A 56445-nucleotide genomic window follows, 5' to 3' on the forward strand; every position below is an offset into this window, starting at 1 on the left:
CTGAGCCGGCTGGGCTGTCTGGACCTACCCGAACTGGATGACCAACGCTACCTGCAAGGGGCCTTGCAACTGGCGCTGGGGCACCATGCCGACGCGTTTCTGCCCGAGGTCATCGGCTACAACCTGGGCTACGAACAACCGCCGCTGCATTTGCTGATCACCACCTACGAACTGGCAGAACTGGGCATCGACGGCCATTACTTCCAGCTGCACGTGACCATCGACAATGCCGCCAGCGGGCATGCCCACCTGTCCATCCAGGCGCTACGCCAGCTGTGTCCGGCAGACGACCTGTGCAGGTTCTACCAACGTGTACGCCAGGGCTATCGCCTGAATGACCTGGGGGTGGATACCCCCAGCCTGATCGACAGTTTCGACCTGCAGGCGGAGCTGCTGATGGCCCTGGAGCACAAGCGGCATTTCGGCCAGTTCATGCATTCCGATCATTGCCGCCTGCAGAAACGCACGGTCAACCAGTGGCTGGCCGAGCCAGGCGGCATGCCGGCGTTCCTCGAAGCCTTGCAGGCGCAGGGCTGGATCCGCCGGGGAGAGGCCCCCGCCAACAGCCGCTGGTGGCGCCTTGTCGAAGGCCCGTCGGCGCCAATGTACGGCGTGTTCACCGCCTACGAGAAACAGCTGTGGCACGACTGGATCGCCGCGGGCTGGCAAGCCCCTGGTTCACGGGTGATGCCTGGCAGCTGGGAGGAGCCATTGCAGCTGGATACACCACTGCAGGGTACGGCACAGGAAACTGACATCGAGACCTTGATCGACAGCATGGCCGGCAACCGTCATGCCACACCGGAAGGATTGCTGGCGACCCAGGGCTACCTGCGTGCCACCGGCCTGGCCCAGGAGGAACCGCGCTGATGCAGCTTGACCCACAACAGATCCAGGCAGACCAGGCGTTGCTGCAATTGGGCAAGCGCCTGCGTGCCGACGGCTACCGCTTCACCTGTGTCACACCGGCCACCCACGCCCGGGTCAACGCCCGCCCAGGGGCGGAGCGGGCCAGGACACTGCGCGATGTGTTCGGCTGGAGCCGCCCGTTTCCGCCCTCGCTGGTTTCCGCCGACGAGCTGGACCAGCTACGCCAGGCGCAGGTATTGGCGACGCGTGGCGAGTGGTTGGTGAGTACGGTCCGCTGGGCCACCCTCGAAGACTTGCTGCTGGTGCACTCGGCGTACCCCACCGACGCCAGCGACGCGGTGTTCTTCGGCCCGGACAGCTACCGTTTCGCCCAGGTGATCCACGACCACCTGCAACGCGCCCCGAAGCGCGTCGAGCATGCCGTGGACATTGGCTGCGGCACCGGTGTCGGTGCCTTGCTGGTGGCCCAGGCGGTACCGCACGCCCAGGTTACCGCCGTGGACATCAATCCGCTTGCGCTGCGCTACACAGCGATCAATGCGGCCCTGGCAGGCGTGAGCAATGTCTCGGTGGAGCCAAGTGACCTGCTCGACGGCATTACCGGCCTGTTCGACCTGATCATCACCAACCCGCCGTACATGCTCGATGTGCAAGAGCGCACCTACCGTCACGGTGGTGGCGCGCTGGGCGCCGAGCTGTCGTTGCGCATCGTCGAACAGGCCCGCGAGCGGCTTGCCCCCGGTGGCTCACTGTTGCTGTATACCGGTGTAGCGATCATTGAAGGCAGGGACCCCTTGCTCGAAGCCATCCGCCTGCGCCTGGCGGGGCCTGGGTGGTCGTGGGTCTACCGCGAGGTCGACCCGGACGTGTTCGGTGAGCAATTGGGCGAGCGCGGCTACGAACAGGTCGAGCGCATCGCCGCAGTCACACTCACCGTCACCCGCAGCGGCTGAGCCGATATGCCAGCGCCTTGCACCTTCGGCATCGAAGAAGAATACCTGCTAGTCGACCTTGCCAGCGGTCGGGTTCCGGCCACCCCTTCGCCGGGGGTGGTCAGGCGCTGCCGCGAGCTGCTGGGCGAGCAATTTGCCCAGGAAATGTTCCGTAGCCAGATCGAAGTGGTGTCCCCGGTATTCGATAACACGCACCAGGCACGGGAATACCTCGCCCAGAGCCGTCAGCGCCTTGGCCAGGCCCTGGCCGAGGAAGGCATGGGCCTATACGGCGCGGCCAGCCATCCGTTTGCCCCGTGGCAGAAGCAGAAAGCAGCCTCTGCGGCGCATTACCGGCAGTTGTTCGATGACTACCAGCACGTGGCGCGACACAGCCTGGTCAATGGCCTGCATGTGCATGTCGGTGTGCCGGCAGGTTGCGACCGGATGCAGCTGATCAATCGCCTGCTGCCGTGGCTGCCGCTGCTGCTGGTACTGAGCACTTCGTCGCCGTTATGGTGCGGCCAGGGTACGGGCTACCTGAGCTACCGCCGGGTGATCTGTGGCGAGTGGCCGCACATGGGCTTGCCCGAGCCTCTGCCTGACTGGTCCGCCTACGAGCGCTACCGGGCCTTGCTGCAACGTACCGGGTCGCTGGCCAAGGATGGTGACTTCTGGTGGGCCGTGCGCCCGTCGCGGCGCTACCCGACCGTTGAGCTGCGCATCTGTGATGCGTGCCCGGACCTGGAAGATGTGCTGTGCATCGCCGGGTTGTTCCGGCATATGGTCGAGCACTGCGTACGCTGGGGGCACGACCCCGAACCGCTGACCCGCGAGCTGCGCTGGGTCGCCCAGGAAAACTACTGGCGCGCCATGCGCCACGGCCGCCACGGCACCTTCATCGGCCAGCAGCAGCAACAGGGCGTTTCCGCTCGCGGCTGGCTGGCCCAGCTGCATGCTGCGTTTCCCGTCGACACGGCCGATGCCGAGCGTGCATTGCTGCGGGCACGATGGATCCTGGAGCACGGGACCAGCGCCGATCGCCAGCTGGCCTGTTTCGAGGGCGCCCGAGCCAGCGGCAGGACGACACCGCAAGCGCTACGCCTGGTCGTGGACCAGGTGCTGGAGGAGGGCGGCAAATATCCTCTTCACCCCCCCACGGCACTTGCATTCGCGCAGGGTTGAACGACAATGGCGGCGCCATTTGCCAGCCATCCGGATACTCCGCACGATGATCTTGACCCAGCAATTCCCTGATATTTCCCTGGCTGACACCTTGTTCGTCTTCGCCCTCGCGGCCGAGGCGGGGAGCGTGTTCGCCGGGATGAACAGCGTGTTCACCGGCATCGGCAAGGTCAATGCCGCCATCGCCCTGACGCGGGCTATCGCCGCCAACAGGCCCAGGCTGATCGTCAACCTCGGGTCGGCTGGCAGCCTGCGGCACGGCAAGGGCGCAGTGGTGTGCTGCACCCGCTTCGTGCAACGTGACATGGACGTGACCCCGCTGGGCTTCGCCCGTTACGAAACGCCGCTGTCGGATATCCCGGTGCTGCTGGAGCACGGCGTGGTGATCCCCGGCCTGCCCGTGGAAACCTGCGGCAGCGGCGACAGCTTCGAGATCAACCACGGCGACGCACCGTACGACGTGGTCGACATGGAGGCCTATGTGCTGGCCTTGATCGCACGCAGCGAGGGCATTCCCTTTGTCTGCCTGAAATACATCTCCGACGATGCCGGCAGCGATGCGGCCGGCGACTGGGCGGTGCAGGTACACCTAGCCGCAGAGGCATTCCAGCGGGTGCTGTTCAACCCAGCGTGACCGCTGGTCGGCGGTGTTGCCAGCTGGAGCAAACCATCGCCCAGGGGGGCTTCTCGAAACCGGTATCGGCCCTGTTACGGGCCAGCCCGGTTTCAGCAGAGGAGTGGCCCCCCATGCCCAACAAACCCCACGACCAGTTCAGCATGCAGAACCCGCTGACCCAGTACCCGCACCCACCGTTCCCGGCCCAGGGCCAGCCTGCGCCGGGCCTGGACGTCAACATGCAGCCCAAGCCCGACCACGGCGAAGCCAGCTACAAGGGCTTCGGCCGCCTGGCCGGGCGCAAGGCACTGATCACCGGCGCAGATTCGGGTATAGGCCGCGCAGTTGCCATTGCCTTCGCCCGCGAGGGGGCCGACATTGCGCTGAACTACATGCCCATCGAACAACCCGATGCCCGCGAAGTGATCAAGCTGATCGAAGCCGAAGGCCGCAAGGTGGTCGCGATTGCCGGCGATCTCAAGGACGAGCAGTTCTGCAAGGAGCTGGTCGAGCAGGCCCACGAACAGCTCGGTGGCCTGGACATCCTGGTCAACGTCGCCGGCAAGCAGGAGGCGCGCAAGGACATCAGCCAGATCACCCACGAGCAGTTCGACCATACCCTGAAAACCAACGTCTACGCGCTGTTCTGGCTGTGCCAGGCGGCGGTGCCGCTGATGCCGGCGGGCGCTACCATCATCAACACGGCCTCGATCCAGTCCTACCAGCCGTCGGCCACCTTGCTCGACTATGCCACCACCAAGGCCGCCATCGTCGCCTTTACCAAGGCCTTGGCCAAGCAGGTGATCGAACGCGGCATCCGGGTCAACGCCGTGGCCCCGGGGCCGATCTGGACCGTACTGCAGCCCAGCGGCGGCCAGCCACCGGAGAAAATCCCCGAATTCGGCGCACAAACGCCGATGAAGCGCCCGGGCCAGCCGGCCGAGTGCGCGCCGGTGTATGTCCTGCTGGCCAGCCAGGAGTCCAGCTACATCACCGGCGAGGTGTTCGGCGTCACCGGCGGCAACCCGTTGCCATAGGGCTGGCCGGCTAAACCTTCGCGGCTCGGTGCAGTCACTTGTGGTATCGGCAGGCAACCTGGGGGCAGATTCATGGCAAGGGCAATCTGGAAAGGCGCCATCAGCTTTGGCCTCGTGCACATCCCTGTGGCCCTCAATACCGCAGTGCGCACCGAGCGCGTCGACTTCGACTGGCTCGACAAGCGCAGCATGGAGCCGGTGGGCTACAAGCGGGTGAACAAGGTCACCGGCAAGGACATCGACAAGGAGAACATCGTCAAAGGGGTCGAGTACGAAAAAGGCCGCTATGTGGTGATCAGCGAAGAAGAGATCCGCAAGGCGCGCCCCGAGGCGACCCAGACCATCGATATCTTTTCGTTCGTCGACGCCGGCGATATCCCTCTGCAGCATTTCGACACGCCGTACTACCTCAGCCCGGACCGGCGAGGTGGCAAGGTGTATGCGCTGCTGCGCGAGACCCTGGCCAGCACCGGCAAGGTGGCGCTGGCCACGGTGGTGCTGCATACCCGTCAGCATCTGGCCTTGCTGCGGCCGCTGGACGAGGCGCTGGTGATGATCACCCTACGCTGGCCGGAAGAGGTGCGTGGCCTGGAAACGCTGGAGCTGGACAGCAGCGTTACCGAAGCCAAGGTGGACAAGCGCGAACTGGACATGGCCAAACGGCTGGTCGAGGACATGACCGGCGCCTGGTCGCCTGACGACTATCATGACGCCTTCCGCCAGACCATTCTCGACCTGGTGGAAGAAAAGGCCAGCAAAGGCAAGATCGAAACGGTGGAAACAGGCGAGGCCAGCGGGAGCGAGAAAGGCGCGGACATCATCGACCTTACCGAGCTGCTCAAGCGCAGCCTTGGCGGCAAGGGCGGCGCGGCAGGCAAGAAAAAGCCAGCGCCAGAAAAGAAGCCCGCCAAACGGACGCGCAAGGCGTCCTGAAGGCCTTTATCCGTGCAAGCTGCCGGGCCAGCCCTTACTGGCCCAGCAGCTTGCGCATCCGTGCGGTGATGGACTGGCGTACCTTGCCCATGTCTGCCCAAGGATCGTCGACCTCTGCCAGGCGTTCGCGCAGGTTGTTGATGTTCCATTGGTTGGCGCCCTTGAGCTGGGTGAGCTCTTCACGCCAGATCGGTACCGAAACCGGCAACCCCTCGCGCGCCCGCAGCGAATAGGCGCAGGCAGTGGTGGCGCCCTTGCCGTTGCGCAGGTAGTCGATGAAGATGCGGCCCACGCGGTTTTTCGGCCCGGACACGGCGCTCAGGCGCTCCGGGAACAGCCTGGCCAGGTAATTGACGATGGCGTGGCTGAAGTCTTTCACCTCGTCCCAACTGGCTTTGCGCGTCAGCGGCACGACCACATGGATACCTTTGCCGCCGCTGGTCTTCAGAAACACCTTCAGGCCCAGCTCGTCGAGCAGGGTCAGGGTCAGCTGGGTAGCCTCCAGCATGGCTTTCCAGGGCAGGGCGGGGTCCGGGTCGAGGTCGAGGACGAAGCGGTCGGGCTTGTCGAAATCCTTGTCGGTGCCGTTCCAGGTGTGCAGTTCGAGCATGTTCATCTGCACCGCGCCCAGCAAGGTGTCGGGGCGATTGATGATCATCGCCGCCTGGCCTGCCTCGGCTTTGTCGTAGCTGAGCACGTTGGGGATGTGCAGCTGGCCGGCATTTTTCTGGAAGAACAGCTCGCCCGCCAACCCGTCAGGGGCGCGCACCAAGGCCACCGGGCGGTCCTTGAGCTGCGGCAGGATCCACTGGCTGACCTCGGCGTAATATTCCGCCACGTCGCGCTTGGTGGCGCCGCTGCTGGCGTCGATGACGCGCTCGGGGTGGGTCAGGCGCAAGTCACCGAAGTGCTCCGTGGCCTTGGCGGGCTTGGATTTGGGCAGGGTCTTGCCGGGCATGGCACGCTCCAGGTCAATGGCGGTGGCAGGTTTGTCGTCGCGCAGGCCGTGAAATACCGAATGGCGCACGATCCCTTCGCGGGTCATCTGCGCGTAGGCGACTTCCGCCAGCAACTGTGGCTTCAGCCAGTGCACGCCGCGTGCCTCGGCCCCGCCAGGCGGCTTGGCCAGGGCGGGCTTGGCGATTTCGAGCGGTTTGAGCCGCGCATGGATGCTGTCCAGCGTGGTGGCGCTGAAGCCGGTGCCGACCTTGCCGGCGTAGCGCAACTCACCGCTGTCGTTGTCATGCAGCGCCAGCAGCAGCGCTCCGAAGCCGTTGCGGCTACCTTTCGGCTCGGTAAAGCCGACGATCACGAACTCCTGGCGTTTCTTGCACTTGAGCTTGATCCAGTCAGCACTACGCCGGCCGACGTAGGTGCTGTCCACGCGTTTGCCGATCAAGCCCTCCAGGTCCAGGCGGCAGGCACTGTCCAGCAACGACTCCACCGGCTGGTCGAAATCGGCAGAAAACACCAGGTTGTCGGCTTCATTCGCTTCGAGCAGCTGGCGCAGCGTGTCGCGGCGGTCCTGCAGCGGCACCTGGCGCAGGTCACGGCCGCCGAGAAAGGGCAGGTCGAACAGGTAATAGGTGATCTGTTCGTCGTGATCGGTATCGAATGCGTTCTGCAGCGCCTGGAAGTCTGCCACCCCTTGCTCGTTGTTCACTACCATCTCGCCATCCAGCCAGGCCGAATCGACCCCAAGCTGGCGCAGCGCAGCCACCTGGCGCGGCATCTTGGCGCTCCAGTCATGGCCGTTGCGGGTGAACAGGCGAATGTCATCGCCTTCGATGCGCGCCAGGATGCGGTAGCCGTCGAACTTCACTTCGTAGCGCCAGTCACCCGCCGGTGGCGAGTCGACCAGCGTGGCCAGCTGCGGCTGCAACAGCTCTGGCAGCGGCGCTGCCTTGCCAGTGGCCGAGCGTTTGCCGGCCGCAGGCTTGGCCTTGGCCGGCTTGCCGCTGCTGCGCTTGGGTAGCAGGGTACGGTCGCTGAGCACGCTATCTGGCTGCGCGTCGACGATGCTGTATTCGCTTTCGCTGCGCGCCTGGCTGTCGTGGGACTTGACCAGCATCCACTGCTCCTTCTTGCCGGCCATGTGCGTGCGGAACAGGTTCCATACCCCGCTGAGCTTTTCGCCCTGCAGGCGGAAACGCAGCTTGCCTTTGGCATAGGCCTCGCGGGCGTCCCCCTCCGGCTCCCAGATGCCGCGATCCCAGACAATCACATCGCCGGCACCATAATGCCCTTCGGGGATGTGGCCTTCGAAGTCGGCGTAGTCCAGCGGATGGTCTTCGACGTGCACGGCCAGGCGGCGCACCTTGGGGTCGAGCGATGGGCCTTTCGGGATGGCCCAGCTTTTCAGCGTGCCGTCCAGTTCCAGGCGGAAATCATAATGCAGGTGGCTGGCATCGTGCTTCTGGATGCAGAACTGCAGGGCGTGGGCGCGCTGGGTGCGCTTCTGCTTGCCACTGGGTTCGGGCGTGGCGTTGAAATCGCGTTTGCGTGCGTATTCCTCGAGGGGCTTGGCCATGGCAGGCTCCGGGGCAATTCGCTGTCTTATCGTTGGGAGACAGCTGAAGCAGGGGGAGTTCAAAAAAAAGCCGCTGCAGGTATACAAGAAACTCTGAATCTTCCGGCGCTTGGCGGAGTCGACCGTGAGTAAGCCAACGGAGGAAGACTATCGATGTCCAGACCTGATGATCCCAAACCCTACACGCCGACCGAAATCGACGATACCGAAGACCGCATGGGCAGTGTGCACGAGCTGGACTTCAGTGACCGCCTCGACGATCGCGAAGGGCGAGCGGGTGATGAGCGACCGCCGCAGGAAGTCGCCCAGGAGTTCCCGGCCCGCCGCGTTGCGCAAAGTGGCATGACCGGTGGCGAGACGCTGAGCGACAGCTTGCACGAAGACAACGTGACTTACGACGACCTCAGCCCGGACACCCTGCTGGACGAATCTGGGGCGCGTGACCCGCACGAGCCAGGCCATGGCGGCCCGGCCGACAAGTCCCTGCGCCATGTTGACGCCGGGGAGATTGGCGGCGGCATCGGACTCGATGAAGCCGAGCTGGCCCGCTCCGCGCCGCTGGATGGCCAGCCGTGGAGTGATGATGTAATCGACGAAGACGAGGAGGGCAAGCCATGAGCGAATTACGATGCGCCTGTAGCGAATGTACCTGTACGGTGGACGCCGCCCCCCAGGATGGCAAGGCCTACTGCTGTGAGGCCTGTGCTACCGGGCACCGCAACGGTGAACCGTGCCGCATGCCTGGCTGCAACTGCGCGCAGGCCGCGCAGCCGAAGGAGAGCAATGTGGACAACGCCCTGGACGAAACCTTTCCGGCGAGTGATCCGATTTCGCCGTGACAAGCCCAATTGCGGGGACTGCTTTGCGTTCCTTCGCGGGAAGGCCCGCGAAGGAACGCAAGGCAGCCGGCAACATGGCTTCAATGGGTCTGCCAGATACCGTTACTGCGCTCGCAGTCCGAGCGTGCCTGGCCCAGGCTCGGGGTATCGTAGTAGTAGGTCACCACCCGTGCATCCTTGGGCAGGCCCGGGCCGGTGGAGGGCTGGTCATTCCCCGCTGCCTTGGGGTTGGCCAAGGCTTCCCGGGTCAGCGGGGCAATGCAGCTGCCCACGCTACCGTCGGCGCAACGCGCCACTTTGTGCTTCTCCGCACTGAGCATGTCCTTGCTCTGGTTGCTGCACGACCAGTTGATCGCTTCAGGCGGCATGTTGCCGTAGGTGTAGCAGGTGTGCTGCTCCACCGGCCGCACCGCTTCGCTGGACGATCGGGTCATCACGTCGCAGGCCTCTGCCAGCACCCTGCCGCTGACCAGGCTCATGACTATCAATGTCACCCAGGCAATACGCATGGTCACCTCCCGGCCCCTGGGCCGTCGTCGACATTCAAGCTGTTTTTTCGCGCCGGCGCATGGCCTTGGCGCGCTTTTCCAGAATCAGGTAGGTCATCACCGCCAGCACCAGCGGGATCAGGTAATACAAGGTGCGGTACGCCAGCAGGGCCGCCACCAGGCTGCCTTGGCCGAACTGGCCATGGAGCAAGCCGAGGAAAACGGTTTCCAGCACGCCCAGCCCGGCCGGGATGTGCGCCACCACGCCCGCCACGCAGCTGATCAGCAGCACGCCAAGGACCGACGGGTAGAACGCCTGCTCAGGTAATAGCCAGTCGATCAGCAACGCCATCATCGCCCAGTTGCTGGCACCGAGCGCCACCTGGCATGACGCCAGGCGCAGCGAAGGCAGGGTCAGCTCATGGTCGCGCCATTGCCAGGTGCGCTTCTTGGCCAAACCACAGGCCAGCAGGTAGGCCAAGGTGATGGCCAGCAGCACGAAGCCGATCAGCTGCAGCCCGCCGGTGCCGACCGGCCAACTGGACGGCAGCTCCACCAGGCGCAAGGCGAACACACCGCCGGCAAGCAGCATGTAGCCCATCCAGTTGGTCAGCAGGCCGAGAGTGAGGATGCGGGTGATGGTAGGCGTATCCAGCCCGAGCCGGCTGTACAGCCGGTAACGCAAGGCCACGCCGCCGACCCAGGTGGTGAAATTGAGGTTGAAGGCATAGCACACGAAGGCCACCGGCAGCACCTGCCGGGCGGGCAGGGTATGGCCGGTGTAGCTGCGCGCCAGCAGGTCATAGCTGGCAAAGATCAGGAAGCTGCACAGCGCCATTGCCAGCCCGATCGCCAGGCTGCCAGGCTTGTAGCCGAGCAAGGACTGCCGCACTTCGTTCCAGTCCAGGTTGCGTGCCAGGGTAAACAGCAGCACCGGGATGAGCACCAGGAACAGCAGGGTGAACAGGCGCTTTGCCCAGGTATGCCAACGCTTTCGCTCCATCAGGTATTGCCCTCGTGCAGGTTGCCTTGGGTCTCGACTTCCGGCTGCAACGACTTCAGGCGCTTGCGGTGCGCGGGTAGCCAGCCGGCAATGCGCGGGAAATGGCGGATCACGTGGAAGCACAGGAATATCAACGGCGCCCGCCACCAGTAGCCACGTACCATGCGCTCGAGGGTGACGGGCTTGCATTGTTCGTTGGCCAACGAAGTCAGGTGCTGATGCAACTGCTGGTTGAAGCGGCGGTCGCGGATGAACAGGTTGGCCTCGAGATTGAAGGCCAGGCTCAACGGGTCGAGGTTGCTGGAGCCGACCGTGGACCACTCGTCGTCCACCAGGGCAACCTTGCCGTGCAGGGGCCTTTCGCAATATTCATGAATGCGCACGCCATCGCGCAGCAGGTAGTTGTACAGCAGCCGGGAAAGCGCCCGGACCCAGCGCATGTCCGGCTGACCCTGCATGATCAGGGAAACCTCGACACCACGCCGGGCGGCATTGCGCAGCTCGCGCAACAGCCGATAACCGGGGAAGAAGTAGGCATTGGCCACCACGACGCGTCGGCGCGCATTGCGCAAGGCTTCCAGGTAATACGCTTCGATGGCATTACTGCGCTGCCCGTTGTCACGCTCGACCAGTACCGCAGTGATATCACCGGTGGGAGCGGTGACCGGGCGTACCTCGCTGGGCGGTTCGAGCACCGGCGACATCAGGCGACGGCTGACGGCATGCACCTGCGCCACCACCGGGCCGGTGACTTCCACGGCATAGTCCTGCTTGGCCATGGGCCCGAAATCGCCCAGGTGGTCTGCGCTGTAGTTGATACCGCCGATAAACGCCCGTTCGCCGTCGATGACCACGATCTTGCGGTGCAGGCGCCGGAACAGGTTGGTGCGCATGCCCGCCAGGCGCGGCTGCGGATCGAACAGGTGAAAGCTGACCCCGGCATCGGTCATCGCGGCAATGAAGCTGCCCGGCAGGTCGGCGGTACCGTAGCCATCGGCCACTACCTCCACCCGCACACCGCGACGTGCCGCATCGATCAGCACCCGTTGCAGCTGTTGGCCGACCTTGTCGTCGAAGATGATGAAAGTTTCCAGCAGGACTTCTTCCCGCGCCTGGCCGATGGCCTCGAATACACGGGGGTAGAACGCTTCGCCGTTGATCAACAGCTCTACGCTGTTGCCATCCACCCAGGGTCTTTTCACAGCGTGATCTCCGCAGCCAGGGGCGCGTGGTCGGACAGGTGCGACCACGGGTAGCTGGACAGCACTTGCGCCTTGCAGGGCATGGCATTGCGCAAGTAGATGCGATCCAGCCGCAATAGCGGCATGCGCGCAGGAAAACTGCGGGCTGGGGTACCGAACCGCTCGCCAAAGGCTTCGACCAGGCGCCGGGACAGCACCGCATCAGCCTTGAGCCGCCAGTCATTGAAGTCACCGGCGATGATCACCGGCGCGTGTGCTGGCAGACGGTCGAGCAATTCCAGCAACAGTTTCACCTGGCTCTGCCGATGCGCCTCGCGCAGGCCGAGGTGCACGCACACGGCATGCACCTGTTCATGCCCGGGCACCTCCAGTTGACAATGCAGCAGGCCGCGCTGTTCGTTGCCGTGGACAGAAACGTCCAGGTTGTCGAAGCGGGTAATCGGGAACTTCGACAGCAGCGCATTGCCGTGATCGCCATGCGGGTAGACGGCGTTGCGTCCATAGGCGAACTGCGGCCACATGCTGTCGGCCAGGAATTCGTATTGCGGCGTGTCCGGCCATGCCGGGTGACGGATGGCATGCTGCTGGTGGCTGCCGTGCACTTCCTGCAGGAACACCAGGTCGGCGCCGGTGGCGCGTACGGCTTCGCGCAGCTCGGGCAGAATGAAACGCCGGTTGAAGAAGGTGAACCCCTTGTGCACGTTGAGCGTAAGCACGTTCAGCCGATGCACGGCGGTGATCTTGTCGATGATGCAACGGGGGGTGGGCAAGGTCTTGTTCACAGGTCCACCTCGGGTTCCACGCCGGGTTCAGTCATCAGGTGGTGATCCAGATGGAGCTTTTCCAGCAGGCGTCGGGCGTCATAGGGAGCGTGCACCTTCTGGTCATTGTCGAAATAGCAATAGACGTCACGCGGCCGATGACTTGGCGGCGGCCCGGGCACGATCAGCTCGGCGTCCTCGGCCTGGCGGCCTTCGCTCCAGTGCACGATGCGCTCTTTCCAGCGGCGCAACGCGCGTGACGTATAACCGCTGCTGTACAACTCGACGTCGCCATGCAGGCGCATGTAGACGAAGTCGGCAGTCACGTCTTCCACGTACGGCCATTTACCGGCACTGTCGGCCACCACCAGCGCCACCTGATGCTTGCGCAGCAGGTGCACGAAGGCTTCGCAGAGGAAACTCTCATGGCGTATTTCCACCGCATGGCGCAGGCGCCGGTTGCCCTCGATGGCGGTGCCGCCGTTGCCTTGCAGGCGCTCGGCACATCCTTCGGCACACCGACGCGCAGCGGCGCGGTCGTGCGGCAGCCGTTCGAGAAACGCCTGGAACAGCGCTTCATCGAACTTCATGCTGGGCGGGAACTGCCACAGGAACGGCCCCAGCTTGTCCCCGAGCAGCAGAGGGCCGGATGCAAAGAAGTTGGCCAGCGGCTGTTCGATATTCTTCAGGCGCCGTATATGGGTGATGTAGCGCGGTGCCTTGACCGAGAAGACGAAATCTTCCGGGGTCGCCTGAGCCCAGCTGCGATAGCGCTCTGGTGTCTGCAAGCTATAGAACGACCCATTGATCTCGATGGTATTCACTGCCCGCGAAGCAAACGCCAGCTCGTCGTCCTGGGGTAAGCCCTTGGGGTAGAAGTCCTTGCGCCAGGGGCCGTAGCGCCATCCTGAAATGCCAATGCGCACTTCGCTCACGCTGCCTCCTAATTGCTTGTTGCACCAGTTCATCAGTTGCGACCGGTGCAGCCGTGCGAGGGTTCAAGCAGGATTGATCGACGGCGCAGCCAGCGCCGGATTGAACTTTGCCGCCAGCGGCGATTCCACCCTTTAGCAGCCTGAGGGTGGTGGATGCTGCCCCCGCTGTGGTTACGGTGAGGAGCGATGCCATGAAATTCGACCGTTTCGCGCAATGGCTGGCGAACTGGACCGGCCGCCCGCTGAGTTTCGCCATTGCCCTATTGCTGATAATGGCCTGGGCCTTGACCGGGCCGTTGTTTGATTACAACGACACCTGGCAACTGGTGATCAACACCTCGACCACCATCATCACGTTCCTGATGGTGTTCCTCATCCAGAACACGCAAAACCGCGACAACGACGAACTGCACATCAAGATCGACGAACTGCTGCGCACGACCAGACGCGCGCACAAGGCGCTGCTCGACCTGGAGGACATGGACCCTGCCGAACTGCATGCGCTGCGCAAGCAGTACCAACGCATGGGCGAGCGCGAGGAGGGTCGCGTGCAGCGCAGTGACCCGCCCGCAGACTGAAGGCCTGCCCATTTCACTGGAATGAACACCGCTGACACCTGGAGGCAAGCATGCCCAGACACATCATCCACTTTACCGGCCCGATCAATTCTTCCACCTGTGGCAATCTCATCGGCACCTGTGCCAAAGCCCTGCAACAGGGCGCCGAGCTGCTGCAGCTGAACATCGCCACCATGGGTGGTGAATGCAGCTATGGCTTCACCTTGTACAACTTCCTGCGCGGGCTGCCGATCCCCCTGCACACGCATAACCTGGGGACCGTGGAGTCGATGGGTAACATTCTGTTCCTGGCCGGCGAGCACCGTACCGCCTGCGCCCACAGCAAGTTCCTGTTCCATCCGTTCCACTGGACCCTGCACGGTTCGGTGGACCATTCGCGCATGGCCGAATACGCCATGAGCCTGGATTACGATTTGCGCCTGTACGCGCAGATTGTCGCCGAGCGGACCGAGGGCAGCAGCGAGGTGCTGGACGTGCCCCGTTACCTGATGGCCTATCCGCGCATTCTGGGCCCGCGCGAGGCGCTGGAGAGCGGCATGATCCACGCCATAGACGAACTGCCGATCGAAGCCGATGCCTGCCAGTGGAGCGTGCACGCCTGACTAGGCCACGGCCTGAACAACGGCACCGGCTGCGCCGGTGCCATGCGCTAGCGAATGGAAGCGGCTGTGGCCTGGTCACAGGCCAGCAGCGAGCGGATCAGCAGCTTGATGTCATCCTTGAGCATCGGCACCTGGTCGATATGGGCGAAGCAGCAGTCGGCAATTTCGTGCTGGGCGGTGGGGTGGGGCGCGTCGGCGAACTCGGCTTCGAAGACATAATGCATGCGCTCTGGGGTTTCGTGGCGCATCAACAAGGTCATTGTTTCGGCTTGCAAGCCAGTTTCTTCAAGCAGCTCGCGCTCGGCCGCCTGCACTGGCGTTTCGCCGGGCTCGACTTTGCCGCCTGGCAGGGTCCACGGGGCTTTGGGTTTTCTGACCCAGAGCCATTTATGGGCGTGCTTGGCGTGACGGCAAATAACGGTTGCGCGTGCTTTGACCGGTTTCATGCGACCTCCTGGTGAAGCTATTCCTATACGGAATTAGTCACCAGGCGCGCAATGAACGTTGTGTTTATATGAACAGAACAAGATGGGTGGTCAGTAGGGCACGGACCCGTACAGGGCCTCGATCGCCTCGACCAGTTCGTCGTAACCGACCGGCTTGTTCAAATGCCGGTCGAAGCCCGACTGGCGTGACTTGTGCTGGTCGGCGCTGGCGCCGTAGCCCGTCAAGGCGATCGCCGGGGTGTGCTGCAAGTGGCTCAGGCTACGCAAGGCTTTGATCAGGGCGTGGCCGTCCATGACCGGCATGCCGATGTCAGACAGAATGATGTCGTAGCTGGCGGCCGCGGCTGCTTCCAGCGCCTGGCGTGGATCGCTGAACGCACTGACCTCGGCGCACTCCATTTCCAACAACTGCTGCATCACTTCCAGCACGTCTGGCGAATCGTCGACCAACAGGACCCGGATGCCGCTCAAGCGGCCATCGGTTGTCGCATCCGCTGGCGCCACGGCGGGGCGCTGACCGCTGTCCGAGCAGGGCAGGCTGACGGTGAAGGTGCAGCCCTGGCCGATGCCTGCCGAATCAGCACTCACCCTACCACCGTGGGCTTCGACCAACTGGCGAACCAGGGACAGGCCAATACCCAGGCCTTCGCGCGGATGGTCGCCCACTTGCGGTGCGGCCTGGCTGAACAGGTCGAAAATGTGCTCCAGGCTATCTGCTGTCAGGCCAACCCCCTGGTCAATGACGCGCAGCCATACCTGCGCTTGATCATGGCTCAATACCAAGCGGACAAGGCCACCCGGCGGGCTGAACTTGAGCGCGTTGTTCAGCAGGTTCCAGACCACCTGTTCCAGCCGCGTGCTGTCGCCTTCGATAATCAAGGGCAAGCCGTCAGCCGGCAGCTCCAGGAGCACATTGCAGGCAGGTTGTTCACTCTGCACCAGTGCATGGATGCCCTGCAGGATGGCGCGGATATCCACCGCTTCGGTCTTGAGCTTCAGCTTGCCGGTACGAATACGGGCGACATCGAGCAAGTCGTCGATGATTCGCGCCTGGCTGTTGACCGCCTCGCGGATGCTGGCCACAGCCTTGCTCGCCGCTGCGCTGTGGGCGATCGTCGGCAAGCGCCGGAGGATTTCCGCATTGAGCTGGATCAGGTTGAGCGGGTGCTTGAGTTCGTGGGACATGATGGCGAAAAACTCGTCCTTCATGTGGCTGCTGCTCTGCGACTCGGCCAGTTGCTTGCTCTGCTCGTCATGCCGGCGCTTGTGCCCCGTGAGGTCGCGGGCGATCTTCACGAAGCCGCGCAGGGTGCTGCCCTTGAGCTGGGATATCTCGCCGCTGGAGTAGAAGCGGCTGCCATCCTTGCGCACATGCCAGCGCTCGTCCTGGTCGCGCTCATTGACCCGGGCGGCATGCAGTTCCTGTTCGGGAACGCCGCGCGCACGGTCCTCTTCGGTGAAGATCAAGCGGTAATGCTGGCCCAGCACATCCGCCTTGCTGTGGCCGAACATCAGGCTGGCGCCAGTGTTCCAGTCGGTGATCAGGCCCTGTTCGTCGAGCAGGATGATGGCGAAATCGTGGGTGCTTTCGGCCACCACGCGCATGCGCTCCTCACCCAGGCGCACGCGTTCCTCCGCCGCCCGGCTCTTGCTGATGTCGATGAAGGTCAGCACCGTGCCATCGCTGTCCTGCTCGCTCGAGCGGTACGGCAGCAACCGCGCCAGATACCAGCGTTGGTCGTGGCCGCCGACCTCGCGTTCGATGATGTGTTCGCCCTGGGCCACGGTACGGGCATCCTCGGCCAGCGCGGGGTAGTCGAGGCGATGGGTGATGTCGAGCAGCGAGCGGCCGGTGTCGACCGGCAGCATGTTGAACAAGTCGGTGGCACGCGGGGTGAACCAGCGGATATGCAGGTTGCGGTCGACGAACACCGTGGCGATATCGGTACTGGCGATCAGGTTGCTGAGGTAATCGTTGACCTTGTCGGTTTCCTCGACCTTGTTCTTCAGCTCGAAGTTGACCGTCAGCAATTCCTCGTTGATCGACTGCAGCTCTTCCTTGCTGGTGCCCAGCTCTTCGCTGGCAGAGCGCAGTTCTTCGTTGATGGCCTGCATTTCTTCATTGGAGGCGGTCAGTTCCTGGCTGGAGATTTCCCATTGTTCGATGGTTTCCTGCAATTGCAGGCGGGTGCGCTGCAGCTCGTGCTCGAGGTTGTGCAAGACCATGCTGTCGGTCTGGCGAAGCGACTCGGCAATGGGCAACGACGGGCCGGCTGCGCGCTCTTCGAAAACCACCAGCAGGTATTCGCCAGCGCTCACTTGGTCCTTGTGCGGCTGCACGGTGATTTCCACCTGCACCCGGTCGGCACCTTCGCCGAGTTCCACCGGCCGCGAGGTCACCGCCTCGGTACCCTGGCGGGCCTGGAACAAGGTGCTGCGCAGGGCCAGGCGCAAGCTCGGCAGCACCAGGCTCAACAGGTTACGACTGAGTTCACCGCCGGCCAGTTGCATGAAGCGGCCAACGCCCTCGCTCAGGTGCAGGATCGTACCTTCGCCGTCGATGATCAGGCTGGGCGGGTTCCGGCGCGCCAAGGCCCGGTGGTGCACTTCGGCGTAGACGGGTTTGCGCCCGGGCTTGTCCTGCCCGCGTGCGACCTGGGGCGGGCTGGTGAGGTCCGGCCCCGGCAACTGGCGGCCCGAGCGGCGGCCCAGGGTGCTGACGTCGCGGGCTCGGTAGATACGGTTGCGCTTGTCGACCACGGCGAACAGTTCACTGGCCAGGTCGGCAGACTCGGCTGAGCCCAGGAACAGGAACCCCCCGGGCCGCAAGGCGAAATGGAACATCTGCAGAATGTCCTGCTGGATCTCGCGGTCGAGGTAGATCAGCAGGTTGCGGCAGACGATCAGGCCGATCTGCGAGAACGGCGGGTCGGACAGCAGGTTGTGCCGGGCGAACAGGACTTTCTCGCGAATTTCCTTGCGTACCCGGTAGTGCTGGTCTTCCTTGACGAAGAACTGGCGCAGCCGCGAGGGTGGCACGTCGGTGACGATCGCCTCCGGATACGAACCACCCCGGGCAATGCTGATGGCACGCTCATCGAGGTCGGTGGCAAACACCTGGACTTGGCTGGCTCGCTGTTCCACGGCCAGTTGCTCGCAGGCGAGCATGGCCAGGCTGTAGGCTTCTTCGCCGGTGGAGCAGCCGGCCGACCAGATGCGTATTTCGCCAGCGCCCTCGGTTGGCTCGGGCTCGCTGACCAGCTGCGGCAGCACATGGCGTTCCAGCGCCTCGAAGGCCTCGCGGTCACGGAAGAAGTTGGTGACACCGATCAGCATGTCGGCCAACAAGGCCGTGGCCTCTTCGCGGTGGTCTTCCAGGTAGCGCAGGTAGGCGCCAAGGTCGGCCTGCCCGGTCACGTGCAGCCGGCGCTCGATGCGCCGCAGCACGGTGGCGCGCTTGTAATGCTGGAAGTCATGCCCGGTGACACTGCGCAACTGCAGGAGAATCTCCTCCAGCAGCGGCTCGGAGGCCTGCGGGTCGCCTGCGCGACTGCCCAGCGCGGGTGGCAGGGTATCGTCATCGATCCGCGGCAGCTTTACCTGGCTAGCGTTCTGCCATAGCTCCAGCAGTTTCTGGGGGATTTCCGCGGCCGGCAGGACGATATCGACCATACCGGTGTCTATGGCCGCGCGGGGCATGCTGTCGTACTGTGCGTCATCGGGCGCCTGCACCAGCGTGACGCCGCCTTGCTCCTTGATGCGCGACAGCCCGACCGCGCCGTCGGCACCGCTACCGGACAGCACCACGCAAAAGGCATGGTCCTTGTGCACGTCAGCCAGGTCGCGAAAGAACAGGTCGATGGCCACGTGGTCGCCGCGCCGCCGGTTGGCTGGGGTCACCCGCAGGTAACCGTCATTGGTCGACAAGCGGTTGGCGGGCGATATCACGTACACATGGTTGCGCTCGATCGGCACTGGCTCGGTCACCTGGCGCACCGGCATCGCGGTGGTTTCCTGGATGATGCGGTCCGCCACACTCTGGTGATCGGGAGACAGGTGCAGGACGATGACGAAGGCCATGCCAGAATCGGCCGGCATTTGCCGGAACAACGTGCACAAGGCCTCGAGGCCACCTGCCGAGGCGCCTATGCCGACCACGGGGAAGTCCAGATGGCTTGGGCTCAGGTTGGGGTTTTGCGGCGAGGCGGGCTGGTTAGCAGACGACTTCATGGCGGTGCCTTGTACAGACCTGACAGACGGCCCATCGACGCATCGCCGGGCTTGTGAAAGGCCATTATAGGCAGGCTGGCGCGGCAATCGCGAGGGGTTGGACAGAGAGCCAAAAGGCAGTGCGCCAATTTGCGACCTGCCAGTCATTTGGCGCCACTCGTCCACAAACCACGCATTGGAGTGAGCGCCCAGCGCCGCCTGGGCTCGGAGTAAGGGCACGGTATACGACCGTGACTACCATTCCAACCGCAAGGAGAAACGACATGGCTCGCGATCAAGATCAAACCAGCCAACGTGGCGGCACCAAGGAAACCAACCCGGGCAATTTCGCCAACGACCGCGAAAAAGCGTCCCGCGCCGGGCAGAAAGGTGGCCAGGCCTCCGGCGGCAATTTCGCCAATGACCGCGAACGCGCCTCGGAAGCAGGCCGCAAAGGTGGCCAGAACAGCCACGGCGGCGGCCGCAACCAGTAACGCAGCGGCTGGCAACAGCGGCGGTGGCCCGGCGCACATTGCGCTGGGCCACCTTTGTTGCGAAGCGTTTCACAATCTTTTTGAATCTTCGCGGCGCGCTCGACTCAACACGAAGTCATCCATGGAAAAGAGGAGGGCCACGCGATGCCTAATCCGCAGTTGTACATCATCGACTACCGGTTACACGGCAAACCGCGCAGCTTCATCATCCGCCTGGAACGTATGGACAATGCCGAAGCCTGGCATTGGGCCAGCTGCGACGCCGGTATCGGCATCATCCCCAAGTTCGGCCGCGAGAAGATCCGCAAGGTGAGCAAACCCATGGCCGAACGCTATGGGGTGACAGAGGTCAGCTGGCGAGCCTCCGGCAGCAAGCCTGGCCAGTCGCTGGAAGACCCTGTTACCACTGCCTGACCCGATTTCGCCGCCACCCGGGCAGCTCAGGCCCCGGATTCAGGATCGCTGGCAGGCACCCCAGGCCGGTTCTGGTCATCATCCGTCAGGTTCGGGTCGGTATCGGGGTCGTCCACCTTGTCGTTGCGCGCGTCCGGATCCAGTTCCGGCCAGTCATCCTGCGCATTGCCGCCGCCCGTCCACTGCTTGTCGTTCATGCCCTCGGCCTCCGTTTCGGTAAAAAAGGCCCGCCAGGCTGGCGGGCCAACACAGGAGTGAGAGGCGAAGCCATTGACCACCCCTCATGCCATCAGAACCCGCCGACGTCGGGACCGATCGGTCGCGTCGAGGCAAAGGCCGACCAATGGCAGCGGTCATGCCCCCGGCATTTTCAACACCAGGGTCAGAATGTCGTAGCTCGCCACCAGCTCGCCCAGCTGGTTGGTGACCTCGACGTCCCATGCCACCACACCCTGCGGTTGCCCCAGCGGGCTGGTCTTGCCCTGGTCGATCTTGCGCTTGCAGGTCAGCCGCGCCTGGATGGTATCGCCGATGCCCACCGGGTTGATGAAGCGCAGGGTATCCAGGCCGTAGTTGGCCAATACCGGCCCTGCACCCGGGGACACGAACAGCCCGGCTGCCGCCGACAACACGAAGTAACCGTGGGCGATACGCTTGCCGAACTGCGATTCCCTGGCGGCGATCTCGTCGAAATGCATGTAGAAGTGGTCGCCCGACAGGCAGCCGAAGTTGACCAGGTCGGCTTCGGTCACGGTGCGGCGGTGGGTGAGCAGCGATTCGCCGATGCGCAGTTGCTCGAAGTAACGGCGGAACGGGTGCACTTCGCTTTCGATCACTGCGCCACCGCGCACGTACTCGCCGGTAACCGCTGTGAGCATGCTTGGCGATCCCTGCACCGCAGCGCGTTGCAAGTAGTGCTTGACCGCACGCAGGCCACCCAGCTCTTCGCCACCGCCGGCGCGGCCCGGGCCACCGTGCTTGAGTTGCGGTAATGGCGAGCCGTGGCCGGTGGATTCCTTGGCCGCTTCGCGGTCGAGCACCAGCAGCCGGCCATGCCAGGCAGCGGCGGCCGGGATGGCCTTGGCGGCGATGCTGCGCTCGGCGGTGACCAGGGTGGCCACCAGGCTGCCTTTGCCACGGGCGGCCAGCACCAGGGCTTCGTCGAGGTCGTCATAGGCCATCAGGGTGCTGACCGGGCCGAACGCTTCGATATCGTGGGCACCACCCTCGGCATGCGGGTCGCGCGCCTGCAGCAGGGTCGGGGCGAAGAACGCACCTTCGGCCACACCCTCGCCACGTGGCGCAAAGCCGTCACTGGCGCCGAACAGCTGGTCGCAACTGTGCAACAGGCTGCGCACGCGCTCGGCCACGTCGTGCTGCTGGTCATGAGAGGCCAGGGCGCCCATGCGCACGCCTTCCAGCGAAGGGTCGCCGACCACCACCTTGGCGAGCCGCTCGCGCAGGCGCGTGGCAACCGCATCGATGTGCTTGGCCGGGACGATGGCGCGGCGGATGGCGGTGCACTTCTGCCCGGCCTTGGTGGTCATTTCCCGCACCACTTCCTTGATGTACAGCTCGAATTCCTCGCTGTCCGGGGTCACGTCCGGGCCGAGGATGGCGCAGTTCAACGAGTCGGCTTCGGCGCTGAACGGCACCGAGTTGCGCACCAGGTTAGGCGTGACGCGCAGCTTCGCGGCGGTGTCGGCAGAACCGGTGAAGGTCACCACGTCCTGGCCCTGCAGGCGGTCGAGCAGGTCGCCGGTACTGCCGATTACCAGTTGCAGGCTGCCTTCCGGCAACAGGCCAGAGGCATGCATCAGGCGCACCACGGCTTCGGTCAGGTAGCTGGTCGAGGTCGCCGGCTTGACGATGCAGGGCATGCCGGCCAGGAAGGTAGGGGCGAATTTCTCCAGCATGCCCCAGATGGGGAAGTTGAAGGCGTTGATGTGCACCGCCACGCCGGCGCGCGGCACCAGGACATGGCTGCCGGCGAAGTGGCCTTGCTTGCCCAACGGCATGGCCGGGCCTTCGTGCACCAGGTTGCCCGACGGTAATTCGCGGCTGCCGATGCCGGCGTACGAGAACAGCGTGGCATTGCCACCTTCGATGTCGATCCAGCTGTCGGCACGGGTGGCGCCGCTGTGGTGGGACAGGGCGTAGAGCTGCTCCTTGCGCTCGGCCAGGTACAAGGCGAGGGCTTTCAGGCGCGCAGCGCGCTGCTGGAAGTCCATGCCCATCAGGCTGGCCAGGCCACGGGCCCGGGCGAAATCCACGGCCTCGGCGAAGTCCGGGCGTTCCTCATGGCTATAGGCGAGCACGTGGCCGTCGAGGGCGCTGCGCAAGGCCTGGGCGCCGTGCTGGCCGAGCCAGCGGCCGGCGATGAAGCTTTGCAGGGTAGGGGCGGCAGACATGCTGTTCTCCATGCTGTTCAGAGGTGGGGAGGGCGCTGTTACCACAGCGCCAGGGTGTAGCCGATAATCAGGCGGTTTTCGTCCACGGCGTTGGTCAGGCCATTGCCAGAGCGGAAGGTGACGTTGCGCCAGCGCAGGCTGACGTCCTTGAACGGGCCGCTCTGGATGACGTAGGTGATGTCGGTGTCGCGCTCGCGCTCACGGCCGTTGCTGAGCGTGGCGGTTTCGGCGTGGCGGCCGTCGGTGTAGCGGGTCATGAAGCTCAGGCCGGGAATGCCCAGGGCGACGAAGTCGTAGTCGTAGCGCAGTTGCCAGGAATCCAGGCCGGCGCGGGTGAAGGTGTTGTAGGTAACCAGGTTGACGGTGAACGGGTCGCCACCGTTGACGAACGGGAACGCGCTGTCACCGGACATCTGTTGCCAGGTGGCGGTGAACTTGTGGGCCCGCACACCGAGGGTGAACATGGCGTTGAAGTTGCGGTTGTCGATGGTGCCGGCACGCTCGGCGCCGTCTTCGCGGCTGTCGAAGTAGCGCAAGTCGCTGCGCAGGCTCAGGCCCTCGCCCAGCGAGCGGGTATCGACCAGGCCGACGAACTGCTGGCGATAGATATCCTCGAGCTTGGCGTAGTAGTAGCTGACGCTGGTTTGCGGGGTGATGGCATAGCTGCCGCCGCCGAAGTCGAGATGGTCGCTGCTGGCGGCGCCGTAGCCGATGTCATCGCGGCCCGAGGAGTCACGCAGGTTGGCCTTGCTCAGGCGGCCGGCGTTGAAGGTCAGGCCGGCGAGGTCCTGGCTGGTCAGCAGGCCGCCCTGGAAGGTGGAGGCCAGCAGGCGGGTGTCGTTGTACACCACCACTGGCAGGATCGGTTGCAGGGTGCCCAGGCGCAGGGTGCTCTTGGCCAGCCGCAGTTTGCCGGTCAGGCCCAGTTCACTGTAGTCGTCGACCGGCTCATGGCTGTTCGGGCCAAAGGGCAGCAGGCCAGTGTTGCGACGGTCGCGGCTGGAGTCGAGCTTGATACCCAGTTGCCCCATGGCATCGATGCCAAAGCCGAGCGTGCCCTCGGTGAAGCCCGATTCCAGCTTGGCGGTGAAGCCCTGGCCCCATTCCTCGGCCTTGGCCTGCGCCGCGTTGCTCTGGCGGAAGTCGCGGTTGAGGTAGTGGTTGCGCAGCTCCAGCCGGGCGTGGCTGTCACCGACGAAGTCGGCCAGCGCCGGCAGCGGCAGGGCCAGGGTGGCCAGCCAGGCGGCCGACATGAAGTGTGTACGGTTCATTGTTGTTGTTTTACCCGACATGGTTGTTCTTCCTTGGAGTCAGTGCTTGCTGGCGCCGGCAGCGCCGATACCGGTCATGGAACGGATGAACTGCGCCAGGTAGCGGCCACGTTCCTGGCTGGCGCGTGCGGAATTGTCGGTGACCGAGAACGCCCAGGCGCCGAGGAACGCCAGGCTCATGGAGAACAGCGCGGGGTTGCTGTAGGGGAACAGTGCCTTTTCGTGATGCAGCACATTGACCCACACCGCCGGGCCCAGCACTACCAGCAGCACTGCCGAGACCAGCCCGGCCATGCTGCCGCACACTGCGCCACGGGTGGTCAGGCCTTTCCAGAACATCGAAAGCAGCAGTACCGGGAAGTTGACCGAGGCCGCCACCGCCAACACCAGGCCGGAGAGGAAGGCGATGTTCTGCGACTCGAACAGCAGGCCGAGGATCACCGCCAGCAAACCGATCAACAGGGTGGCGAGGCGCGACACACGCATTTCATCCTGCTCGCTGGCCTTGCCCTGGCGCATCACGCAGGCATACAGGTCGTGGGATACGGCCGAAGCCCCGGACAACGCCAGGCCGGCAACCACGGCGAGGATGGTGGCAAAGGCCACGGCGGAGATGAAACCGAGGAACAGGTTGCCACCCACTGCCTGGGCCAGGTGCACGGCGACCATGTTGCCACCGCCAATGATCGCGCCGGTGGCATCGCGGTAGGTGGGCTCGGTGCCGACCATGACGATGGCGCCAAAGCCGATGACAATCAGCAGCAAGTAGAAATAGCCGATGAAGCCGGTGGCATAGAACACGCTCTTGCGCGCTTCCTTGGCATCGCTGACGGTAAAGAAGCGCATCAGGATATGCGGCAGGCCGGCCGTGCCGAACATCATGCCCAACCCCAGCGAAATGGCATCCACCGGGTTGGACAGCAAACCGCCCGGGGCCATGATCGCCTGGCCCTTGGCATGCACGGCCACGGCACTGGCGAACATCGCCTCGGTGCTGAAGCCGAAGTGCCTGAGCACCATGAATGCCATGAAGCTGGTGCCCGACAGCAGCATCACCGCCTTGATTATCTGCACCCAGGTGGTGGCGAGCATGCCACCGAAGGTGACGTAGGCGACCATCAGCACGCCGACCAGCATTACCGCATACAGGTAGCTGATGCCGAACAGCAGTTCGATCAGCTTGCCGGCGCCGACCATCTGCGCCACCAGGTACATCAGCGCCACCACCAGGGTGCCGAACGCCGAGGTGAGGCGCACCGGGGTCTGTGCCAGGCGGTAGCTGACCACATCGGCGAAGGTGTACTTGCCCAGGTTGCGCAGGCGTTCGGCAATCAGGAACAGGATGATCGGCCAGCCGGCGAGCACGCCCAGCGCGTACAGCAGGCCGTCGTAGCCGTTCATGAACATCATCGCCGAAATGCCCAGGAACGAGGCGGCGCTGATCATGTCGCCGGCGATCGCCAGGCCGTTCTGCATGCCGCTCAGGCCCCCGCCGGCGGTGTAGAAGTCGCTGGCCGAGCGGGTGCGCATGGCCGCCCAGCGGGTGACCAGCAGGGTAAGGCAGACGAACACCATGAACATCGAGATGGCGGTCCAGTTCATTGCGCACACTCCTGCTTGACCTTGTCGTTGAGCGGATCGAGCACGTTGTTGGCGCGATGCACGTAGATGCCGGTCAGGGCGAAGGACAACAGCACCATCAGCACGCCAACCAGCATGCCGACAGTGGTCACGCCACCGCTGAGGGACTGGCCGAGGGTACTGGGCGAAAATGCCACCAGCAGGACGAAGCCGTAGTAAGTCACCAGCATGGCCAGGGTCAGGCCGCCGTTGAGGCGGCGTTTGCGCCGCACCAGGTGCTGGAAGTCGGGGTGGTTGACGATGCTTTCGATGCGTTCGGGGGTCATGGGTTGCGATCTCTGGGTGTTGTAATTGTTTTGTTGAGGTCACGCGGGTGTTGCATTGTTGTTGGAGCGGCCTTTGTAGGAGCGGCCTTGTGTCGCGAAAGGGCTGCGCAGCAGCCCCGGCAATCCATGATCAGGGCCGGGATCCTGGGCCGCGTTACGGCCCTTTCGCGACACGAGGCTGCTCCCACACAAACCGCGTCAGCAGCCTGAGAGGGGCTTGGGCCTACAGCTGGTCGAAGTCGAGCACCACCTTGTCGCTTACCGGGTAGGTCTGGCACGACAGCACGTACCCGGCCGCCACTTCGTAATCCTCCAAGGCATGGTTGCTGTCCATTTCCACCTCGCCTTCGATGACCCGGCACTTGCAGGTGGAACACACCCCGGCCTTGCACGAGTACGGCAGCTCGGCGCCGATGGCATTGCCGGCGTCAAGCACGTTCTGGGTGTTGCGTGGCAGGTCGAAGGTAAGTGCGCGGCCGTCGCTGATCACGGTGATGTGACTGAGCGCCGAGTCCACCTGGCGCGCCGCTTCGCGGGCCTCGCGTCGGGCTTCGCTGCCGGCGGCGGTAAAGAGTTCGAAGTGGATGCGGTCCTTGGCCATGCCATTGGCCTTGAGGCTGTCGCGTACGGTCTCGGTCATCGCCTGAGGGCCACAGATGAACGCCGCATCCAGGCTGGCTACATCCAGCCAGCGCGAGAACAGCTGGCCGCACTTGTCGGCATCGATGCGGCCGTTGTACAGGTCGACATCCTGCTGTTCGCGGCTGAACACGAAAATCAGGTTCAGGCGGTCGAGGTAACGGTTCTTCAGGTCTTCGAGCTTGTCGCGGAACAGCGCCCCGGAGCTGGAGCGGTTGCCGTACAGCAGGGTGAAGCGGCTGTGCGGCTCGCTGGCCAGGGTGGTGGCGATGATCGACAGGATCGGGGTAATGCCGCTGCCGGCGGCGACCCCCAGGTAGTTGCCCTGGCGAGCCGTGTCCAGCGGCACGAAGAAGCTGCCCGACGGCGGCATCACGTCCAGCTGCTGGCCGGCCTTGAGCACGTCATTGGCAAACGCCGAGAAACGTCCGCCAGGCACGCGCTTGACCGCCACGCGCAGCTCGCCGTCCTGCACGGCGCTGCAGATGGAATAGGAGCGGCGGACTTCTTCGTTGTCCAGCTGGGTACGCATGACCAGGTACTGGCCCTGGGTGAAGCGGAACGTCTCGCACAGGTGCTCGGGCACGTCGAAGGCAATCGATACCGCATCACGGGTCTCGTTGCGCACTTGCTTGATGGTCAGGCTGTGAAACGGGCTCATGGCGTTCTCCACGGCTCAAAGGCATTTGAAATAGTCGAACGGCTCCAGGCACTCGCGGCAGCGGTACAGTGCCTTGCAAGCGGTGGAGCCGAACTGGCTGAGCAATTCGGTCTGGGCGCTGCCGCACTGCGGGCAGCACACCTGGGGCGCCTCGCCGAGCAGGCTGCGCTTGCTGCTACTGGCTTGCGGCGGGGCGATGCCATAGGCTCGCAGGCGTTCGCGGCCCAGTTCGCTGATCCAGTCGGTCGTCCAGGCCGGCGTCAGCCGGCGCTCCAGCGCAGGCGCCGGGAAACCCGCCTGCTCCAACGCCAGGCAAATATCCGCCTCGATCACCTCGGTGGCCGGGCAGCCGGAGTAGGTCGGCGTCACTACCAGGTGCAGATGGCCAGCACGCCAGTCGAGGCCACGGACGATGCCCAGGTCGACCACGCTGACCACCGGCACTTCCGGGTCCATGACCTGGGCCAGCACCGCCCAGGCACGTGCCAGGTCGTCCGCGCGTGCTGCGCGGGCGCCACGGTCGCCGGCAATCAGCTCACCAGGTTGCATCGGGGTAGGCCCTTGGCAGGAACTGCATCTCGGCCAGCAGCAGACCAAGGTGCTCGGTGTGAAGACCTCTGCGGCCATCCAGGTAGAACTGGCTGGCAGCTTTGGGCAGCGGCAGCTCGACTGAAGCGAAGACTTCGCCAACCTGCTTCAGCCAGCCTGCGCCGACGCTGGCCGGATCGGCGGCGATACCTGCATGGGCCAGTCGTACCTCGTTGTCGCTGCCGGCCGTGAGTTCAACGGTGAAGCGCCACAGGGCCGGGATGGCGGAAAGCATGCGCTGGCGGCTTTCTTCGGTGCCGCCACCCAGGCGCTGTACCCATTCGCTGGAACGGCGCAGGTGGTAGGTGACTTCTTTCAGGGCTTTGCCAGCGATACCGGCAATTCGCTCGTCGCGAGAACCGGCCAGGCCCTGGAGCACAGCGAAATGCCAGGTGTCATAAAGGAACTGCTTGGTCATGGTCACGGCGAAATCGCCATTGGGTTGCTCGACCAGCAGCAGGTTGCGGTAGGCCCGCTCGTCGCGACGGAAGACGAGGGCATCGGCGTCGCGGCCGTCATCCAGCAGCTCGGCGGCATATTCCAGCCAGTTGCGCGCCTGGCCGACCAGGTCGAGGCCCACGTTCATCAGGGCCAGTTCTTCTTCGATGGCCGGGGCCCGGCCACACCATTCGCAGAGGCGCTGGCCCTGCACCAGGGCACTGTCGCCGAGCAGCAGCAGGTAGGGAATCAGATCGTGCTTGTGCATGGCCAACCTCACATGTGCCCGACTTCGTCGGGCAGTTCGTAGAAGCTGGCATGGCGATAGACCTTGTCGTCCGCCGGGGCGAACAGCGGGTCTTTGTCGTCGGGGGAGGAGGCGGTGATCAGGGCCGAGGGTACCACCCACAGGCTTACCCCCTCGCTGCGGCGGGTATACAGCTCGCGGGCGTTCTCGATGGCCATGGCCGCATCGGCAGCGTGCACGCTGCCGACATGCTTGTGGTTAAGGCCGTGCTTGCTGCGCACGAACACTTCGTAGAGGGTCCAGACAGACATTTTCGATCTCCGCATCAATCGCCGCTCAGGCGGCGTTCTTGTTCTGTTGCTTGCGTGCGTAGGCCACCGCCGCCTCGCGTACCCAGGCGCCGTCCTCGATAGCCTTGCGCCGGGTGGCGATACGTTCCTGGTTGCACGGGCCATTGCCCTTGATCACTTCGTAGAACTCGTCCCACTGGATCTCGCCGAAATCGTAGTGGCCGCGTTCGGCGTTCCACTTCAGCTCGGGGTCGGGGGCGGTACAGCCGAGCAGCTCGAGCTGCGGCACGGTCTGGTCGATGAAGCGCTGGCGCAGTTCGTCGTTGGTCTGGCGCTTGATTTTCCAGGCCATGGACTGGGCGCTGTTGGGCGAGTGTTCGTCGCTGGGGCCGAACATCATCAGCGCCGGCCACCACAGGCGGTTGATGGCGTCCTGGACCATGTCGCGCTGGGCCTGGGTGCCGTGGCGCATCATGGTCAGGAGCATTTCGTAGCCCTGGCGCTGGTGGAAGCTCTCTTCCTTGCAGATGCGAATCATGGCGCGCGAATAAGGGCCATAGGAGGTGCGCTGCAGCACCACCTGGTTGACGATGGCGGCGCCATCCACCAGCCAGCCCACCGCACCCATGTCGGCCCAGCTGAGGGTGGGGTAGTTGAAGATGCTCGAATACTTGGCCTTGCCGCTGTGCAGCTTGGCGACTTCTTCGTCGCGGTCGGCGCCCAGGGTTTCCATGGCGCTGTACAGGTACAGGCCGTGGCCGGCTTCGTCCTGGATCTTGGCCATCAGCTGCAGCTTGCGCTTGAGGCTGGGGGCGCGGGTCACCCAGTTGCCTTCGGGGAGCATGCCGACGATTTCCGAGTGGGCATGCTGGGAGATCTGCCGGATCAGGGTCTGGCGATAGGCCTCGGGCATCCAGTTCTTGGCTTCGATCTTGATTTCGGCATCGATCTTTTCCTGGAAGTTGCGCTCCTCGGGCGACATTTCTTCCAGCGACTTGACGCGCTTGACTCCGGTTTCCACTAGCTGTGCGTACATGTGCTGCGACTCCTGCTAAGGCATGAGTCATTTGTAAGCGATACAAAACTAATCGTCAAACATATTTGTGTGTATCAAATAAGATTTATGTATCGCTTTGCTGGCCGAGGGGGCTGCTTTGCAGCCCTTTCGCGACGCAAGGCCGCTCCTACACAGAAACGCAATCTGCTGTAGGAGCGGCCTTGCGTCGCGAAAGGGGCGCAAAGCGCCCCCAGCAAACTCCAGGCAAAAAAAGCCCCGGACGATGCCGGGGCCAAACAGGCAGCTGAATGAATCAGCTGGCCAACCGTTTGTCGAATACGTGACAAGCCTTGCCTTCGGACCGCTTGAGCGTGCCGCAGGGCTGCAGGCGTACCTGGGTGCTGATGCCGATGTAGGTCTTGATCTGCCGGGTCAACTCGCCAACCAGCAACTTGCGCTGGCCTTCATCAAGGTGTTGGCACTCCGCACGCAACTCCACATGCACTTCCACGCTGTCCAGATTTCCATTGCGATACAGATATATTTCATAAAGCTCAGATAGCTGTTTTATTTTTAGTACCTGCTCCTCGATCTGGGTCGGGAACACATTGACCCCGCGAATGATGAGCATGTCGTCGCTGCGACCGGTGATCTTGCCGATCCGCCGCATCGGCCGGGCAGTGCCGGGCAACAACCGGGTCAGGTCGCGGGTGCGGTAGCGCACCATGGGCAACGCTTCCTTGCTCAGCGAGGTGAATACCAGTTCGCCCAGCTCGCCATCTGGCAACACCTGGCCAGTGACCGGATCGATGATCTCGGGGTAGAAGTGGTCTTCCCAGATGGTCGGGCCGTCCTTGGTCTCGAGGCATTCCATCGCCACCCCCGGGCCCATGATTTCTGACAGGCCATAGATGTCGAGGGCATCGATGCCCAGGCGCTGTTCGATCGAGCGACGCAGCTCGTCGGTCCAGGGCTCGGCACCAAAAATGCCCAGGCGCAGCTTGAGCGCGTGCGGGTCGATGCCCTGGCGCTCGATCTCGTCGGCCAGGTTGAGCATGTAGGACGGGGTGACCATGATGATATCGGGCTGGAAGTCGCGGATCAGCTGCACCTGCTTCTCGGTCTGGCCGCCAGACATGGGAATCACCGTGCAGCCCAGGCGCTCGGCACCATAATGCGCCCCCAGCCCGCCGGTAAACAGGCCATAGCCATAGGACACATGCACCTTGTCGCCCTTGCGGCCGCCAGCAGCGCGGATCGAGCGAGCCACCACGTTGGCCCAGGTATCGATGTCGTTCTGGGTGTAACCGACCACCGTCGGCTTGCCAGTCGTGCCGCTGGAGGCGTGCAAGCGCACCACCTCCTGCTGGGGCACGGCGAACATGCCGTAGGGGTAGTTGTCGCGCAGGTCGTTCTTGCCAGTGAAGGGGAACTTCGCCAGGTCTTCGAGGCACTCGAGATCATCAGGGTGGGCGCCGCACTCGGCAAAGCGCTGGCGGTACAGCGGGACGTTGTCGTAGGCGTGCTTCAGGCTCCAGCGCAGGCGCTCCAGCTGGTGGTGGCGCAGGGCGTCGACGCTGGCGGTTTCCATCGGGTCCAGCTGGGCACGATCGGCATCATGGTACATGTTCATGGCTTCACTCGAATTGTTCTTGTACGCCGCGCGGCAGCGGTTGCAGGTGCGCGGTGAGTGTCATGGACGCAGCATATACGGCTGCATTCGGTTCGGTAACGGGCCGATGGTCGGAGCCGCTCAAAGGCGCTCGATGACCATCGCGATGCCTTGCCCTACACCAATGCACATGGTGCACAGGGCGTAGCGCCCGGCGGTTTCCTCCAGCTCGTGCAGGGCAGTGGTGACCAGGCGTGCGCCGCTCATGCCCAGCGGATGGCCCAGGGCGATGGCTCCGCCGTTGGGGTTGACCCGCTTGTCGTCATCGGCCAGGCCCAGCTCGCGCAGCACCGCCAGGCCCTGGGCAGCAAAGGCCTCGTTGAGTTCGATGACATCCATGTCGGCCAACGACAGCCCGGTCAGCTCGAGGACCTTGCGGGTAGCCGGTACCGGTCCCATGCCCATCAGCCGCGGTTCGACCCCGGCCACAGCCATGCCGACGATGCGCCCTCGGGCCTTGAGGCCATGGCGACGGGCGGCGGTGCCGCTGGCCAGCAACAGCGCACAGGCGCCGTCGTTGACCCCGGAGGCATTGCCGGCGGTGACGCTGCCACCTTCACGGAACGGGGTGCCAAGCCTGGCCAGTTGCTCCAGGGTGGTATCACCACGCGGGTGCTCGTCGTGCTCGACCACTTTGGCCGGGCCTTTGCGTTGTGCGACCTCGACCGGCACGATTTCCCGTGCCAGGCGGCCACGCGCTTGGGCTGCGGCGGCCTTGTGCTGGCTGCGCAGGGCGAACGCGTCCTGGTCGGTGCGGGAAATGCCGAACTGCTGGGCAACGTTCTCGGCGGTTTCCGGCATGGAATCGGTGCCGAAGGCCGCCTTGAGCAACGGGTTGACGAAACGCCAGCCGATGGTGGTGTCGAACAGCTCGGCCGCGCGCCCGAACGCCTGCTCCGGCTTGCCCATGACGAACGGCGCACGCGACATCGACTCCACGCCGCCGGCCAGCATCAACCCGGCTTCGCCGCAGCGCAGGGCGCGCGCAGCAGTGCCAATGGCGTCGAGGCCGGAACCGCACAGGCGGTTGATGGTGGTGCCGGGCACCTCGATGGGCAGCCCGGCCAGCAGGCTGGCCATGTGCGCCACGTTGCGGTTGTCCTCGCCAGCCTGGTTGGCACAACCGAGGATCACGTCGTCGATGGCTTTCCAGTCCAGTTGCGGGTGGCGGCGGATAAGCGCCTTGAGCGGGATGGCCGCCAGGTCATCGGCCCGCACACTGCTCAAGGCTCCGGCATATCGGCCAATGGGGGTGCGTACGGCGTCGATGATCAAGGCGTCGGCCAGGGTGTGTTCAGTCATCTTGCGTCTCCTGCGCCAGCACGGTGCCGCGCACTTTGTAGGATTTGCCATGGAACATCGCCAGCAACTCACCGCGCTGGTTCTCGATGCGGACCTGGTACAGGCCAGTGCGGCCCTTGCGGCTGATCTCGCTGGCCTGGGCGGTGAGCAGGTCATCGCGCAGTGCCGGGGCCAGGTAATCGATGCTGCAGCCTTGGGCGACAGTGGCCTGGTCGTAACTGTTGCAGGCGAAAGCAAATGCCGAATCGGCCAAGGCGAACAGGTAGCCGCCGTGGCAGGTACCATGGCCCTGGATCATGTCGGCGCGTACCGGCATGCGCAGGGATGCCTGGCCGGGGCCAGCGGCCAGCAGCTGGATGCCCAGGCCCTGGGTGGCCAGGTCGCGGGCGTACATGGCATCGGCACAGGCTTGTGCCAGCTCGACTTCAGTCATGCAGGGTGCCTCCTTTGGCTTCGCAGCGGCGTAACAGCAGGGAAGGGCGGTAGCGGCTCTCGCCGTAGCTGCGCTGCAAGTTGTCGAGCACACGCAGGGTCTGGCGGATGCCGAGATGAGTGGCCCAGGCCAACGGGCCGCAGGGGTAGTTGACGCCCGCGCGCATGGCCAGGTCGATGTCGGCGGCGCTGCCGACGCCTTGCAATACCGCATCGGCGGCCTCGTTGGCGAGCATAGCCACGGTACGCAGCACCACCAGGCCCGGCAGGTCGGCGACAGGGGTAATCCGCAGGCCGGCACGCTGCAGCAAGGCCACCGCCTGGTCACGGGCGTTGTCGCTGGTGTCCGCCGACCAGCTGATGGCAATGCGTGTGGCGGTACCGTAGTCCAGTGCCAAGTCCAGCAGCACCAGGTTACGCAGGCCGTCCTCCCGCGCACGCTGGCTGGCCAGGCGGCCATCTGACAGCGCGATGGTGGCTTCGCCTGCCTGAATCAGGCCGCTACCGGCACGCTGGGTCACGGTGATGCCGCTTCGGCGCAAGCGCTCGACCAGCGGCTGCAGCACCCCGAGATGGCCTTCGACGACGCAGGCCTCGGCTGAGGCAGGGCTGTGCAGCTCAAGCGGCTGCGGACGCACGGCCCCCTCGGCATAGCTATAGAAGCCCTGGCCGCTCTTTCGACCGAGGCGACCGGCGTCGACCAGTTCTTTTTGCACCAGCGAAGGCTGGAAGCGGGAATCACCATAAAATGCTTCGAATACCGAGCAGGTGACCGCGTAATTAACGTCTTGGCCAATCAGGTCGGTCAGCTCGAACGCGCCCATGCGGAAACCGCCGGCATCCCGTAATAGCGCGTCCAGCGTTGCGCAATCGGCTGCGCCTTCCTGCAGCAGACGCAGGCTTTCCGCGTAGAATGGCCGCGCCACGCGGTTGACGATGAAACCCGGCGTGGAGCGCGCATGCACCGGCTGCTTGCCCCAGGCCTTGGCGGTGGCATGAATGCACGCGGCAACGGCCGGGGCAGTAGCCAGGCCCGAGACCACTTCAACCAGCGCCATCAGCGGTGCGGGGTTGAAGAAGTGCATGCCGACCAGCTGTTGCGGGCGTTGCAGCCCGGCGGCGAGGCTGGTGATGGACAGCGACGAGGTGTTGCTGGCAAGGATGCAGTCGGCAGCACACAGGGCTTCCAGCTGGCTGAACAACGCTTGCTTGACGTGCAGGTTCTCGACGATGGCCTCGATCACCAGGCGTGCATCGGCCAAGGCTTCAATACGCTCCACCGGGCACAGCCGGGCGCTGATCGCTTCCCGTTCGACGGGCTGCAAGGTGCCTTTTTCCACCAGCCGGGCAAGTTGCCGATCGATACCGGCCACCGCCTGCACAGCAGCGCCAGGGCGGTTGTCGTAGAGTCTGACCGGGTGGCCGGCCTGTGCCGCGACCTGGGCGATGCCAGCCCCCATCGCGCCCGCGCCGATCACCGCCACCGGCGTATTGCTTGCAAGTGCACTCATGCTCAACGCCCCTTGAATACCGGCGTACGTTTGTCGATGAAGGCACTCACGCCTTCACGGTAGTCCTCGCTGCGCCCGGCCAGGCGTTGCAGGTCGCGTTCCAGCTCCAGCTGCTCATCGAAACCATTGTCGAAGCTGGCGTTGAGGGCGCGCTTGATCAGGGCCAGGCCATAGGTTGGCTGGGTGGCGAGCTGGCGGGCGAAGGTGAGGGCCTCGTCGCGCAGGGCAGCATCATCCACCACGCGATGGATCAGCCCCCATTGCTGAGCCTGTTCCGCGCCGAGGCGTTCGCCCAGCAGGGCCAGGGCCTTGGCCCGTGCCATGCCGACAAGGCGCGGCAGCAGCCAGGTACCCCCGGAGTCCGGCACCAGGCCGATCTTGCAGAAAGCCTGGATGAAGCTTGCCGACCGGGCCGCCAGCACCAGGTCGCAGGCCAGCGGGATATTGGCACCGGCGCCGGCTGCCACGCCATTGACCGCGCAGACCACCGGCAAGGGCAAGTCCCGCAGGGTACGCACCAGCGGGTTGTAGAAGCGTTCGATTGATTCGCCCAGGTCCGGCATCTCGGCGCCGGGTGCGACATTGCGCTCGGACAGGTCCTGGCCGGCACAGAAGCCGCGGCCCTCAGCCGTAAACAGCAGCACCCGTGCATCACTGCTCTGGCGCACCTGCTTGAGCGCTTCGCGCACTTCCAGATGCATGGCGGCATTAAAGCTGTTCAGCTGTTCGGGGCGGTTCAAGGAGAGGAGGGCGACGCCGTCCTCGATGGAAAACAGGATGTGCTGGAAGGTCATGACAGACTCGCTTCGTCAGGCTAGGGAAGGATGATCAGCGGCCCTGGAAGCGGGCCTGGCGTTTTTCCTGGAAGGCGCGAATGCCTTCGTCGCGGTCAGCGGTGCCGGCCAGCAAGGTGAAGGCATGACGCTCGAAGCGCAGGCCGCTGGCCAGGTCGGTGTCCGCGGCCTTCAGCAGCGCTTCCTTGGCCAGGCGCACCGCCAGCGGCGCCTTGGCGGCGATGCTGCGGGCGACCTGCATGGCGCGTTCTACAGTCAATTCGGGCTGGGTGACTTCGCTGACCAGGCCCGCCTGCAGGGCGTGGCGAGCGGTGATGGTCTCGCCAGTCAGGACCATTTGCATGGCCAGCGGCTTGCCTACGGCGCGCAGCAGGCGTTGGGTGCCGCCGGCGCCTGGGATGATGCCGAGGTTGATTTCCGGCTGGCCGAAGCGCGCATCGGTGCCGGCGATGACGATGTCGGCGCACATCATCAGCTCACACCCACCGCCCAGGGCATAGCCGTCGACCGCCGCGATCAGTGGCTTGCTGAAAGCAGCGATGCCTTGCCAGTGCGCAACGCGCGGGTCATTGAGAATGCCCACCAGATCGCGCTCGGCCATCTCGCGGATATCGGCGCCCGCGGCGAACGCCTTGCGATCACCGGTGATGATTACCACGCGGGTCAGTTCATCGTGCTCAGCCGCCCTGAGTGCAGCGGCCAGTTCTGCCAGCAACTCGGTGCACAGGGCGTTCAGGGCCTCGGGCCGCTGCAGGGTGATGAGCTGGATACCCTGTGCGGGCGCCTGCACGGCGAGATATCGCGGCATGTCGGGTTCCTCTGGCTGCACGCACGGCACATCGTGGGGCCGGCATTTCTTGGAATTGTCTGCAGGGACGTAATGCGGGGGTCACGTCCAGGTGGCACCAGTATATGCATCATTCGATACATTTACGCAACATCATAATGACTATGATGTATCCTTTTAGGGTGTAAGACGAACACGATAGCGGCTCTGCAGAGGCGCAATAACGATGTGCAGCGCGGGCTACAACCCCAATTCGGACGGTTTCCGAAGGTAAGTTTCGGTAGAAAAAGTGATACATCAACTGGGCAATTGACGGCCGACATAATGCGATACAAGATCTAACAGAATGTCTTATCACTTCAGGAGCTTTTGCCATGCCTTGCTACCGACTGGACGGCCTGACGCCCGTGGTTCATCCCACAGCCTATGTGCACCCCAGCGCCGTGCTGATTGGCGACGTGATCATCGGCCCCCGCTGCTATGTGGGCCCACTGGCATCGCTGCGAGGGGATTTCGGCCGCATCGTGCTGGAGGAGGGTGCCAACCTGCAGGACACCTGTGTGATGCATGGCTTTCCCGGCGGTGACACGGTGGTCGAACGTAACGGACACGTCGGGCACGGCGCCGTGTTGCACGGCTGCCGGATCGGTGAAGACGCCTTGATTGGCATGAACGCCGTGGTCATGGACGGTGCCCGAGTGGGACCACGCTGCATCGTCGCGGCCACCGCATTCGTCAAAGCGGGTTTCGAATGCGCAGCACAAAGCCTGGTGATGGGCGCGCCAGCCCAGGTCAAACGCTCGCTGAGCGAACAGGAGCTGGCCTGGAAGCAGCGCGGCACCGCCGAGTACCAACACCTGGCACAGCGCTGCATGAATACCATGGTTGAATGTCTGCCACTGAACGAAGCCGAGCCCGAGCGCCCACGCATGGAAGACACCGGTGTCAGGCCCAAAGGTATGGCACCGGCATGAGCCTGGCAGCGTCACGCCATGGTCAGACGGTCCGCCGCACAGGTATAGTCGGTGCTTTATCCGCGCACAGTTCGCCCATGAGCAATCTCGCCCCACTGAACAACCTGATCACCCGCTTCCAGGAACAGACGCCGATCCGCGCCAGTTCGCTGATCATCACTTTGTACGGCGACGCCATCGAGCCCCACGGCGGCACCGTCTGGCTGGGCAGCCTGATCAACCTGCTGGAGCCGGTCGGCATCAACGAGCGGCTGATTCGCACGTCGATCTTCCGCCTGACCAAGGAAGGCTGGCTGACCGCCGAGAAGGTTGGCCGGCGCAGCTATTACAGCCTGACGGGTACTGGCCGGCGGCGCTTCGAGAAAGCTTTCAAAAGGGTCTACAGCCCCAGCCAACCTGCCTGGGACGGCGCCTGGACCTTGGTATTGCTGTCGCAACTCGAGGCAGGCAAGCGCAAAGCGTTGCGTGAAGAACTGGAGTGGCAGGGGTTTGGTGCCATGGCGCCAAACCTGCTGGGTTGCCCACGGGCAGACCGCGTCGACCTGACGGCCACCTTGCGCGAGCTGGATGCCGCTGACGACAGCATTGTCTTCGAAACCCACACTCAGGAAGTGCTTGCCTCCAAGGCCATGCGCGCCCAGGTCCGGGAAAGCTGGCGTATCGACGAACTGGGGCAGCAGTACAGTGAATTCATTCAGCTGTTCCGGCCACTATGGCAAGGCTTGAAAGAACAGCAACAACTCGATGCGCAGGACTGCTTCCTGGCCCGTACGCTGCTGATTCACGAATACCGCCGACTGTTGCTACGCGATCCGCAACTGCCGGACGAACTGCTGCCAGGGGATTGGGAGGGAAGGGCCGCGCGGCAGTTGTGCCGTAACCTGTATCGCCTGGTGTTCGCCAAGGCTGAAGAGTGGCTGAACGCGGCGTTGGAGACGGCTGATGGGCCGTTGCCGGATGTGAATGAAGGGTTCTACAAGCGTTTTGGCGGGCTGTTGTAGGGACTGCTCAGATATAACTACGCTAAATGAACATTTAGTGTAGTTATATCTGAAATGCATATCAGCGAAGCAGGCGACGGGCCAGCCAAACCGTTTGTCCGCCACATTCCGCATCCTCCACGATGTGCTCCAGCACTCCGAAACCGTGGTCGTTCAATCGAGCGGTGTATTCCTCAGGATCCAGGCTGGCGTGATAGAGCGTTTCACCCTGTAATTCACCCAAGGCTTCGCCATGTGCGGGCCCACTGGTAAACATCAGCAACGCACCAGGTGCAGCGTGGCGCTGGAATATAAGAAACATCTGGCGTTGATCGTCGGGCTTGAGATGGAACAAGCTGTTCCAGGCCAGAATGCCGAGAAACTGCCGACCGAGCGCTAGCGTGCGCATGTCCTGATGAATCCATTCCTGCGTTGGGAAACGTTTTCTGCACAAGGCGAGCATTTGCGTGGACGAATCTACACCGACAACAGACAGGCCGGCGTCGATCAGATGGCGTGCCACAGGTTGACCTGAGCCGCAGCCCAGATCCAGCACGATTGCTGTTGGTGGCAGTAACGAGCGGAAGCGTTCGATCCATTTGCGATCAACGAAATGATCGGAGCGCAGGTCATTCCAGATCGATGCGTGGCGATCGTAGAGACTGATGATCTGATTGGCGGATGGATGATACGGCATGGACTGGGCATCCTTGACTGTGAAGGTGGGACGTTCACGAGGGTTTCCAGCGTTCAAATGTACCTGGGTAGCGGCCAATGTGGGAAATATGAATTTGCGCATAATGAGTATTATGTTAAATGATGTATATTGGTGCTCCTGCTCACAGGTGTCCGCTTTCACTAACCTCCGTTGAGATTTTAACAAAACCCCGTTTTTGAAAAATCAACCATTTACCCATCGTCACCTGTCTCTCCTGCCTTCACTCGGTTTCACAAACCTCCGTTCAGCTCGCTATCCATCACCAGTCCTCACACCATACGCACTTCAGCTAGCCGTACCTCGACTCGACTACCAGGCTGACCGAAGAACATCGCAGCATTCACTCCTGCAAGCTTGCTGCCGTCAGCGTAGTTGAAGCTTTCTGTCACGTGCTTGCGGACAAGGATCTCAAACTTGTTCTCGTTCTCAGCGATCCAGGTCATGACTTTTCTGATCATGTTCAAAGGGGCTGGCCGCACAGCTGCTGCGCCGTGCTGAGCGCGGGCGCACACTGCTTTTGTGCCGTTTTGCGGGGAAAAGGTTAACGCTATCGAGCTGGAAAACTGCTGGGACGGTACACACAGGCCTCTTCCCGTAAAGCAGATGTACGACGAGATTAGTACCGTCTGGTTGACCTATAACACTCTTGCCTGATATTGCCTGTTGACGAAACGTCGTTGCCTTGCGCACTATCCGATCGTGAATCTTCGCAACGGATCACCCATGACGCTCACCGCTGACCACATGCTGACTGCCAAGGGCCTCTCTGCCCAGGCATGCGCATGCATGTCCGTTGCCAAAAAATCCAAGAAACAGCCGCTCATTTGACCGGGGCGCTGTCCCGTCAGATGAGCTGACAGGACAGATAGCGAAAGGTCTCCTCCCCGCTTGATTCCCATCCCCTCCTCTGACGTCGACCAATCGGTCTGCCTGAGGAGAAATGCATGTCTAATTTTCACGGTATCTGGGTTGCACTGGTCACACCATTCCATTCGGGACAGGTCGATTTCCACGCCCTCCAGGGCTTGGCCAAGAAGCTCCTCGCTGATGGTGTGAGAGGCCTCGTGGTATGCGGTACCACGGGCGAAGCCGCAGCCATGAGCAGAGATGAGCAACTCGCGGTACTGGATGCAGTTCTGCAGGTCGCCGAGCCTGGCCAAGTGATCATGGGGCTATCGGGTAACAACCTGCGGGAAGTCCTGGCGTTCCAGCAATCGATTCAGAGCCGTGATATCGCCGGCGTCCTGGTTCCAGCCCCCTACTACATCCGCCCATCACAACAAGGCATCGAGTCGTTCTTCCAAAAAGTCGCTGATGCCTCATCAGTCCCCGTAGTGCTTTACGACATCCCCTACCGGACAGGTGTGAGGATTGACCGAGAGACGCTGAGAAGGATCGTGCACCATCCAAAAATTGCCGCTGTGAAGGATTGCAGTGGGGATATCGAGACCACACTGGCACTGATCAGCGATGGCCATGCCGAGGTGCTGACAGGCGAGGATATCCAGATCTTCAACAACCTCGCTCTGGGCGGTGCCGGTGCGATTGCTGTTTCAGCACACATCCGCCCAGATCTCTTCGTCAAGATGATGCAGGAGGTGAACAGAAATGACGTCTTCGCAGCCCGGGCCACGTTCAATCGACTTTTACCGTGGATTCAGACAGCCTTCATCGAACCGAATCCAGCAGTCGTGAAAGCTGCGTTGGGCATGCAGGGGCTGATCGTCAACGAAGTGCGGGAACCGATGCAGCCTTGCACACTTTTCACAGCAGAGCGCTTGCAGGCAGTGCTCAATTCCTTGATGGCCTAGGCGAGGGCGAGAAAGCAGGCCGTTACGGTTGTTTCCAGAGCCAGGTGTCGGTAAGCCTGCGGATCGGTGTTCCGGTCAGCAGGCAGCCTATACATACGCTGACTAATTCTGCGCCGGCTCATAAAGGCTTTGCTCGAAGGCGGTACCGCACGCTGGATCGCTGCCGGGCAACCGCTGGAAACCGGCAAAACGCGGCTTGCCGTTCCACGCTGCGATCGCTACCGACGCCCGTACGAGGGCATGGACAATCCCCACGAGGCGATACAGGGGCTATCTGGGATTGGGAGTTTGGGCTGATAGCCCAACTCGAGCGTGATGGCTCCCATGGGTTCAAGGTGCTCTGAGCCTGGACAAATGTTCGCCTTGGGGTATGTAGCGCCTATGAGACCGAGCGCCGCGCGGGCGGTGCTCGGTCTCATAGGCAACGAAGAACTTCAAGCAAAAGTTGCTTCACATGAAGTCGATGCGGATTAGAAATCCACCTTCCCCCGCCCCGCCTTGACCGTGCTGCGCCTGGCTTTCCCCTCGAGGCGGCGGGTCTTCGAGCCGAGGGTCGGTTTGGTGGGGCGGCGTTTCTTCTCGGTCTTGCCGGCAGCGATGATCAACTCGGCAAGACGCGCCAATGCGTCGGCCCGGTTCTGCTCCTGGGTGCGGTACTGCTGCGCCTTGATGATCAACACGCCGTCGCCAGTGATGCGACTGTCACGCAGCGCCAGCAGCCGCTCCTTGTAGAACTCGGGCAAGGATGAGGCCGGGATGTCGAAGCGCAGGTGCACAGCGCTGGACACCTTGTTGACATTCTGCCCACCCGCGCCTTGCGCGCGGATGTAGGTCAGTTCGATTTCGGCATCTGGCAGATGTACGTTATTGGAGATGATCAGCATGGCATGGCCCCTGGGAATCGCCCCCATTATCGCCGCCTTCGTCACTGTCCCATAGAACAACACAAGATTCTTTGAAGCAGCGACAGGAATGTACGACGTGCCTGCAGTCTCGTAAGGCGAAGCTTGTTGTGCCCATGCTGAACATCCAGGGTTATGAGAATTGGCCTCCGAGCTACGGGATGAGTTTGGACCTGAGTGCGGTAGAACAGGCGATGGGACGTGGAATTCAGTTGGAATGATGTCCCGCACCGCTCGTCGTACCAACTGCAGATTGAAACCAACACGCCGGGGCCAGGCCTCTCGAACCGGTATGAATGTTCTCAACTGCAGGAGCTTCTACCATGCGAGACTTCCCTACCCCGCCGTTTCCTTCTCAGCCTCAGAGTGTCCCTGGCTCACAGCGCAAGATGGAGCCCCACCCGGATTGTGGTGAGCAGTCGTACACCGGCCACAATCGCCTCGAAGGCAAGATTGCACTGATTACCGGAGCAGACAGCGGCATCGGACGGGCAGTAGCGATTGCCTATGCCCGTGAAGGTGCCGACGTCGCCATCGCTTATCTGAATGAACATGAAGACGCGCAAGAAACCGCACGCTGGGTCGAAGCCGCAGGCCGTCAATGCCTGCTTTTACCCGGAGACCTGGCGCAGAAACAGCACTGCTACGACATCGTCGAAAAGACAGTGAGCCAGTTCGGGCGTATCGACATCCTGGTCAACAACGCGGCGTTTCAGATGGCCCATGAGTCCCTGGAAGAGATTGACGATGATGAATGGGTGAAGACCTTCGATACCAATATCACCGCCATCTTCCGTATCTGCCAGGCGGCACTGCCTTCCATGCCCAAGGGCAGTTCGATCATCAATACGAGCTCGGTCAATTCCGACGATCCGTCCCCCAGCCTGCTGGCCTACGCCGCGACCAAAGGGGCCATTGCCAACTTCACTGCTGGCCTGGCTCAGCTGCTTGGCAAGAAAGGCATTCGGGTCAACAGCGTCGCGCCAGGCCCTATCTGGACGCCTTTGATTCCGGCAACCATGCCGGACGAGGCCGTCAGGAATTTTGGCTCCAGCTATCCGATGGGGCGACCGGGGCAGCCGGTCGAAGTCGCGCCGATCTACGTGCTGCTGGGCTCCGACGAGGCCAGTTACATCAGTGGCTCACGTTACGCAGTGACTGGCGGCAAACCGATCCTTTAGCGACGATCCTTGGCGAAAGGCTCGCCGGGCTGGCGAGCCTTTCGCTTTTGCATGGCAGTATCAGCGTTTGTGCTGAACGTGATCACGGGCCGTTTTCTGCGCTGTCGAATCATGGGCTGTACCCGTGGATCCATCCGGACGATGGGCATCGTTGTCTCGTTCCTCTTCCCCATGCGGCTTCGTCTGCGCGCCTGCCTTCTGCCTATCACTCTCTTTCTTCATCTTGCGCTCCGAATTTCAGCCTTTGAACAAGGGAAGCCCAAGCGCGGACAAAGTTCATTTTCCTCTAAGGCGAACCAGACGCCGGATCGCCGTGTCGGAATCGGAACAGGTGATATCAAAGGCACACCGATGGAAAGAGAACCGGTAGAGGCTCAACAGGGTGCAGCTCAGCGAGATGAGGGTGGATGGTTGCCCCTGGAGCAGTATGCTGCGCTCGGCGATGGGCGCTCTGTGGCACTGACTGGTCTGGACGGTTCCATCGACTGGTGGTGTGTGCCGCACATGGACTCACCCCCCCTGTTCGACAAGCTGCTGGCTCCCCAAACAGGAGGCTACTTTTCCATTACCCCCAACCAGCCGTTCGTTGCTGAGCGGCGCTACCTGCCAGGCAGCAACGTCCTCGAGACACTCTTCACGACCGACGACGGTCGTGCGCGGCTGACCGAGTCCTTGAACAGTGGCCCTGCCGGGCGTTTGCCCTGGGGCGAACTTGCCAGGCGCATCGAAGGTATCGAGGGTAGGGTCGACTTCGAGATCGCCATCGACTTCGGAACCCAAGCCGACACGGTAAGCCCCTACGTGGCGCCGAATGACAATGCCTGCGTTTTTCATGCGGGCCGAATACTCGGCATGTTCCTGCACGACCATCATGTGCACATCCAACGCAAGGACGACATGGGCGTCCGTGCTGTACTTCACCTTGCTGCGGGGCAACGCTCGGTGGTCGCAATCATCGCGGGGCGTGATGAGCCGCTGGTGGTACCGCCATTGGCCCTGATCAATGAACGCATCGACGGCTCGCATCGGGAGTGGTGCCAATGGTCAAGGGGGCTGCTCTACGACGGCCCGTATCAGGCCCAGGTCATCCGAAATGCGCTGGTCCTCAAACTGCTGCTGTCCTCTCCGAGTGGTTCGATCATGGCGGCAGCGACCTCGTCCCTTCCCGAACGGATTGGTGGCGGCAAGAACTACGACTACCGCTTCGCCTGGATACGCGATGCCGGCTACACCATCGAAGCGTTTCTGGGCATCGGCGCTCAGCCAGAAGCCAAGGCTGCTTTTACCTGGCTATTGCGCCGGCTGGATGAACATGGGCCGCGGGTGTTCTATACCCTCGACGGTGCAATCGGTGATTGCCTGCGCCCGGTCGCTCTGCCTGGCTACAAGAACTCGCCACCCGTTGTCGGCAACGACGCCCGCGACCAACTTCAACACGGGGTGTTCGGTGACATCTTCGAAACAGCGCGCTGCTTCATCGACAGCGGCAACATTCTCGATGCCCCGAGCGCCATGCTCCTCTCAGGCCTTGCCGACCAGTGCGCCGACGGTTGGCGCCAGCAGGACGCCGGTATCTGGGAATTGCCGGAAAAGCAGCACTACACGATGTCCAAGATCAGTTGCTGGCAAGCATTGAGCCGAGCCATCGAACTGGCAGATGGAGGCCATCTTCCCACCACCTGCCGGGAACGCTGGGATCGCGAGCGGCAGCGTATCCAGGAATGGATTGAGGTGCACTGCTGGAATGAGGAACGCCAGGCCTATGTTTTCCATCCAGACAGCGAGCGGCTGGACGCCTCGCTGGCATTGGCCGTCAGGTTCGGCTACCCCAGCAAGAAACGTCTACGCAGCACGCTGGACGCCCTCGACCATGATCTAAAAGCCGGCGCTTTCCACTATCGCTACACCGATGCACAGGGAGAGGAAGGTTGCTTCCTGGCCTGCACATTCTGGTTGATCGAAGCCTGGGCCATTCTGGGTGACCGGGATCGCGCGGTGGCCGCCTATTCAGACGCTTTGAAAGGGCTAGCACACGGGGTAGGCATCTACTCGGAGATGGTCGATCCGCAGACGGGGCAGTATCTGGGCAACCTTCCGCAGGGCTTGACTCACCTGGCGGCCTTAAGAGCTGCGATGGCCATCGGTGGCTACCATCCCGAAAGGTGATAACGCACGCGGCTGGCGACATGATCAACTGGATGCCGCCTCACATATCCCCAGCAGCACAGCGAGCCCGAACCAGAGGCCTGGACGCTGCGAATCAACGAGGGCGCCAGCATTCAGATCTTCAGCAAAACGCGGAAAGTCTTCCGGCAATCGCCTTGTTTTTCAGAAAACGCCCAACGGCTAGCCTGTCACCACTTCTCACCTGCAAGGACACCTCCGAATGAAAGCCATCGTCTACGACACCCCAGGCCTTCCGATTGAAGATCCGCAGTCGCTGTTCGAGAACGAACTGCCCAAGCCGACACCGGGCGCCAGGGATCTGCTGGTCGAAGTCAAGGCCATCGCGGTCAACCCGGTCGACACCAAGGTCAGAGCCAGCCGTGGCGGCGACTGTCCTCAAGTGTTGGGTTGGGATGCAGTCGGTATCGTTCGCGAAGTCGGCGCCGGGGTATCGTTGTTCCAGCCTGGCGACGAAGTGTTCTATGCCGGCGCCATCGACCGCCCTGGTACCTACAGCGAATTTCACCTGGTCGACGAGCGCATCGTCGGGCACAAGCCGCGTACGCTGGACAACGCCAGCGCCGCCGCCTTGCCGCTGACCTCCATCACCGCCTGGGAGCTGCTGTTCGACCGCCTGGGTGTAGAGGAAAATGGCGGTGCCGGTCAGAGCCTGCTGATCATCGGCGCCAGCGGCGGTGTCGGCTCGATCCTGCTGCAGCTCGCCCGCAAGCTCACCCAGCTGCAGGTGATCGGCAGCGCTTCGCGCCCTGAAACCCGGGCATGGGTCACTGAGCTCGGCGCGCATCACGTCATCGATCATTCGGCAGCCATTGCCCCGCAACTGCAGCAACTCGGGCTCCACGCTGTGGATTACGTGATAAGCCTGACCCACACCGACAGTTATCTCACGCAGATCGTCGAAGTACTGCGCCCGCAGGGCAAGCTCGCACTGATCGACGACCCAGCGCAGCTGGACGTGGTGCCGTTCAAGCGCAAATCGCTGTCGGTGCACTGGGAGCTCATGTTCACCCGCTCGTTGTACCAGACCGAAGACATGATCAAGCAGCACCAACTGCTGGAGAAGATATCGTCACTGATCGATGACGGGGTAATCCGGACTACCGTCGGCGAGCACTTCGGCAGCATCAGTGCCAGCAACCTCAAACGGGCCCACGCGCTGATCGAAAGCGGCAAGGCGAAAGGCAAGATTGTCCTGGAAGGCTTCTGATCATTCATCCACACAAGGACTGGACAATGAACACATGGTTCAAGATGGCTGGCCTGGCACTGGCTGTCACCTTCAATGGTGTGGCGGTCGCAGCCAGTGCTAGCGGCACCGGGGCACGCCTCGAACGCGTCTACGCCTTCAACGGGGCAATGCCGACCGGCGTGACGGTGAGCGAAACGGGGCGGATATTCGTGAACTTCCCAAGATGGGGTGATGATGTTCCGTACACGGTGGCAGAAGTCGCTCAAGGGCGCCTGGTGCCCTACCCTGACTTGCAGACCAACGTGGCTGATCTTGCGCATCCGGCTAAAAACTTCATCAGTGTGCAAAGCGTGGTGGCCGATGGCAGAGGCCGCGTCTGGATTCTCGACACGGCCGCGCCGAAGTTCGCCCAACCCACACGGGGTGGCGCGAAGCTGGTCGCCATCGACCTGGCCACCAACAAGCCTGTGAAGACGGTGGTTTTCCCCGACTCGGTCATCCTGCCGAGTACCTATGTGAACGATGTCCGCTTCGACTTTCGGGTGGGCGATGAAGGTACGGCGTATATAACGGACTCTTCGATCAGCGGCCCGGGCGGGATCATTGTCGTCGATCTTGCCAGCGGCAATGCTGTACGACGTCTGAGCGGTGCCAAGTCCACTTCGGCGGACCCTGCATTCGTTCCGGTCGTGGAAGGCAAACCGGCGCTGGTCATACGTAACGCCAGCGGCGAGGCTGGCCTGTTGACCGTGGCTTCGGACGGTATCGCACTTTCCAGTGACGGCCGGACCCTTTATTTCTGCCCGTTGTCGAGTCGACATCTTTACTCGGTGCCCACGCAGTTGCTGCGCGATCCATCATTAAGCGACGCCGAGCTCGAACGAGCGGTTGTCGACCTCGGTGAGAAAGGTGCTTCGGACGGACTCGAGGCCGATGCCAATGGCGCTGTCTATGCTGGCGATTACGAACATAACGCTATTCGCAAACGCCACGCCGATGGCAGCTGGCAGACCCTGGTCGAGGATTCCCGGGTGCTTTGGCCGGACACCTTGTCCATCGGCCCGGATGGTTACCTTTACTTCACCGCCAATCAACTGCATAGGTCAGCAGGCTTCAACGACGGACAAGACAAACGCGTGAAGCCCTACAGCCTGATGCGCGTGAAGATCGACGCCGGGCCCGCACGGACGTATTGAGAGCACGGCATGGCGTGACGGGGCCAGCACCCCGTCAGCCCCCTCCGCCACCCGCCAGGACCTGCTCGAAACGCTCCGTCAGGAACGCTCTCAGCGCCTGGACAGCCGGCGTGAGCGCTGTTCGGTGAGCGCATACCAGTTGCAAGGGTGCGGGTTGACCGCAGTCACCAGGGAACAGCTCGATCAGGCGCCCTGCGCGCAGGTCCGCCAGAACGTCCAGCCTGGATTTGTAGACGATGCCAAACCCTGCAACGCCCCAGCGCCTTACGATGTCGGCGTCGTCGCTGACGCGGTCACCGATCACCGGCATGGTCCTGAGCCCATCGTGCGTATCGAAGCTCCATCGCTCGTAGGTCTGTTCGCCCATCACATAGCGCAGGCAGTTGTGCCTGGCCAGATCTTCCAGAGTGGCTGGCGCGCCATGTCGAGCGATATAGCCGGGTGAAGCGCACACCGTTCGGCGATTGTTCGCAACGAGCATCAGCGAGACAAGGCTGGAATCTGCAAGCTGCCCGTACCTGATACTCGCATCCAGTTGCTGGCCAACAAGGTCAGCCACCTGATCGCTGACCCGCAGTTGCATTTGCAACCTCGGATGCAATTGCTGGAACTCGTCAAGCCAGGGCAGGAGCACATTTCTGCCGATATCCGAAGGCATGGACAGGCGCAGGACCCCGGCGATTTCATCGCGCCCTTCGCTCAGGGCAACCTCACCGTTACCCAGTGCCTCCAGGGCCTGGCGAGCATGGGCCAGGTATCGCTCGCCATCGTCCGATAGGCGCAAACGCCGCGTGGAGCGCACGAACAGCCTGGCGCCCAGGCTGCCCTCCAGACGCTGGACAGCCCCGCTGGCCAGTGCCGGCGAGATATCCAGCAACCTGGCCGCTGCCGAGAAACTCCCTGCAGACGCTGTGGTGACGAAAACCTGAAGATCATCAACCCGAACTATTTTCTTCACAGTGGACAATTCTTGACCTGGGCGTGAGGGCCCAAGGGTAGCGACATTGCAGAATTCCGCCCAGCCTTCACTTGCAAGAACACCGAGCCGGGCGACTTTGTACAAAACCCTTGGCGGCGAATGACAGGCCGCAGCAGCCGAGCCTTGAACGTGCTGAGTAGCCTACACTCCCGCTCTTTCCAGACACTTTGCCCTAGGCTCTGTGTGAAAAGCCTTGATACTCGGTGATGCTGCGTTGAAAACAGCCTCGGAATGCTCATTTACAACCCGTAAACTCCGCTTCCTCGGCTGTTTTCGCCTTGCCTGACCTTCGTCTCAAGACTTTTCACACAGAACCTAGCCAACCCCAGCCGATAAGCGAGCGCCAGCCCGGCCTGGCTGACTTGCGCCGGGCTGCCCGGATGGCGCTTGGCCCCCGGTCGTCCACCACTAGACTGTTGCCCAGCGCCAGCACAGCAACCACCACGGGTTGAACTAAGCTTTTCAAACAACAGCGCAGATCGAAGAACCATTGCACACGGTCGTGACGGCCCAATGCTGGTGGTAAGGGAATGGCCATTCTTCGGAATCCGATACCTTCATCACCATCAGCCGGGTACGCTCCGTGATAACCAACCAGCCCCTGCTACTGTGGCTCATACTGCTGTCTGGCGGCTGTACGACACCCGAAGTCGCGCTCGAACCGAGCCAGGCCCTGCCGGCGGACGATTCGGCGTTCGGCCGTTCGATCCAGGCCCAGGTTGCGCCCCATCAAGGTCAATCGGGCTTTCGCTTGTTTCCCGATAGTGCCGAGGCTTTCGCCGCCCGCGCCGAACTGATCCGCAACGCGCAAAGCAGCATCGATTTGCAGTACTACATCGTCCACGACGGTTTCACTACACGGATACTGATGCGCGAATTGCTCGCCGCCGCCGATCGCGGCGTCCGCGTGAGAATCTTGCTCGATGACACCGCCAGTGATGACCTGGGGCGCATAATCGCAACCATGGCGGCGCATCAGCACATACAGATCCGTGTGTTCAACCCGCTGCACTTGGGCCGCAGTACCGTGGTGACACGTACACTGGGCCGGTTGTTCAACCTGTCGCAGCAGCACCGGCGTATGCACAATAAACTGTGGCTGGTGGACAACAGCGTGGCCATCGTCGGAGGACGCAATCTGGGCGACGAGTACTTCGATGCCGAGCCCAACAGGAACTTCACTGATATCGACATGCTCAGTGTCGGCCCTGTTGCACAACAGTTGGGACAGTGCTTTGACCAGTACTGGAACAGTGTCCTGAGCAAGCCCATCGAGCAGTTCACTACAATCAAACCGAAGGCCCCGGACCTGACCAAACTTCGGGCCCAGCTCGACGAATCGCTCGAGGAAACGCGCAAACAGAACCCTGCGCTGTATAGCAAACTGATGAGGTATATCACGCAGCCACGCCTGAACAACTGGCGACGGGGGTTGATTTGGGCCTGGAACAAAGCGATGTGGGATGCACCGACCAAAGTCCTGTCAAGTGGCGAACCCGCCCCGTACTTACTATTGGCCACCCAGCTGGAACCCGAGCTTAACGGGGTCAACAAGGAGCTGATCCTGGTCTCGGCCTACATGGTGCCCGGCCAACCGGGAGTGCTGTACTTGACCCGCCGTGCCGACGCTGGGGTGTCGATCAGCTTGCTCACCAACTCACTGGAAGCCAACGACGTGCCCGCCACCCAGGGTGCTTACGCGCCTTATCGCAAAACCTTGCTGGAGCATGGTGTGCAGTTGTTCGAATTACGCCGCCAATCGGGTGACCATGACCAGGAAAGGCCGCGCCTCTGGCATAAGGGTTCCGCCAGTAGTTCCGACTCCAGCCTGCACACCAAGGCGATGGTTTTCGACCAGCATAAAGCGTTTATCGGTTCGTTCAATTTCGACTCACGCTCATTGCTGTGGAACACCGAGGTGGGGGTTCTGGTCGATGATCCAGCGCTCGCCGGGCAGGTGCGCAGATTGGCCCTCGAAGGGATGACACCGGCTCTCAGTTATCACGTCCGGCTGGAAAATGACGATCTGGTCTGGGTCACCGAAGACAATGGCAAACAACATACGTTGTACAAGGAGCCGGGGGGATGGTGGCGACGTTTCAACTCATGGCTCAGCAGCACGATTGGGTTGGAAAAAATGTTATAAGGGCTTGTGCCCCAAGTCGCTGTTGGCCCACCTACCGAGTGTTTGCGCCAGTATCTGCCAAGGAGGCGTCGCAAGGACGGCAAGCCTGCGAAACTCGACCAGCTCCAGCGCTACACCCTTGCGCCCTACTGGTGAAGGGCAGCCCGACGCTGTCACTGAGCAGCTCCAGATTCTGGTAGCAATTCTGGTTCGCGGCGAAACACCAGCACCCGGGCCACGCTGCGCTGGCAGACGGCACCGTCCTGGTTGCAGGTTTCGCTTTCCAGCACCGCCATGCCCCGCTCTGGCCTGGACTTGGAAGTGATCAGTTCCTTCACCGTCGTCCTGACCCGCAACCAATCGCCCGGACGCACGGCCCGCGGCCAGCTGATCTCGCTGCCGGCACCGATCAGCCCGCCAGCCAGCGGAACGCTTTCAACCAGCAAGCGCATGGTCACCGCCGCCGTGTGCCACCCGCTGGCCGCAAGGCCATTGAAAAAACTCGCCTGCGCTGCCTCGGCATCGGTATGGAACGGTTGTGGGTCGAACTCGGAGGCGAACTGCAAAATGCGCTCGGTGGTCATTTCATAGGACTCGCTGGCAAAGGACGCACCTACCGCAAGGTCTTCGAAATACAGCTTGTTCTGCTCGTCAGCTGCCATGTGCACGCTCCTGGTTCGGTGTTGAAGAGCCTTTAGGCTCTGTTCTTCATGCAGCAACTACCCGCCTGGCATCCCTGCGCACCGCTTGCGGCGGCACGCCGAAGCCGCGGATGAATACCTCGCGCAGGTGCCGACGGTCCCTGAAGCCAGTCTCCCTGGCGACCACATCGAGGCTGTGCCGGCTCTGCTCGATCAGCAACCGAGCGGCCTCCAGGCGCAGGCTTTCCACGGCCTTGGCCGGTGATTGCCCGGTTTCGGCGGTGAACACCCGGGTAAACTGACGCGGGCTCAGATGCACTACCCCGGCCAGTTCCTCGACGCTCAATGAACGGTTCAGGTGCCTGCGGGCATAATCCAGCGCGGCCTGGATACGGTCCGAGCGTGGCGACAGCGCAAGCAGCTCGGAATGCTGGGATTGCCCGCCTGAGCGGCGTTGGTGCATGACCAGCTTGTGCGCCACCGATCTGGCTACCTCTGCGCCCAGGTCTTTCTCTACCATACCCAGCGCCATGTCCAGGGCGGCAGTCATGCCGGCAGAGGTCCAGACCGGCCCATCTACGATGAAAATGCGGTCTTCCTCCACCTCGACCTGCGGATACATTTCACGCAGCTTTTTTGCATAGGCCCAGTGGGTCGTCGCTCGTCGCCCCTGCAGCACTCCCGCATGGGCCAGGACGAAGGTGCCGGTGCACAGGCCAGCGGTACGCCGGGCGCCTTCGACAAAAGCGCGCACGCTGGCCAGCACGGCCTCGTCAGGGGCAGTCAAGGGCGTCAGGGTACCGGTGACCATCCAGGTGTCAGCCAGGCCTGGAGCACCCAAGGGCAGCGTATCGATGTGCATGCCCAGGGAAGAGCGCACGGTGCCGCCGTGAATGGAAAAGTTCTGAATCCTGTAGACCGCTTCGCCCGTGACGATATTGGCAAACTCGAACACGGCCTGCGTCGCCAGGGACATGACCTGGAAGCCTTCGGTCATCAAATAGCCGACCCGGTGCATCACCAAACTCCTGCTGCAATGTCCCGAAAGCGTACCATATACGTCGTTTGAGACAAGCGTAAGCCTTGTCATCATGGCTGCACACCGCAACCCACCACTGGAGCATGACCATGACGCAGCAATTCAAAGGCACCGCGCTCATCACCGGCGCGTCCACCGGAATCGGTTCGATCTACGCAGAACGCCTGGCCCGTCGCGGCTACGACCTGGTACTGGTGGCGCGCAACCGGGAGCGCCTGAACGACCTGGCCAGCCGCCTTACCACCGCAACCCGACAGAATGTAGAAGTGTTTCCGGCAGACCTGGCCAATGCGGATGACCTGGCCAAGGTAGAACGCAAGCTGCGCGAAGACGCCAGTATCAGCCTGCTGGTGAACAACGCCGGCATCGGCACCCATACCAGCCTGCTGGACAGCGATGTCGAGCGCATGGCCGAAATGATCACCCTCAACGTCACCGCCCTCACCCGCCTGACCTACGCAGCAGTCCCGGGTTTTGTCGCTCGCCGCCAAGGTGCGGTGATCAACATTTCGTCGGTGGTGAGCCTCGCCCCCGAGCGGCTCAATGGCGTGTATGGCGGCAGCAAGGCCTATGTCACCGCTTTCAGCCATTCCCTGCACAGGGAACTTGCCGACCAAGGCATCAGGATCCAGGCGGTACTGCCCGGCGCCACCGCGACCGACTTCTGGCAGATCGGCGGCTTGCCGGTCGAAAACCTGGACCCCGCTATCGTGATGTCGGCCGAAGACCTGGTGGACGGCGCCCTGCAGGATTTCGACGCCGGCAAGCTGATCTCCATCCCTTCGCTGCATGACCTCGAGGCGTTCGAGCGCTACGAAGCCAGCCGTCAGGCCCTGTTCAGCCAGTTGTCCAGCAACCGGCTGGCCCCGCGCTACGCCACCAATTGATCGACCGGACAGGAAACCCACCCATGAAACTCAGCGCCAACACCATTTTCATTACCGGCGGCACCTCGGGTATCGGTCGTGCCCTGGCCGAGGCATTCCATCAGCGTGGCAACCAGGTGATCGTGGCGGGCCGCCGCCAGGCACTGCTGGACGAGATCGCCCAGGCCAACCCCGGTATCGATACCGTGAGGCTCGACATCAACGACCCGCAGCAGATCAAGCAAGTCGCCCAGGAAGTCATCCGCCGCCACCCTTCGCTGAACGTGATCATCAACAACGCCGGTATCATGCCCTTCGACAACCCGGCATCGGGCGACTACGACGACGCCCAGGCAGTGAGCCTGCTGCAGACCAATCTGCTCGGCCCGGTGCGTGTCAGCGCTGCTTTCGTAGAGCATCTGAAACGCCAGCCTGATGCCTACATCATCAATAACAGCTCGGTGCTGGCCTACTTGCCACTGGCGGCCACCGCACTGTATTCGGCGACCAAGGCTGCGCTGCACTCCTATTCCCTGTCGCAGCGCTTCAGCCTGCGCGACACCAGCGTGAACGTGCTGGAAATCGCCCCGCCTTGGGTCGATACCGACCTGGTCCACAAAAGCGGCGATGAACGTGCCATGCCGCTCGATGCCTTCATTGAGGAAACCCTGGTCAAGCTCGAGAGTGCAACAACCGAGGTGCTGGTGGACCGAGTGGTCGCGCTGCGCGCCAACCAGGGGATCAACGAGCACGCGCTGATCGACCAGTTCAACCAGGCGTTGGTCGACAACCCGATCCCGGTTGCCTGAACTGGCCCCGCAGGCCACCCGCCCCCATTCACGGCCAGGCCGTCACCAGGCCGAACGGAATGACGCGCCATACGCACTGGGTGGCAACCGGCTGGCACCATCCGCTCTCAACCGGGAGCGGAAGGTCCCGGCCTGCGGTTGGCTTCGGTAAAGCCCACGTTTCTGCGACTCAGGTAATACCAACTCGACAGTCGGCGATACGGGCCTGGTTGGACCAGAACCGTGCGAGCACATCTACATCCGCCTGCGCACCTGCAGCCACTCGAACACAGCCATGCCGCCCAGCATCGCTGCCACGAACAGCCACGCCTGCCAGTACCCTCCCGGCAGCAACACCAACGCAGGCCCCGGGCACATGCCGGCAAGCCCCCAGCCTATGCCGAACACCAGGCTGCCACCAACAAGACGACGATCCACGTCACGTCGGTCAGGCAGCTGCATCGGCCCACCCAGCAATGCCGTCGAATGCCCGCGCGCCCAGCGCATCGGCAACCATGCCGCAGCAATAGCGCCGATCATCACCAGCGCCAGCGAAGGGTCCCACTGCCCGGCGATGTCGAGGAAAGCAAGGACCTTGGCCGGGTTGGCCATCCCGGCCAGCAGCAACCCTACGCCGAACAGCAGCCCGGCGATAAACCCACTGAGAGCACGCATGTCAGGCCCCTTGTACGAGGTGTCGGACGACATACACCGTGGCGAAACCACTGGCCATGAAGCACAGCGTTGCCACGGCTGAACGGGGAGACAGCCGCGACAGGCCACAGACACCATGGCCGCTGGTACAGCCGCTGCCGTAGCGCGTGCCAAGCCCGACCAGCAGCCCAGCCACCACGAGCGTGCCGGCTGCCGCGGTGAATCGGGGGACAGGCACTGTGGCGAACATCCCCCACAGCAGCGGTGCAGCCAGCAACCCCAGAACAAAGGCCAGCTTCTCGCCGCGCCCTTGCCCACCTTGCAACAATGAACCGAGCAAACCGCTGATCCCGGCGATACGGCCGTTCAGCACTGCGAACAGGCCTGCGCCGAGCCCGATCAACACACCACCGGCCAGCGCGGACCATGGTGTGAACGCCAGCGAATCAATTGCCATCGTATTTCTCCCTGCAACAGAAATGGGGCCAAGATCAGGCGAGACGATTGATGCAGGCGGTGATCTCGGCCACGATCTGCCGCGTTGCCTGCTCGATCGGCCCTTCATTACGGCACAGTACCCAGCCATGCTCCACAACCGCACGTTCGAACGCCTCGGTACAAGCCACCTGCTCGTCCAGGCGGTGCATTACCGTACTGCCCAACCCTCGCGTGCGAGCCGCCGCCCGTGCCCATGAGGTAGCAGCGGCGGTGACAACCCCGACATGCAAGTCCGGCACACGCACACTTCGTGCGATGTTCAGCCGTAGGATCTCGTCGAACGGTACTGTGCGGCGGAATGCGGCGTCCGAGGGATACCAGCGATCAATCAGAATGATGCTGCCCGGTGGTTGCGCCGGCAGCACCTGCCGGGAAATCCAGGCACGGCTTTCGGCAAGGCGCTCGCACACGCTCAACTCCAGGTCCCGGCGGGGATGCCTGGCCAGCTGGTTGACGAGGGCCATGGTTTCTCTCCGGCAGGGGTCGTTTTTCTTCTCGCTAAGCCGGATGACGGTTTGATTGGCTGCCCTCAAGGCTCTGGTAACGGCCTCAAGCAGCGTGGTCTTGCCGGTACCCTTGGGCCCATCGAGGGAAACAAACAGCGGGCGGGTCATTGCTCGATACCAGTCGGTTCAGGCGCAGGATGAGACCATTGATCGAGGCATGGCTGCAAGGCTCCCCTGCTCTCTCAGAGCGTAGGATACTCCGGCATCGGTGCAAGGGTTTGAACAGGGCGAGGGAATAGCGGGTTTACAAGGCAGGGGGAACGGCGCCAGTGTCGAGTTGGCGCCGCTCCTGTCAGGCGTTACACCGCCAGCGCGCGTTCACGCAGCTCGCTGTTGAGGATGCGGTCGTTCTCGCTGTAATCGACCGGGCAGTCGATCACGTGTACGCCCGGGGTCTTGATGCAGTGCTCGAGCAGCGGCAGCAGGCCGTCGGCGCTTTCCACGCGGTGGCCGTTGGCACCATAGGCTTCGGCGTACTTGACGAAGTCCGGGTTGCCATAGTCCAGGCCGAAATCGGTGAAGCCCATGTTGGCCTGCTTCCAGCGGATCATGCCGTAGCCGTCGTCACGCAGGATCACCACGGTGATGTGCATCCCTAAGCGTACTGCAGTTTCCAGCTCCTGGCTGTTCATCATGAAGCCGCCGTCACCGCACACCGAAATCACCGGGCGGTCCGGGTGCACCAGGTGCGCCGCCATCGCTGATGGCAGGCCGGCGCCCATGGTCGCCAGGGCGTTGTCCAGCAGCACGGTATTGGGCTTGTGCGCCTTGTAGTTGCGGGCGAACCAGATCTTGTAGATTCCGTTGTCCAGGGCCACGATGCCTTCGGACGGCAGCACGCGACGGATGTCGGCCACCAGGCGCTGCGGGTAGACCGGGAAGCGGTTGTCGTCGGCGCCTTCGGCAATCTGCGCTTCGTTGGCTTCACGGATGGCCATCAGGCGGGTGAAGTCCCAGTGCGAGGTGTCGCTCAGCGCTTCGCCGATCTGCCAGACGGCGTTGGCGATGTCACCGATCACTTCCACCTGCGGGAAGTACACGGCATCCACTTCAGCGGAGCGGAAGTTGATGTGGATGACCTCGGTGCCGCCACGGACCATGAAGAATGGCGGCTTCTCGATCACGTCGTGGCCGATGTTGACGATCAGGTCGGCCGCTTCGATCGCACGGTGGACGAAGTCACCGGACGA

55 protein-coding genes and 2 pseudogenes (2 of these 57 running past the window's edge) are annotated in these 56445 nt (G+C 62.9%); 23 read left to right on the forward strand and 34 right to left on the reverse strand.

Features of this window, described 5'->3' with window-relative positions:
* From HU763_RS12435 to ku, 6 genes are all read left to right on the forward strand, one after another.
* Positions 1 to 870 carry the 3' portion of an iron-containing redox enzyme family protein gene (locus HU763_RS12435; RefSeq protein ID WP_186685942.1) on the forward strand. It extends 465 nt beyond the left edge of the window, so only the last 870 of its 1335 coding nucleotides appear in the window; its start codon lies off the left edge, out of view; its stop codon occupies positions 868 to 870.
* Complete coding sequence (locus tag HU763_RS12440; protein ID WP_186685940.1) at positions 870 to 1823, forward strand: methyltransferase; 954 nt, start codon at positions 870 to 872, stop codon at positions 1821 to 1823. Before HU763_RS12435 ends, HU763_RS12440 begins: the two co-directional genes overlap by 1 nt.
* Before the next feature lie 6 nt (positions 1824 to 1829).
* Positions 1830 to 2987, forward strand: coding sequence for a carboxylate-amine ligase (locus HU763_RS12445; protein ID WP_186685937.1), 1158 nt, complete (start codon positions 1830 to 1832; stop codon positions 2985 to 2987).
* A 46-nt stretch (positions 2988 to 3033) separates the two neighbouring features.
* A complete protein-coding gene (locus tag HU763_RS12450; RefSeq protein ID WP_186685934.1) occupies positions 3034 to 3621 on the forward strand; it encodes a 5'-methylthioadenosine/S-adenosylhomocysteine nucleosidase family protein in 588 nt (195 codons plus the stop codon).
* Between the two features lie 113 nt (positions 3622 to 3734).
* Positions 3735 to 4640 carry an SDR family oxidoreductase gene (locus tag HU763_RS12455; protein WP_170029915.1) on the forward strand — a complete coding sequence of 302 codons (906 nt, stop codon included), beginning with the start codon at positions 3735 to 3737 and terminating at the stop codon, positions 4638 to 4640.
* Positions 4641 to 4712: 72 nt separating this feature from the next.
* The gene (ku, locus tag HU763_RS12460; protein WP_170029914.1) at positions 4713 to 5573 is read left to right on the forward strand and encodes a non-homologous end joining protein Ku; all 861 of its coding nucleotides are present in this window, start codon (positions 4713 to 4715) and stop codon (positions 5571 to 5573) included.
* A gap of 34 nt (positions 5574 to 5607) precedes the next feature.
* On the opposite strand, the gene ligD is transcribed toward ku, so the two are convergent.
* On the reverse strand, positions 5608 to 8103 hold the full coding sequence (gene ligD, locus HU763_RS12465; RefSeq protein WP_186685931.1) for a DNA ligase D: 2496 nt from the start codon (positions 8101 to 8103) through the stop codon (positions 5608 to 5610).
* Between the two features lie 153 nt (positions 8104 to 8256).
* Here ligD and HU763_RS12470 point away from each other — a divergent pair, with 153 nt between their 5' ends.
* Together HU763_RS12470 and HU763_RS12475 are read left to right on the forward strand one after the other, a co-directional pair.
* The gene (locus HU763_RS12470) at positions 8257 to 8721 is read left to right on the forward strand and encodes a phosphotransferase system, HPr-related protein (RefSeq protein ID WP_170029912.1); all 465 of its coding nucleotides are present in this window, start codon (positions 8257 to 8259) and stop codon (positions 8719 to 8721) included.
* On the forward strand, positions 8718 to 8942 hold the full coding sequence (locus HU763_RS12475; RefSeq protein WP_186674130.1) for a metallothionein: 225 nt from the start codon (positions 8718 to 8720) through the stop codon (positions 8940 to 8942). The genes HU763_RS12470 and HU763_RS12475 overlap by 4 nt, the downstream gene beginning before the upstream one ends.
* 80 nt (positions 8943 to 9022) lie before the next feature.
* On the opposite strand, the gene HU763_RS12480 is transcribed toward HU763_RS12475, so the two are convergent.
* From HU763_RS12480 to HU763_RS12500, 5 genes are read right to left on the reverse strand one after another with little or no spacing between them, the layout of a single operon-like run.
* A complete protein-coding gene (locus tag HU763_RS12480) occupies positions 9023 to 9451 on the reverse strand; it encodes a hypothetical protein (RefSeq protein WP_186685928.1) in 429 nt (142 codons plus the stop codon).
* A 34-nt stretch (positions 9452 to 9485) separates the two neighbouring features.
* Positions 9486 to 10433 carry a lysylphosphatidylglycerol synthase domain-containing protein gene (locus HU763_RS12485; protein ID WP_170029909.1) on the reverse strand — a complete coding sequence of 316 codons (948 nt, stop codon included), beginning with the start codon at positions 10431 to 10433 and terminating at the stop codon, positions 9486 to 9488.
* Positions 10433 to 11635, reverse strand: a complete 1203-nt coding sequence (clsB, locus tag HU763_RS12490) for a cardiolipin synthase ClsB (RefSeq protein WP_170029908.1) — start codon at positions 11633 to 11635, stop codon at positions 10433 to 10435. The genes HU763_RS12485 and clsB overlap by 1 nt, the downstream gene beginning before the upstream one ends.
* The gene (locus HU763_RS12495; protein WP_186685925.1) at positions 11632 to 12417 is read right to left on the reverse strand and encodes an endonuclease/exonuclease/phosphatase family protein; all 786 of its coding nucleotides are present in this window, start codon (positions 12415 to 12417) and stop codon (positions 11632 to 11634) included. Before HU763_RS12495 ends, clsB begins: the two co-directional genes overlap by 4 nt.
* Positions 12414 to 13331, reverse strand: coding sequence for a DUF72 domain-containing protein (locus tag HU763_RS12500; protein ID WP_186685922.1), 918 nt, complete (start codon positions 13329 to 13331; stop codon positions 12414 to 12416). The genes HU763_RS12495 and HU763_RS12500 overlap by 4 nt, the downstream gene beginning before the upstream one ends.
* A 191-nt stretch (positions 13332 to 13522) precedes the next feature.
* On the opposite strand from HU763_RS12500, the gene HU763_RS12505 reads away from it, so the two are divergent.
* Together HU763_RS12505 and HU763_RS12510 are read left to right on the forward strand one after the other, a co-directional pair.
* A complete protein-coding gene (locus HU763_RS12505) occupies positions 13523 to 13909 on the forward strand; it encodes a low affinity iron permease family protein (RefSeq protein ID WP_186685919.1) in 387 nt (128 codons plus the stop codon).
* Between the two features lie 50 nt (positions 13910 to 13959).
* On the forward strand, positions 13960 to 14511 hold the full coding sequence (locus HU763_RS12510; RefSeq protein WP_170029904.1) for an ATP-dependent Clp protease proteolytic subunit: 552 nt from the start codon (positions 13960 to 13962) through the stop codon (positions 14509 to 14511).
* Between the two features lie 47 nt (positions 14512 to 14558).
* Here HU763_RS12510 and HU763_RS12515 read toward each other — a convergent pair whose 3' ends face one another.
* The gene (locus tag HU763_RS12515) at positions 14559 to 14957 is read right to left on the reverse strand and encodes an NUDIX hydrolase (RefSeq protein WP_170029903.1); all 399 of its coding nucleotides are present in this window, start codon (positions 14955 to 14957) and stop codon (positions 14559 to 14561) included.
* 90 nt (positions 14958 to 15047) lie between these two features.
* Positions 15048 to 19187, reverse strand: coding sequence for a CheR family methyltransferase (locus HU763_RS12520; RefSeq protein ID WP_186685916.1), 4140 nt, complete (start codon positions 19185 to 19187; stop codon positions 15048 to 15050).
* 263 nt (positions 19188 to 19450) lie between these two features.
* Here HU763_RS12520 and HU763_RS12525 point away from each other — a divergent pair, with 263 nt between their 5' ends.
* Both HU763_RS12525 and HU763_RS12530 read left to right on the forward strand, forming a co-directional pair.
* Positions 19451 to 19660 carry a con-10 family general stress protein gene (locus HU763_RS12525; protein WP_114170448.1) on the forward strand — a complete coding sequence of 70 codons (210 nt, stop codon included), beginning with the start codon at positions 19451 to 19453 and terminating at the stop codon, positions 19658 to 19660.
* Positions 19661 to 19804: 144 nt separating this feature from the next.
* The gene (locus tag HU763_RS12530; protein WP_186685914.1) at positions 19805 to 20074 is read left to right on the forward strand and encodes a DUF6555 family protein; all 270 of its coding nucleotides are present in this window, start codon (positions 19805 to 19807) and stop codon (positions 20072 to 20074) included.
* 26 nt (positions 20075 to 20100) lie between these two features.
* On the opposite strand, the gene HU763_RS12535 is transcribed toward HU763_RS12530, so the two are convergent.
* From HU763_RS12535 to paaF, 16 genes and pseudogenes are all read right to left on the reverse strand, one after another.
* Complete coding sequence (locus HU763_RS12535; protein WP_186685911.1) at positions 20101 to 20271, reverse strand: hypothetical protein; 171 nt, start codon at positions 20269 to 20271, stop codon at positions 20101 to 20103.
* Positions 20272 to 20427: 156 nt separating this feature from the next.
* Positions 20428 to 22485, reverse strand: coding sequence for a phenylacetic acid degradation bifunctional protein PaaZ (paaZ, locus tag HU763_RS12540; protein ID WP_186685908.1), 2058 nt, complete (start codon positions 22483 to 22485; stop codon positions 20428 to 20430).
* Between the two features lie 38 nt (positions 22486 to 22523).
* Positions 22524 to 23756, reverse strand: a complete 1233-nt coding sequence (locus tag HU763_RS12545) for an OprD family porin (protein ID WP_186685905.1) — start codon at positions 23754 to 23756, stop codon at positions 22524 to 22526.
* A gap of 39 nt (positions 23757 to 23795) precedes the next feature.
* Positions 23796 to 25358 (reverse strand): annotated as a pseudogene (locus HU763_RS12550) (cation acetate symporter); the annotation flags it as partial.
* Complete coding sequence (locus tag HU763_RS12555; RefSeq protein WP_186685902.1) at positions 25355 to 25663, reverse strand: DUF485 domain-containing protein; 309 nt, start codon at positions 25661 to 25663, stop codon at positions 25355 to 25357. The gene HU763_RS12555 and the pseudogene HU763_RS12550, both read right to left, overlap by 4 nt.
* A gap of 223 nt (positions 25664 to 25886) precedes the next feature.
* Positions 25887 to 26963 carry a 1,2-phenylacetyl-CoA epoxidase subunit PaaE gene (gene paaE / locus HU763_RS12560; RefSeq protein ID WP_186685901.1) on the reverse strand — a complete coding sequence of 359 codons (1077 nt, stop codon included), beginning with the start codon at positions 26961 to 26963 and terminating at the stop codon, positions 25887 to 25889.
* A 15-nt stretch (positions 26964 to 26978) separates the two neighbouring features.
* Entirely contained in the window at positions 26979 to 27512 is a 534-nt protein-coding gene (paaD, locus tag HU763_RS12565; protein ID WP_186685900.1) for a 1,2-phenylacetyl-CoA epoxidase subunit PaaD, read from the reverse strand.
* Positions 27499 to 28257, reverse strand: a complete 759-nt coding sequence (gene paaC / locus HU763_RS12570; RefSeq protein WP_186685899.1) for a 1,2-phenylacetyl-CoA epoxidase subunit PaaC — start codon at positions 28255 to 28257, stop codon at positions 27499 to 27501. The genes paaD and paaC overlap by 14 nt, the downstream gene beginning before the upstream one ends.
* A gap of 8 nt (positions 28258 to 28265) precedes the next feature.
* A complete protein-coding gene (gene paaB, locus HU763_RS12575; RefSeq protein WP_170029893.1) occupies positions 28266 to 28547 on the reverse strand; it encodes a 1,2-phenylacetyl-CoA epoxidase subunit PaaB in 282 nt (93 codons plus the stop codon).
* Between the two features lie 25 nt (positions 28548 to 28572).
* A complete protein-coding gene (gene paaA, locus HU763_RS12580; protein ID WP_186685898.1) occupies positions 28573 to 29562 on the reverse strand; it encodes a 1,2-phenylacetyl-CoA epoxidase subunit PaaA in 990 nt (329 codons plus the stop codon).
* Positions 29563 to 29836: 274 nt separating this feature from the next.
* Positions 29837 to 31156, reverse strand: a complete 1320-nt coding sequence (paaK, locus tag HU763_RS12585; RefSeq protein ID WP_186685896.1) for a phenylacetate--CoA ligase PaaK — start codon at positions 31154 to 31156, stop codon at positions 29837 to 29839.
* A gap of 120 nt (positions 31157 to 31276) precedes the next feature.
* The gene (pcaF, locus tag HU763_RS12590; protein WP_186685894.1) at positions 31277 to 32497 is read right to left on the reverse strand and encodes a 3-oxoadipyl-CoA thiolase; all 1221 of its coding nucleotides are present in this window, start codon (positions 32495 to 32497) and stop codon (positions 31277 to 31279) included.
* Complete coding sequence (gene paaI / locus HU763_RS12595) at positions 32490 to 32930, reverse strand: hydroxyphenylacetyl-CoA thioesterase PaaI (RefSeq protein ID WP_186685892.1); 441 nt, start codon at positions 32928 to 32930, stop codon at positions 32490 to 32492. Before paaI ends, pcaF begins: the two co-directional genes overlap by 8 nt.
* Positions 32923 to 34440: a 3-hydroxyacyl-CoA dehydrogenase PaaH gene (gene paaH / locus HU763_RS12600; protein WP_186685891.1), complete on the reverse strand. Its 1518-nt coding sequence runs from the start codon at positions 34438 to 34440 to the stop codon at positions 32923 to 32925. The genes paaI and paaH overlap by 8 nt, the downstream gene beginning before the upstream one ends.
* Positions 34441 to 34442: 2 nt before the next feature.
* On the reverse strand, positions 34443 to 35234 hold the full coding sequence (paaG, locus tag HU763_RS12605; RefSeq protein ID WP_186685890.1) for a 2-(1,2-epoxy-1,2-dihydrophenyl)acetyl-CoA isomerase PaaG: 792 nt from the start codon (positions 35232 to 35234) through the stop codon (positions 34443 to 34445).
* A gap of 34 nt (positions 35235 to 35268) precedes the next feature.
* Complete coding sequence (gene paaF / locus HU763_RS12610) at positions 35269 to 36042, reverse strand: 2,3-dehydroadipyl-CoA hydratase PaaF (protein WP_186685889.1); 774 nt, start codon at positions 36040 to 36042, stop codon at positions 35269 to 35271.
* A 353-nt stretch (positions 36043 to 36395) separates the two neighbouring features.
* On the opposite strand from paaF, the gene paaY reads away from it, so the two are divergent.
* A complete protein-coding gene (gene paaY, locus HU763_RS12615; protein ID WP_186685888.1) occupies positions 36396 to 36995 on the forward strand; it encodes a phenylacetic acid degradation protein PaaY in 600 nt (199 codons plus the stop codon).
* Between the two features lie 77 nt (positions 36996 to 37072).
* Positions 37073 to 37996 (forward strand): phenylacetic acid degradation operon negative regulatory protein PaaX, encoded by a 924-nt coding sequence (gene paaX / locus HU763_RS12620; RefSeq protein WP_186685887.1) that lies wholly within the window; start codon positions 37073 to 37075, stop codon positions 37994 to 37996.
* A gap of 61 nt (positions 37997 to 38057) precedes the next feature.
* Here paaX and HU763_RS12625 read toward each other — a convergent pair whose 3' ends face one another.
* A complete protein-coding gene (locus HU763_RS12625) occupies positions 38058 to 38672 on the reverse strand; it encodes a class I SAM-dependent DNA methyltransferase (RefSeq protein WP_186685886.1) in 615 nt (204 codons plus the stop codon).
* Positions 38673 to 38962: 290 nt separating this feature from the next.
* A complete protein-coding gene (locus HU763_RS12630; protein ID WP_186685884.1) occupies positions 38963 to 39136 on the reverse strand; it encodes a hypothetical protein in 174 nt (57 codons plus the stop codon).
* A gap of 501 nt (positions 39137 to 39637) precedes the next feature.
* Between HU763_RS12630 and dapA the strand changes: the two genes are divergently transcribed.
* Complete coding sequence (gene dapA / locus HU763_RS12635) at positions 39638 to 40504, forward strand: 4-hydroxy-tetrahydrodipicolinate synthase (RefSeq protein ID WP_186685881.1); 867 nt, start codon at positions 39638 to 39640, stop codon at positions 40502 to 40504.
* 129 nt (positions 40505 to 40633) lie between these two features.
* A pseudogene (locus HU763_RS24735) lies at positions 40634 to 40848 on the forward strand (rhodanese-like domain-containing protein); the annotation flags it as partial.
* A 126-nt stretch (positions 40849 to 40974) separates the two neighbouring features.
* Here HU763_RS24735 and arfB read toward each other — a convergent pair.
* Positions 40975 to 41388: an alternative ribosome rescue aminoacyl-tRNA hydrolase ArfB gene (arfB, locus tag HU763_RS12640; RefSeq protein WP_186685878.1), complete on the reverse strand. Its 414-nt coding sequence runs from the start codon at positions 41386 to 41388 to the stop codon at positions 40975 to 40977.
* Positions 41389 to 41729: 341 nt separating this feature from the next.
* Between arfB and HU763_RS12645 the strand changes: the two genes are divergently transcribed.
* The 4 genes from HU763_RS12645 to HU763_RS12660 all read left to right on the forward strand — a co-directional run bounded on the left by HU763_RS12645 (position 41730) and on the right by HU763_RS12660 (position 47159).
* A complete protein-coding gene (locus HU763_RS12645) occupies positions 41730 to 42587 on the forward strand; it encodes an SDR family oxidoreductase (RefSeq protein WP_170029777.1) in 858 nt (285 codons plus the stop codon).
* Positions 42588 to 42998: 411 nt separating this feature from the next.
* Positions 42999 to 44753, forward strand: coding sequence for a glycoside hydrolase family 15 protein (locus HU763_RS12650; protein ID WP_186686036.1), 1755 nt, complete (start codon positions 42999 to 43001; stop codon positions 44751 to 44753).
* A gap of 220 nt (positions 44754 to 44973) precedes the next feature.
* Positions 44974 to 45981, forward strand: coding sequence for a zinc-binding alcohol dehydrogenase family protein (locus HU763_RS12655; protein WP_186685876.1), 1008 nt, complete (start codon positions 44974 to 44976; stop codon positions 45979 to 45981).
* Positions 45982 to 46007: 26 nt separating this feature from the next.
* Positions 46008 to 47159, forward strand: a complete 1152-nt coding sequence (locus HU763_RS12660; protein ID WP_186685875.1) for an L-dopachrome tautomerase-related protein — start codon at positions 46008 to 46010, stop codon at positions 47157 to 47159.
* Between the two features lie 34 nt (positions 47160 to 47193).
* On the opposite strand, the gene HU763_RS12665 is transcribed toward HU763_RS12660, so the two are convergent.
* On the reverse strand, positions 47194 to 48108 hold the full coding sequence (locus HU763_RS12665) for a LysR substrate-binding domain-containing protein (RefSeq protein ID WP_186686034.1): 915 nt from the start codon (positions 48106 to 48108) through the stop codon (positions 47194 to 47196).
* A gap of 613 nt (positions 48109 to 48721) precedes the next feature.
* On the opposite strand from HU763_RS12665, the gene HU763_RS12670 reads away from it, so the two are divergent.
* On the forward strand, positions 48722 to 50284 hold the full coding sequence (locus HU763_RS12670; RefSeq protein ID WP_186685873.1) for a phospholipase D family protein: 1563 nt from the start codon (positions 48722 to 48724) through the stop codon (positions 50282 to 50284).
* A 152-nt stretch (positions 50285 to 50436) separates the two neighbouring features.
* On the opposite strand, the gene HU763_RS12675 is transcribed toward HU763_RS12670, so the two are convergent.
* Positions 50437 to 50925 carry a MaoC family dehydratase gene (locus HU763_RS12675; protein ID WP_186685872.1) on the reverse strand — a complete coding sequence of 163 codons (489 nt, stop codon included), beginning with the start codon at positions 50923 to 50925 and terminating at the stop codon, positions 50437 to 50439.
* 46 nt (positions 50926 to 50971) lie between these two features.
* Positions 50972 to 51922, reverse strand: a complete 951-nt coding sequence (locus tag HU763_RS12680) for a GlxA family transcriptional regulator (RefSeq protein ID WP_186685870.1) — start codon at positions 51920 to 51922, stop codon at positions 50972 to 50974.
* A 110-nt stretch (positions 51923 to 52032) separates the two neighbouring features.
* Between HU763_RS12680 and HU763_RS12685 the strand changes: the two genes are divergently transcribed.
* The gene (locus HU763_RS12685) at positions 52033 to 52830 is read left to right on the forward strand and encodes an SDR family NAD(P)-dependent oxidoreductase (protein WP_186685869.1); all 798 of its coding nucleotides are present in this window, start codon (positions 52033 to 52035) and stop codon (positions 52828 to 52830) included.
* Positions 52831 to 52853: 23 nt separating this feature from the next.
* Positions 52854 to 53618: an SDR family oxidoreductase gene (locus tag HU763_RS12690; protein WP_186685868.1), complete on the forward strand. Its 765-nt coding sequence runs from the start codon at positions 52854 to 52856 to the stop codon at positions 53616 to 53618.
* A gap of 234 nt (positions 53619 to 53852) precedes the next feature.
* Here the strand turns inward: HU763_RS12690 and HU763_RS12695 are convergent, their stop codons facing one another.
* The 4 genes from HU763_RS12695 to HU763_RS12710 all read right to left on the reverse strand — a co-directional run.
* A complete protein-coding gene (locus tag HU763_RS12695; RefSeq protein ID WP_186685866.1) occupies positions 53853 to 54272 on the reverse strand; it encodes a DUF6691 family protein in 420 nt (139 codons plus the stop codon).
* Between the two features lies 1 nt (position 54273).
* The gene (locus HU763_RS12700; RefSeq protein WP_186685864.1) at positions 54274 to 54708 is read right to left on the reverse strand and encodes a YeeE/YedE family protein; all 435 of its coding nucleotides are present in this window, start codon (positions 54706 to 54708) and stop codon (positions 54274 to 54276) included.
* A gap of 34 nt (positions 54709 to 54742) precedes the next feature.
* Positions 54743 to 55363: a nucleoside/nucleotide kinase family protein gene (locus HU763_RS12705; protein ID WP_186685862.1), complete on the reverse strand. Its 621-nt coding sequence runs from the start codon at positions 55361 to 55363 to the stop codon at positions 54743 to 54745.
* A gap of 191 nt (positions 55364 to 55554) precedes the next feature.
* A protein-coding gene (locus HU763_RS12710) for an acetolactate synthase large subunit (RefSeq protein WP_217884007.1) crosses the window boundary here: on the reverse strand, positions 55555 to 56445 show its 3' portion. Its footprint extends 753 nt past the window's final position; 891 of the gene's 1644 nt are visible here — the last part of the coding sequence; its start codon lies off the right edge, out of view; it ends in the stop codon at positions 55555 to 55557.

The organism is Pseudomonas anuradhapurensis (assembly GCF_014269225.2).
Lineage (GTDB): Bacteria > Pseudomonadota > Gammaproteobacteria > Pseudomonadales > Pseudomonadaceae > Aquipseudomonas > Aquipseudomonas anuradhapurensis.

Coding starts and splice junctions, on each gene's coding strand:
- dapA (WP_186685881.1), top strand. CDS start 39,638: ATGTCTAATTTTCACGGTATCTGGGTTGCACTGGTCACACCATTCCAT.
- HU763_RS12645 (WP_170029777.1), top strand. CDS start 41,730: ATGCGAGACTTCCCTACCCCGCCGTTTCCTTCTCAGCCTCAGAGTGTC.
- HU763_RS12445 (WP_186685937.1), top strand. CDS start 1,830: ATGCCAGCGCCTTGCACCTTCGGCATCGAAGAAGAATACCTGCTAGTC.
- HU763_RS12695 (WP_186685866.1), bottom strand. CDS start 54,272: ATGCGTGCTCTCAGTGGGTTTATCGCCGGGCTGCTGTTCGGCGTAGGG.
- HU763_RS12440 (WP_186685940.1), top strand. CDS start 870: ATGCAGCTTGACCCACAACAGATCCAGGCAGACCAGGCGTTGCTGCAA.
- HU763_RS12515 (WP_170029903.1), bottom strand. CDS start 14,957: ATGAAACCGGTCAAAGCACGCGCAACCGTTATTTGCCGTCACGCCAAG.
- HU763_RS12505 (WP_186685919.1), top strand. CDS start 13,523: ATGAAATTCGACCGTTTCGCGCAATGGCTGGCGAACTGGACCGGCCGC.
- HU763_RS12455 (WP_170029915.1), top strand. CDS start 3,735: ATGCCCAACAAACCCCACGACCAGTTCAGCATGCAGAACCCGCTGACC.
- HU763_RS12705 (WP_186685862.1), bottom strand. CDS start 55,363: ATGACCCGCCCGCTGTTTGTTTCCCTCGATGGGCCCAAGGGTACCGGC.
- HU763_RS12655 (WP_186685876.1), top strand. CDS start 44,974: ATGAAAGCCATCGTCTACGACACCCCAGGCCTTCCGATTGAAGATCCG.
- HU763_RS12470 (WP_170029912.1), top strand. CDS start 8,257: ATGTCCAGACCTGATGATCCCAAACCCTACACGCCGACCGAAATCGAC.
- paaX (WP_186685887.1), top strand. CDS start 37,073: ATGAGCAATCTCGCCCCACTGAACAACCTGATCACCCGCTTCCAGGAA.
- HU763_RS12525 (WP_114170448.1), top strand. CDS start 19,451: ATGGCTCGCGATCAAGATCAAACCAGCCAACGTGGCGGCACCAAGGAA.
- paaB (WP_170029893.1), bottom strand. CDS start 28,547: ATGTCTGTCTGGACCCTCTACGAAGTGTTCGTGCGCAGCAAGCACGGC.
- HU763_RS12555 (WP_186685902.1), bottom strand. CDS start 25,663: ATGACCCCCGAACGCATCGAAAGCATCGTCAACCACCCCGACTTCCAG.
- arfB (WP_186685878.1), bottom strand. CDS start 41,388: ATGCTGATCATCTCCAATAACGTACATCTGCCAGATGCCGAAATCGAA.
- HU763_RS12485 (WP_170029909.1), bottom strand. CDS start 10,433: ATGGAGCGAAAGCGTTGGCATACCTGGGCAAAGCGCCTGTTCACCCTG.
- paaI (WP_186685892.1), bottom strand. CDS start 32,930: ATGACTGAAGTCGAGCTGGCACAAGCCTGTGCCGATGCCATGTACGCC.
- HU763_RS12660 (WP_186685875.1), top strand. CDS start 46,008: ATGAACACATGGTTCAAGATGGCTGGCCTGGCACTGGCTGTCACCTTC.
- HU763_RS12545 (WP_186685905.1), bottom strand. CDS start 23,756: ATGAACCGTACACACTTCATGTCGGCCGCCTGGCTGGCCACCCTGGCC.
- paaA (WP_186685898.1), bottom strand. CDS start 29,562: ATGTACGCACAGCTAGTGGAAACCGGAGTCAAGCGCGTCAAGTCGCTG.
- paaD (WP_186685900.1), bottom strand. CDS start 27,512: ATGCAACCTGGTGAGCTGATTGCCGGCGACCGTGGCGCCCGCGCAGCA.
- HU763_RS12680 (WP_186685870.1), bottom strand. CDS start 51,922: ATGCACCGGGTCGGCTATTTGATGACCGAAGGCTTCCAGGTCATGTCC.
- paaC (WP_186685899.1), bottom strand. CDS start 28,257: ATGCACAAGCACGATCTGATTCCCTACCTGCTGCTGCTCGGCGACAGT.
- HU763_RS12700 (WP_186685864.1), bottom strand. CDS start 54,708: ATGGCAATTGATTCGCTGGCGTTCACACCATGGTCCGCGCTGGCCGGT.
- paaZ (WP_186685908.1), bottom strand. CDS start 22,485: ATGTCTGCCGCCCCTACCCTGCAAAGCTTCATCGCCGGCCGCTGGCTC.
- HU763_RS12475 (WP_186674130.1), top strand. CDS start 8,718: ATGAGCGAATTACGATGCGCCTGTAGCGAATGTACCTGTACGGTGGAC.
- HU763_RS12675 (WP_186685872.1), bottom strand. CDS start 50,925: ATGGCAGCTGACGAGCAGAACAAGCTGTATTTCGAAGACCTTGCGGTA.
- ku (WP_170029914.1), top strand. CDS start 4,713: ATGGCAAGGGCAATCTGGAAAGGCGCCATCAGCTTTGGCCTCGTGCAC.
- HU763_RS12510 (WP_170029904.1), top strand. CDS start 13,960: ATGCCCAGACACATCATCCACTTTACCGGCCCGATCAATTCTTCCACC.
- HU763_RS12520 (WP_186685916.1), bottom strand. CDS start 19,187: ATGAAGTCGTCTGCTAACCAGCCCGCCTCGCCGCAAAACCCCAACCTG.
- paaK (WP_186685896.1), bottom strand. CDS start 31,156: ATGAACATGTACCATGATGCCGATCGTGCCCAGCTGGACCCGATGGAA.
- HU763_RS12625 (WP_186685886.1), bottom strand. CDS start 38,672: ATGCCGTATCATCCATCCGCCAATCAGATCATCAGTCTCTACGATCGC.
- paaF (WP_186685889.1), bottom strand. CDS start 36,042: ATGCCGCGATATCTCGCCGTGCAGGCGCCCGCACAGGGTATCCAGCTC.
- pcaF (WP_186685894.1), bottom strand. CDS start 32,497: ATGACTGAACACACCCTGGCCGACGCCTTGATCATCGACGCCGTACGC.
- HU763_RS12535 (WP_186685911.1), bottom strand. CDS start 20,271: ATGAACGACAAGCAGTGGACGGGCGGCGGCAATGCGCAGGATGACTGG.
- paaE (WP_186685901.1), bottom strand. CDS start 26,963: ATGAGCCCGTTTCACAGCCTGACCATCAAGCAAGTGCGCAACGAGACC.
- HU763_RS12450 (WP_186685934.1), top strand. CDS start 3,034: ATGATCTTGACCCAGCAATTCCCTGATATTTCCCTGGCTGACACCTTG.
- paaY (WP_186685888.1), top strand. CDS start 36,396: ATGCCTTGCTACCGACTGGACGGCCTGACGCCCGTGGTTCATCCCACA.
- HU763_RS12690 (WP_186685868.1), top strand. CDS start 52,854: ATGAAACTCAGCGCCAACACCATTTTCATTACCGGCGGCACCTCGGGT.
- paaH (WP_186685891.1), bottom strand. CDS start 34,440: ATGAGTGCACTTGCAAGCAATACGCCGGTGGCGGTGATCGGCGCGGGC.
- HU763_RS12530 (WP_186685914.1), top strand. CDS start 19,805: ATGCCTAATCCGCAGTTGTACATCATCGACTACCGGTTACACGGCAAA.
- HU763_RS12480 (WP_186685928.1), bottom strand. CDS start 9,451: ATGCGTATTGCCTGGGTGACATTGATAGTCATGAGCCTGGTCAGCGGC.
- ligD (WP_186685931.1), bottom strand. CDS start 8,103: ATGGCCAAGCCCCTCGAGGAATACGCACGCAAACGCGATTTCAACGCC.
- HU763_RS12685 (WP_186685869.1), top strand. CDS start 52,033: ATGACGCAGCAATTCAAAGGCACCGCGCTCATCACCGGCGCGTCCACC.
- paaG (WP_186685890.1), bottom strand. CDS start 35,234: ATGACCTTCCAGCACATCCTGTTTTCCATCGAGGACGGCGTCGCCCTC.
- HU763_RS12630 (WP_186685884.1), bottom strand. CDS start 39,136: ATGACCTGGATCGCTGAGAACGAGAACAAGTTTGAGATCCTTGTCCGC.